General features: G+C 62.7%; 60 protein-coding genes and 1 tRNA gene (1 of these 61 only partly in view). 29 read left to right on the top strand and 32 right to left on the bottom strand.

Annotation, left to right across the window (positions count from 1 at the left end):
• The 11 genes from glyA to ACK4FJ_RS15530 all read left to right on the top strand — a co-directional run.
• Window positions 1-779, top strand: the 3' portion of a protein-coding gene (gene glyA / locus ACK4FJ_RS15580) for a serine hydroxymethyltransferase (protein ID WP_409767638.1). It extends 529 nt beyond the left edge of the window; 779 of the gene's 1,308 nt are visible here — the last part of the coding sequence; the start codon falls outside the window, past its left edge; it ends in the stop codon at window positions 777-779.
• A 31-nt stretch (window positions 780-810) separates the two neighbouring features.
• On the top strand, window positions 811-1,278 hold the full coding sequence (nrdR, locus tag ACK4FJ_RS15575; RefSeq protein ID WP_300304018.1) for a transcriptional regulator NrdR: 468 nt from the start codon (window positions 811-813) through the stop codon (window positions 1,276-1,278).
• Window positions 1,271-2,389, top strand: coding sequence for a bifunctional diaminohydroxyphosphoribosylaminopyrimidine deaminase/5-amino-6-(5-phosphoribosylamino)uracil reductase RibD (gene ribD / locus ACK4FJ_RS15570; RefSeq protein ID WP_409767637.1), 1,119 nt, complete (start codon window positions 1,271-1,273; stop codon window positions 2,387-2,389). The genes nrdR and ribD overlap by 8 nt, the downstream gene beginning before the upstream one ends.
• A gap of 9 nt (window positions 2,390-2,398) precedes the next feature.
• Window positions 2,399-2,995 carry a riboflavin synthase gene (locus tag ACK4FJ_RS15565; RefSeq protein ID WP_409767636.1) on the top strand — a complete coding sequence of 199 codons (597 nt, stop codon included), beginning with the start codon at window positions 2,399-2,401 and terminating at the stop codon, window positions 2,993-2,995.
• A complete protein-coding gene (ribB, locus tag ACK4FJ_RS15560) occupies window positions 2,977-4,122 on the top strand; it encodes a 3,4-dihydroxy-2-butanone-4-phosphate synthase (RefSeq protein ID WP_409767635.1) in 1,146 nt (381 codons plus the stop codon). The genes ACK4FJ_RS15565 and ribB overlap by 19 nt, the downstream gene beginning before the upstream one ends.
• Before the next feature lie 4 nt (window positions 4,123-4,126).
• Complete coding sequence (locus tag ACK4FJ_RS15555) at window positions 4,127-4,669, top strand: 6,7-dimethyl-8-ribityllumazine synthase (RefSeq protein WP_409767634.1); 543 nt, start codon at window positions 4,127-4,129, stop codon at window positions 4,667-4,669.
• A complete protein-coding gene (gene nusB, locus ACK4FJ_RS15550; RefSeq protein WP_409767633.1) occupies window positions 4,627-5,160 on the top strand; it encodes a transcription antitermination factor NusB in 534 nt (177 codons plus the stop codon). The genes ACK4FJ_RS15555 and nusB overlap by 43 nt, the downstream gene beginning before the upstream one ends.
• Window positions 5,161-5,167: 7 nt before the next feature.
• The gene (gene thiL, locus ACK4FJ_RS15545) at window positions 5,168-6,169 is read left to right on the top strand and encodes a thiamine-phosphate kinase (RefSeq protein ID WP_409767632.1); all 1,002 of its coding nucleotides are present in this window, start codon (window positions 5,168-5,170) and stop codon (window positions 6,167-6,169) included.
• A 24-nt stretch (window positions 6,170-6,193) separates the two neighbouring features.
• The gene (locus ACK4FJ_RS15540; RefSeq protein ID WP_409767631.1) at window positions 6,194-6,667 is read left to right on the top strand and encodes a hypothetical protein; all 474 of its coding nucleotides are present in this window, start codon (window positions 6,194-6,196) and stop codon (window positions 6,665-6,667) included.
• 47 nt (window positions 6,668-6,714) lie between these two features.
• Window positions 6,715-7,914, top strand: coding sequence for an MFS transporter (locus ACK4FJ_RS15535; protein ID WP_409767630.1), 1,200 nt, complete (start codon window positions 6,715-6,717; stop codon window positions 7,912-7,914).
• A 180-nt stretch (window positions 7,915-8,094) separates the two neighbouring features.
• The gene (locus ACK4FJ_RS15530) at window positions 8,095-10,182 is read left to right on the top strand and encodes a sodium-translocating pyrophosphatase (protein ID WP_409767629.1); all 2,088 of its coding nucleotides are present in this window, start codon (window positions 8,095-8,097) and stop codon (window positions 10,180-10,182) included.
• A gap of 62 nt (window positions 10,183-10,244) precedes the next feature.
• Here the strand turns inward: ACK4FJ_RS15530 and cobS are convergent, their stop codons facing one another.
• Complete coding sequence (gene cobS, locus ACK4FJ_RS15525; RefSeq protein WP_409767628.1) at window positions 10,245-11,099, bottom strand: adenosylcobinamide-GDP ribazoletransferase; 855 nt, start codon at window positions 11,097-11,099, stop codon at window positions 10,245-10,247.
• A 79-nt stretch (window positions 11,100-11,178) separates the two neighbouring features.
• On the opposite strand from cobS, the gene cobT reads away from it, so the two are divergent.
• Window positions 11,179-12,198, top strand: coding sequence for a nicotinate-nucleotide--dimethylbenzimidazole phosphoribosyltransferase (gene cobT, locus ACK4FJ_RS15520; protein ID WP_409767627.1), 1,020 nt, complete (start codon window positions 11,179-11,181; stop codon window positions 12,196-12,198).
• A gap of 8 nt (window positions 12,199-12,206) precedes the next feature.
• Here cobT and ACK4FJ_RS15515 read toward each other — a convergent pair whose 3' ends face one another.
• The gene (locus ACK4FJ_RS15515; RefSeq protein ID WP_409767626.1) at window positions 12,207-12,665 is read right to left on the bottom strand and encodes an outer membrane protein assembly factor BamE; all 459 of its coding nucleotides are present in this window, start codon (window positions 12,663-12,665) and stop codon (window positions 12,207-12,209) included.
• 99 nt (window positions 12,666-12,764) lie between these two features.
• Here ACK4FJ_RS15515 and ACK4FJ_RS15510 point away from each other — a divergent pair, with 99 nt between their 5' ends.
• The 9 genes from ACK4FJ_RS15510 to ACK4FJ_RS15470 all read left to right on the top strand — a co-directional run bounded on the left by ACK4FJ_RS15510 (window position 12,765) and on the right by ACK4FJ_RS15470 (window position 18,152).
• Complete coding sequence (locus ACK4FJ_RS15510; RefSeq protein ID WP_409767625.1) at window positions 12,765-13,313, top strand: ubiquinol-cytochrome C chaperone family protein; 549 nt, start codon at window positions 12,765-12,767, stop codon at window positions 13,311-13,313.
• Between the two features lie 91 nt (window positions 13,314-13,404).
• Window positions 13,405-13,974: a YceD family protein gene (locus ACK4FJ_RS15505; protein WP_409767624.1), complete on the top strand. Its 570-nt coding sequence runs from the start codon at window positions 13,405-13,407 to the stop codon at window positions 13,972-13,974.
• 111 nt (window positions 13,975-14,085) lie between these two features.
• A complete protein-coding gene (rpmF, locus tag ACK4FJ_RS15500) occupies window positions 14,086-14,271 on the top strand; it encodes a 50S ribosomal protein L32 (RefSeq protein WP_409767623.1) in 186 nt (61 codons plus the stop codon).
• A 41-nt stretch (window positions 14,272-14,312) separates the two neighbouring features.
• Entirely contained in the window at window positions 14,313-15,407 is a 1,095-nt protein-coding gene (plsX, locus tag ACK4FJ_RS15495) for a phosphate acyltransferase PlsX (protein ID WP_409767622.1), read from the top strand.
• Window positions 15,401-16,375 (top strand): beta-ketoacyl-ACP synthase III, encoded by a 975-nt coding sequence (locus ACK4FJ_RS15490; protein ID WP_409767853.1) that lies wholly within the window; start codon window positions 15,401-15,403, stop codon window positions 16,373-16,375. Before plsX ends, ACK4FJ_RS15490 begins: the two co-directional genes overlap by 7 nt.
• A 135-nt stretch (window positions 16,376-16,510) precedes the next feature.
• Entirely contained in the window at window positions 16,511-16,840 is a 330-nt protein-coding gene (locus ACK4FJ_RS15485; protein WP_409767621.1) for an integration host factor subunit alpha, read from the top strand.
• Between the two features lie 22 nt (window positions 16,841-16,862).
• Window positions 16,863-17,396 carry a MerR family transcriptional regulator gene (locus tag ACK4FJ_RS15480; RefSeq protein ID WP_409767620.1) on the top strand — a complete coding sequence of 178 codons (534 nt, stop codon included), beginning with the start codon at window positions 16,863-16,865 and terminating at the stop codon, window positions 17,394-17,396.
• A 110-nt stretch (window positions 17,397-17,506) separates the two neighbouring features.
• Window positions 17,507-17,583 (top strand) — tRNA-Pro (locus ACK4FJ_RS15475).
• Window positions 17,584-17,717: 134 nt separating this feature from the next.
• Complete coding sequence (locus ACK4FJ_RS15470; protein WP_409767619.1) at window positions 17,718-18,152, top strand: hypothetical protein; 435 nt, start codon at window positions 17,718-17,720, stop codon at window positions 18,150-18,152.
• Window positions 18,153-18,155: 3 nt separating this feature from the next.
• On the opposite strand, the gene ACK4FJ_RS15465 is transcribed toward ACK4FJ_RS15470, so the two are convergent.
• Window positions 18,156-18,746, bottom strand: a complete 591-nt coding sequence (locus tag ACK4FJ_RS15465; protein WP_409767618.1) for a hemerythrin domain-containing protein — start codon at window positions 18,744-18,746, stop codon at window positions 18,156-18,158.
• Between the two features lie 99 nt (window positions 18,747-18,845).
• The gene (locus ACK4FJ_RS15460; protein WP_409767617.1) at window positions 18,846-19,058 is read right to left on the bottom strand and encodes a heavy-metal-associated domain-containing protein; all 213 of its coding nucleotides are present in this window, start codon (window positions 19,056-19,058) and stop codon (window positions 18,846-18,848) included.
• A gap of 202 nt (window positions 19,059-19,260) precedes the next feature.
• Between ACK4FJ_RS15460 and yajC the strand changes: the two genes are divergently transcribed.
• From yajC to ACK4FJ_RS15440, 4 genes are all read left to right on the top strand, one after another.
• Window positions 19,261-19,611, top strand: coding sequence for a preprotein translocase subunit YajC (gene yajC, locus ACK4FJ_RS15455; protein ID WP_409767616.1), 351 nt, complete (start codon window positions 19,261-19,263; stop codon window positions 19,609-19,611).
• A gap of 96 nt (window positions 19,612-19,707) precedes the next feature.
• Entirely contained in the window at window positions 19,708-21,324 is a 1,617-nt protein-coding gene (gene secD / locus ACK4FJ_RS15450) for a protein translocase subunit SecD (RefSeq protein ID WP_409767615.1), read from the top strand.
• Between the two features lie 12 nt (window positions 21,325-21,336).
• Window positions 21,337-22,290, top strand: coding sequence for a protein translocase subunit SecF (secF, locus tag ACK4FJ_RS15445; RefSeq protein ID WP_409767614.1), 954 nt, complete (start codon window positions 21,337-21,339; stop codon window positions 22,288-22,290).
• Window positions 22,291-22,305: 15 nt separating this feature from the next.
• Window positions 22,306-22,680, top strand: a complete 375-nt coding sequence (locus tag ACK4FJ_RS15440; protein ID WP_409767613.1) for an Mth938-like domain-containing protein — start codon at window positions 22,306-22,308, stop codon at window positions 22,678-22,680.
• A gap of 6 nt (window positions 22,681-22,686) precedes the next feature.
• Here the strand turns inward: ACK4FJ_RS15440 and ACK4FJ_RS15435 are convergent, their stop codons facing one another.
• Entirely contained in the window at window positions 22,687-23,265 is a 579-nt protein-coding gene (locus tag ACK4FJ_RS15435) for a urate hydroxylase PuuD (protein ID WP_409767612.1), read from the bottom strand.
• 201 nt (window positions 23,266-23,466) lie between these two features.
• Here ACK4FJ_RS15435 and ACK4FJ_RS15430 point away from each other — a divergent pair, with 201 nt between their 5' ends.
• Entirely contained in the window at window positions 23,467-24,294 is an 828-nt protein-coding gene (locus ACK4FJ_RS15430; RefSeq protein WP_409767611.1) for a phytoene/squalene synthase family protein, read from the top strand.
• Here the strand turns inward: ACK4FJ_RS15430 and trmFO are convergent.
• From trmFO to uvrA, 4 genes are read right to left on the bottom strand one after another with little or no spacing between them, the layout of a single operon-like run.
• Window positions 24,291-25,664 (bottom strand): methylenetetrahydrofolate--tRNA-(uracil(54)-C(5))-methyltransferase (FADH(2)-oxidizing) TrmFO, encoded by a 1,374-nt coding sequence (gene trmFO / locus ACK4FJ_RS15425; protein WP_409767610.1) that lies wholly within the window; start codon window positions 25,662-25,664, stop codon window positions 24,291-24,293. The genes ACK4FJ_RS15430 and trmFO overlap by 4 nt on opposite strands.
• Window positions 25,651-26,223, bottom strand: a complete 573-nt coding sequence (locus tag ACK4FJ_RS15420; protein ID WP_409767609.1) for a regulatory protein RecX — start codon at window positions 26,221-26,223, stop codon at window positions 25,651-25,653. Before ACK4FJ_RS15420 ends, trmFO begins: the two co-directional genes overlap by 14 nt.
• A 16-nt stretch (window positions 26,224-26,239) precedes the next feature.
• Entirely contained in the window at window positions 26,240-26,644 is a 405-nt protein-coding gene (locus ACK4FJ_RS15415; protein WP_409767608.1) for a GlcG/HbpS family heme-binding protein, read from the bottom strand.
• Between the two features lie 23 nt (window positions 26,645-26,667).
• A complete protein-coding gene (gene uvrA / locus ACK4FJ_RS15410; RefSeq protein WP_409767606.1) occupies window positions 26,668-29,556 on the bottom strand; it encodes an excinuclease ABC subunit UvrA in 2,889 nt (962 codons plus the stop codon).
• Between the two features lie 114 nt (window positions 29,557-29,670).
• On the opposite strand from uvrA, the gene ssb reads away from it, so the two are divergent.
• Complete coding sequence (ssb, locus tag ACK4FJ_RS15405) at window positions 29,671-30,180, top strand: single-stranded DNA-binding protein (protein WP_409767605.1); 510 nt, start codon at window positions 29,671-29,673, stop codon at window positions 30,178-30,180.
• A 69-nt stretch (window positions 30,181-30,249) separates the two neighbouring features.
• Here ssb and ACK4FJ_RS15400 read toward each other — a convergent pair whose 3' ends face one another.
• From ACK4FJ_RS15400 to ACK4FJ_RS15350, 11 genes are all read right to left on the bottom strand, one after another.
• A complete protein-coding gene (locus ACK4FJ_RS15400) occupies window positions 30,250-30,663 on the bottom strand; it encodes a hypothetical protein (RefSeq protein ID WP_409767603.1) in 414 nt (137 codons plus the stop codon).
• Window positions 30,663-30,974: a hypothetical protein gene (locus ACK4FJ_RS15395; RefSeq protein ID WP_409767602.1), complete on the bottom strand. Its 312-nt coding sequence runs from the start codon at window positions 30,972-30,974 to the stop codon at window positions 30,663-30,665. The genes ACK4FJ_RS15400 and ACK4FJ_RS15395 overlap by 1 nt, the downstream gene beginning before the upstream one ends.
• Before the next feature lie 30 nt (window positions 30,975-31,004).
• Window positions 31,005-31,250: a CsbD family protein gene (locus ACK4FJ_RS15390; RefSeq protein WP_409767852.1), complete on the bottom strand. Its 246-nt coding sequence runs from the start codon at window positions 31,248-31,250 to the stop codon at window positions 31,005-31,007.
• A 58-nt stretch (window positions 31,251-31,308) separates the two neighbouring features.
• A complete protein-coding gene (locus tag ACK4FJ_RS15385) occupies window positions 31,309-31,551 on the bottom strand; it encodes a CsbD family protein (RefSeq protein ID WP_374305438.1) in 243 nt (80 codons plus the stop codon).
• Window positions 31,552-31,834: 283 nt separating this feature from the next.
• Complete coding sequence (gene mazG, locus ACK4FJ_RS15380; RefSeq protein ID WP_409767601.1) at window positions 31,835-32,656, bottom strand: nucleoside triphosphate pyrophosphohydrolase; 822 nt, start codon at window positions 32,654-32,656, stop codon at window positions 31,835-31,837.
• A 78-nt stretch (window positions 32,657-32,734) separates the two neighbouring features.
• Complete coding sequence (locus ACK4FJ_RS15375; RefSeq protein ID WP_409767600.1) at window positions 32,735-33,379, bottom strand: phosphoribosyltransferase; 645 nt, start codon at window positions 33,377-33,379, stop codon at window positions 32,735-32,737.
• On the bottom strand, window positions 33,366-34,049 hold the full coding sequence (locus ACK4FJ_RS15370; protein WP_409767599.1) for a dienelactone hydrolase family protein: 684 nt from the start codon (window positions 34,047-34,049) through the stop codon (window positions 33,366-33,368). The genes ACK4FJ_RS15375 and ACK4FJ_RS15370 overlap by 14 nt, the downstream gene beginning before the upstream one ends.
• 73 nt (window positions 34,050-34,122) lie before the next feature.
• The gene (locus ACK4FJ_RS15365) at window positions 34,123-35,976 is read right to left on the bottom strand and encodes an ABC transporter ATP-binding protein/permease (protein WP_409767598.1); all 1,854 of its coding nucleotides are present in this window, start codon (window positions 35,974-35,976) and stop codon (window positions 34,123-34,125) included.
• Entirely contained in the window at window positions 35,973-36,947 is a 975-nt protein-coding gene (gene glk / locus ACK4FJ_RS15360; RefSeq protein WP_409767597.1) for a glucokinase, read from the bottom strand. The genes ACK4FJ_RS15365 and glk overlap by 4 nt, the downstream gene beginning before the upstream one ends.
• Window positions 36,944-38,296: a GH1 family beta-glucosidase gene (locus tag ACK4FJ_RS15355; protein WP_409767596.1), complete on the bottom strand. Its 1,353-nt coding sequence runs from the start codon at window positions 38,294-38,296 to the stop codon at window positions 36,944-36,946. The genes glk and ACK4FJ_RS15355 overlap by 4 nt, the downstream gene beginning before the upstream one ends.
• Window positions 38,293-38,712, bottom strand: coding sequence for a hypothetical protein (locus tag ACK4FJ_RS15350; protein WP_409767595.1), 420 nt, complete (start codon window positions 38,710-38,712; stop codon window positions 38,293-38,295). Before ACK4FJ_RS15350 ends, ACK4FJ_RS15355 begins: the two co-directional genes overlap by 4 nt.
• Between ACK4FJ_RS15350 and ACK4FJ_RS15345 the strand changes: the two genes are divergently transcribed.
• Window positions 38,704-39,453 carry a hypothetical protein gene (locus ACK4FJ_RS15345; protein WP_409767594.1) on the top strand — a complete coding sequence of 250 codons (750 nt, stop codon included), beginning with the start codon at window positions 38,704-38,706 and terminating at the stop codon, window positions 39,451-39,453. The genes ACK4FJ_RS15350 and ACK4FJ_RS15345 overlap by 9 nt on opposite strands.
• A gap of 70 nt (window positions 39,454-39,523) precedes the next feature.
• Here the strand turns inward: ACK4FJ_RS15345 and ACK4FJ_RS15340 are convergent, their stop codons facing one another.
• Entirely contained in the window at window positions 39,524-40,435 is a 912-nt protein-coding gene (locus ACK4FJ_RS15340) for a LysR family transcriptional regulator (protein WP_409767593.1), read from the bottom strand.
• A gap of 111 nt (window positions 40,436-40,546) precedes the next feature.
• Here ACK4FJ_RS15340 and ACK4FJ_RS15335 point away from each other — a divergent pair, with 111 nt between their 5' ends.
• Window positions 40,547-42,688, top strand: a complete 2,142-nt coding sequence (locus ACK4FJ_RS15335) for a malate synthase G (protein ID WP_409767592.1) — start codon at window positions 40,547-40,549, stop codon at window positions 42,686-42,688.
• Between the two features lie 139 nt (window positions 42,689-42,827).
• Here ACK4FJ_RS15335 and ACK4FJ_RS15330 read toward each other — a convergent pair whose 3' ends face one another.
• The 11 genes from ACK4FJ_RS15330 to metG form a co-directional block, all read right to left on the bottom strand.
• Window positions 42,828-43,937 carry a DUF1513 domain-containing protein gene (locus ACK4FJ_RS15330; RefSeq protein WP_409767591.1) on the bottom strand — a complete coding sequence of 370 codons (1,110 nt, stop codon included), beginning with the start codon at window positions 43,935-43,937 and terminating at the stop codon, window positions 42,828-42,830.
• Between the two features lie 2 nt (window positions 43,938-43,939).
• Window positions 43,940-45,019 carry an imelysin family protein gene (locus tag ACK4FJ_RS15325; protein ID WP_409767590.1) on the bottom strand — a complete coding sequence of 360 codons (1,080 nt, stop codon included), beginning with the start codon at window positions 45,017-45,019 and terminating at the stop codon, window positions 43,940-43,942.
• A 14-nt stretch (window positions 45,020-45,033) separates the two neighbouring features.
• On the bottom strand, window positions 45,034-46,473 hold the full coding sequence (locus ACK4FJ_RS15320; RefSeq protein ID WP_409767589.1) for a di-heme oxidoredictase family protein: 1,440 nt from the start codon (window positions 46,471-46,473) through the stop codon (window positions 45,034-45,036).
• Window positions 46,445-47,722: an imelysin family protein gene (locus ACK4FJ_RS15315; protein ID WP_409767588.1), complete on the bottom strand. Its 1,278-nt coding sequence runs from the start codon at window positions 47,720-47,722 to the stop codon at window positions 46,445-46,447. Before ACK4FJ_RS15315 ends, ACK4FJ_RS15320 begins: the two co-directional genes overlap by 29 nt.
• Window positions 47,723-47,745: 23 nt before the next feature.
• Window positions 47,746-48,519, bottom strand: coding sequence for an energy transducer TonB (locus ACK4FJ_RS15310; protein ID WP_409767587.1), 774 nt, complete (start codon window positions 48,517-48,519; stop codon window positions 47,746-47,748).
• Between the two features lie 6 nt (window positions 48,520-48,525).
• Complete coding sequence (locus ACK4FJ_RS15305) at window positions 48,526-48,999, bottom strand: ExbD/TolR family protein (protein ID WP_409767586.1); 474 nt, start codon at window positions 48,997-48,999, stop codon at window positions 48,526-48,528.
• A 9-nt stretch (window positions 49,000-49,008) separates the two neighbouring features.
• A complete protein-coding gene (locus ACK4FJ_RS15300) occupies window positions 49,009-49,695 on the bottom strand; it encodes a MotA/TolQ/ExbB proton channel family protein (RefSeq protein WP_409767585.1) in 687 nt (228 codons plus the stop codon).
• Window positions 49,696-49,848: 153 nt separating this feature from the next.
• Entirely contained in the window at window positions 49,849-50,826 is a 978-nt protein-coding gene (locus tag ACK4FJ_RS15295) for a mitochondrial fission ELM1 family protein (RefSeq protein ID WP_409767584.1), read from the bottom strand.
• A complete protein-coding gene (locus ACK4FJ_RS15290) occupies window positions 50,820-51,575 on the bottom strand; it encodes an MBL fold metallo-hydrolase (protein WP_409767583.1) in 756 nt (251 codons plus the stop codon). The genes ACK4FJ_RS15295 and ACK4FJ_RS15290 overlap by 7 nt, the downstream gene beginning before the upstream one ends.
• Window positions 51,576-51,582: 7 nt before the next feature.
• The gene (locus ACK4FJ_RS15285) at window positions 51,583-52,386 is read right to left on the bottom strand and encodes a TatD family hydrolase (protein WP_409767851.1); all 804 of its coding nucleotides are present in this window, start codon (window positions 52,384-52,386) and stop codon (window positions 51,583-51,585) included.
• A 7-nt stretch (window positions 52,387-52,393) separates the two neighbouring features.
• The gene (metG, locus tag ACK4FJ_RS15280) at window positions 52,394-53,953 is read right to left on the bottom strand and encodes a methionine--tRNA ligase (protein ID WP_409767581.1); all 1,560 of its coding nucleotides are present in this window, start codon (window positions 53,951-53,953) and stop codon (window positions 52,394-52,396) included.
• Window positions 53,954-53,982: the final 29 nt, after the last annotated feature.

Genomic DNA, 53,982 nt, shown 5'->3' with positions numbered 1-53,982 from the left:
AGCACAAGCCGAAGCTGATCATCGCCGGCGGTTCGGCCTATCCGCGTTTCTGGGACTTCGCGCGCTTCCGTGAAATCGCCGACAGCATCGGTGCTGTGTTCATGGTCGACATGGCGCATTTCGCCGGCCTGGTGGCGGGCGGCGCGCATCCTAGCCCGTTCCCGCATGCCCATGTGGCGACGACCACGACGCACAAGACCCTGCGCGGTCCGCGCGGCGGCATGGTGCTGACCAATGACGAGGCCCTGGCCAAGAAGATCAATTCGGCGGTGTTCCCCGGCCTGCAGGGCGGCCCGCTGATGCATGTGATCGCGGCCAAGGCCGTGGCCTTCGGCGAGGCGCTGTCGCCGGAATTCCGCACCTATGCGCAGGCTGTTGTCGACAATGCGAAGGCCATGGCTGGTGCGTTGCAGGAGCGCGGCTACGATCTCGTTTCCGGCGGCACCGACAATCACCTGATGCTGGTGGATCTGCGCTCCAAGGGCCTGAAGGGCAATGTCTGCGTCGAGAGCCTGGAGCGTGCCCGCATCACCACCAACAAGAACGGCGTTCCGTTCGACACCGAGAAGCCGACCATCACGTCCGGCGTGCGCCTCGGCAGCCCGGCTGGCACCACGCGCGGCTTCGGCGTTGCCGAGTTCCGCCAGATCGGCGGCCTGATCGCCGATGTGCTGGATGGCCTAGTGAAGAAGAGCAACGATAATTCCGATGTCGAGCGGGCGGTAGCCGAGAAAGTGATGGCTCTGTGCGCCCGCTTTCCGATCTATCCGAAAGCCTGACGGCACCATTCAAGGCGGGGGAAGCTGAACAATGCGTTGTCCGTTCTGCGGCAATGACGACACCCAGGTGAAGGATTCACGGCCGACCGAGGATAACTCGGCGATCCGCCGTCGGCGCTTTTGCCCCAATTGCGGCGCGCGTTTCACGACGTTCGAGCGCATCCAGCTGCGCGAGCTGACCGTGATCAAGAAGAACGGCCTGAAAGTGCCGTTTGATCGCGACAAGCTGGCCCGTTCGATCATGATCGCCACGCGCAAGCGTCCGATCGATCCGGATCGCATCGAACGCCTGATCAACGGCATCGTGCGCCGTCTGGAAAGTTCGGGCGAGAGCGAGATCAAGTCGGATGCCATCGGCGAATTGGTGATGGATGGCCTGGCCGCCCTCGACAAGGTGGCTTACGTCCGCTTCGCCTCTGTCTATCGCAATTTCCGCGAGGCCAAGGATTTCGAGGAATTCATCGGCTCGCTCAGCGGAGCTGGCAGCGACGATGACTGACAAGGCCGTGGCCGCCCGGGACGAGCGCTACATGCGCATCGCGCTCGGGCTGGCCGCGCGCGGGCTGGGCAATACCTGGCCCAATCCAGCTGTCGGCTGCGTGATCGTGCGCGACGGCCGCATTGTCGGTCGCGGCTGGACCAAAGTCGGCGGCCGTCCCCATGCGGAAACCGAGGCCTTGCAGCAGGCGGGCGAAGCCGCACGCGGCGCCACGGCCTACGTGACGCTGGAACCCTGCAGCCATCATGGCCGCACGCCGCCCTGCGCGGAAGCACTGATCGAGGCCGGTATCGGCCGTTGCGTCGTGGCGCTGGAAGACCCGGACGCCCGTGTGGCCGGCAAGGGTCTGGCCATGTTGCGCGAGGCCGGCATTGTCGTGAGCGAGGGTTGCCTGGCCAATGCGGGCGCCGACCTGAATGCTGGTTTCCTGCTTGGCCGCGAACGAAGCCGTCCGCTGGTTAGCCTGAAACTGGCGGTCAGCCTCGACGGCCGCATCGGTGCCCATACGGGCGACAGCAAATGGATCACCAATCCGCAATCGCGGCGCCGCACCCATCTGCTGCGCGCCCAGCATGACGCGATCATGGTGGGCAGCAACACCGCCCTGCAGGATGATCCGGAACTGACCTGCCGTTTGCCTGGCCTGCCCACGCGGCCGCCGGTGCGCATCGTGCTGGACGGCCGGTTGCGCCTGAGCCTGACCGCCAAGGTGGTGGCCACCGCCCGGGAGACGCCCACCTGGCTGATCACGCGGAACGATGTCGATTCCACGCGACGCGATGCCTTCCGCGATTGTGGTGTCGAGGTGATCGAAGTGGAGCCGGATGCTGCCGGTTTCCCCGACCTGGTCCAGGCTTTTGCCGCCTTGTCGGAGCGGGGGCTGACCCGGGTCCTGGTGGAGGGCGGGGGCAAGCTGGCCGCCAGCCTGATCCGGACCGACCTGGTCGACCGGATGATCTGGTTCCGCTCTCCCAGCGTGATCGGCGGCGATGGCCTGCCGGCCATAGCCGGTTTCGGCATCGATACCGTAGCGGAAGCCCCCCGCTGGCGGCGGGTCAGGGCCGATATTCTGGGCGACGACCTGCTGGAAACCTTCGTCCGTCCCCTCTAAAACAAACCCATGTTCACCGGCATCGTCACCGACATCGGCACCGTCACCGCACGCGAGGCGCGCGGCGATACCCGTTTCCGCATCCGTACGACCTACGATACGGCCAGCATCGCCATCGGCGCATCCATCGCCTGTTCCGGCGTCTGTCTCACTGTGGTGCAGAAAGGCGAGGATTGGTTCACGGTCGATGTCTCGGCCGAAACCCTGTCACGCACAGGCCTGGGGAACTGGCGCGAAGGCAGCCGCATCAACCTGGAGCGCAGCCTGCGGGTCGGCGATGAGCTGGGCGGCCATATCGTTTCGGGCCATGTCGACGGTGTCGGCGACGTGACGATGGCCAAACCTGAGGGCGATTCCCTGCGGATCGAAATCAGGGCACCCGATGCCCTTGCGGCTTTCATCGCCGAGAAGGGCTCGATCACGGTGGATGGCGTTTCGCTAACGGTGAACAGCGTTGACGGCGCGAGCTTCGGCGTCAACCTCATACCGCACACTCAGCAGGTGACGACGCTCGGTAATCTCAAGACTGGCGACAGGGTCAATCTGGAAATCGATACGCTGGCGCGCTACGTCGCCCGCCTGCAGCAATGGAACAAGCCGGCGTGAACAGCATGGACGATATCAAGCGGTATATCGCTTCGACGGAAGAGATCATCGAAGAGGCGAGGCGAGGGCGCATGGTGATCCTGGTCGACGAGGAAGACCGCGAGAACGAAGGCGATCTCTACATTCCCGCGGAAATGGCCGATGCCGCGGCGATCAATTTCATGGCGAAATACGGCCGCGGCCTGATCTGCCTGACCCTGACCCGCCAGCGCATCGAGCAGCTTGGCCTGCCCTTGATGGCGCAGAACAATGCCTCGCGCCATCAGACGGCCTTCACCGTCTCGATCGAGGCCCGTGAAGGCGTCACCACCGGCATATCCGCTGCCGACCGGGCGCAGACCGTCGCCGTCGCTATCGACCCGGCCAAGGGCCCGCAGGACATCGCCGTGCCGGGCCATATCTTCCCGCTGATGGCTCGCGATGGCGGTACGCTGGTGCGCGCCGGCCATACCGAGGCGGGGGTCGATATCGCCCGCCTGGCCGGCCTGAACCCGTCCGGCGTGATCTGCGAGATCATGAATGACGACGGCACCATGGCCCGGCTGCCCGACCTGATTTCGTTCGCCCAGTTGCACAACCTGAAGATCGGCACCATTGCCGACCTGATCGCCTATCGCCGCAGGAACGACAACCTGATCCAGCGCATGGTGGAAGGCGAGATCGACAGCGTCTGGGGCGGGAAATTCAGGATGCTGGTCTACCGCAACCGGGTTGAGTATGCCGAGCATATTGCCCTGGTTAAGGGTGACGTGGCCGATGGCCGGCCGGTCATGGTGCGGATGCACGCCATGAATGTGCTGGAAGACGTGCTCGGCGACCATGGCGCCCGGTCCGGGGTCCTGCACGGGGCCATGCAGATGATCGGGGAGGAGGGACGGGGCATCGTGGTCCTGATCCGCGAACCCCGGGCCACCGCCCTGTCCGACAAGGTGCGCCAGAAAATCGGCGAACCAGTTGAAAAGTCTGCCCAACTCCGGGATTATGGCATCGGGGCGCAGATCCTGATCGATCTGGGGGTTAAGGACATGATCGTCTTGTCCAACGTGGAACGCACAATCGTCGGCCTGGAAGGCTATGGCCTGACTGTGGTCGAAACCCGGCCCATCAAGGTTCGCAGGGAGGTCTGAGAGCATGGTGGCGCGCAAGAGCAAGCCGGCCGCGAAGAAGAAGCCGGCCAAGATGCAGAAGTTTTCGACCAGCAAAAGCCAGGTCAAAGGAAATCTCGCCATCGATATCCGCAAGCCGCGGGTACTGATCGTGGAGGCCCGGTTCTACGAGGATATCGCCGATGCGCTCTTCGAAGGTGCCAAGGCGGTGATCGAGGCTTCGGATTTCGACTATGACCGCATCGACGTGCCCGGCGCGCTTGAGCTGCCGGCAGCGATCCGCTTCGCGATGAACCGCAAGGGCGACAAGGCCTATGACGGCTTCGTGGCGCTGGGCTGCGTTATCCGCGGCGAGACGGCCCATTTCGATGTGGTGGTGAACGAAAGCGCCCGTGGCCTGCAGCAACTCGCTATCGACCATCAGCTATGCATCGGCAACGGTATTATCACCGTTGAGAACGAGGAGCAGGCCTGGGATCGCGCCCGCAAGGATCGTCAGGACAAGGGCGGTCAGGCGGCGCTGGCATGCGTCGCCATGATCGGGCTGAAGCAGCTCTTCTCGATATGAGTGAAGGAGGGCAGCGCCGCGGATTTCGCAACGATCGACCAGCAGGCCGCCGGTCGGTCGCCCGTCTGTTCGCGGTGCAGGCCCTGTACGAGATCGAATTCGGCGGCGGTGTTGCCGAGGCCGTGATCGCCGACTTTCGCGCCAACCGCCAGAACGAAGAGATCGAAGGCGTGCAGATGCGCGAGGCGGATGCCGACTGGTTCTCCGAAATCGTGCGTGGCGTGTCCAAGCGCCAGGACGAAATCGACCGGATCATCAAGGAAGCCATGCCGCGTTCTGATGCGCTCGACCGCATGGAAGCGATCCTGCGCTATGCGCTGCGTTGCGCGACTTATGAAACCATCGCCCGTATCGATGTTCCAGCGGCCACTGTGATCGACGAATATCTTGGTATCGTGCGCGCTTTTTTTGGCCCGCGCGAAATCAAGCTGGCCAATGGCGTGATAGATGCCGTGGCGCGCAAACTGCGCCCCGGCGAATTCGCAGCCTGATCTCCCCATGGCCGGGCAACGCCTCGGCGAATTCGAAATGATCGCGCGTTATTTCGCGCCTCTGGCGGCCGATGCCCCGGGGGCTTTCGGTTTGCGTGACGATGCCGCCGCAATCGCTCTGCCGCCTGGCGAGGACCTGGTCGTCACCACGGATGCCATGGTGGAGGGGGTTCACTTCCTGCTCAAGGATGGCGCCGCACGGATCGCGCGCAAGCTGCTGAGGGTCAACCTGTCCGATCTTGCCGCCAAAGGTGCCCGGCCAATCGGATACCAGCTTGCCATCGCCCTGCCGGAATCCCTGGCCAGCGACGAATGGCTGGGCGCCTTCTGCGCCGGACTGGCACAGGATCAGAAAGCTTTTGGCATTGCCCTGTATGGCGGCGACACGGTGCGCAGCCCGGACCGCCTGATGCTGAATGTCACGGCATTCGGCGCCGTTCCGGCCGGCACGATGCTGCGACGCGACCAGGCCCAGACCGGCGACGATCTGTATGTGACGGGTAGCATCGGCGATGCCGCCCTTGGCCTCGAAACGAAACTCAACCATCGCCTGTTCTCGTCGGCTGCGATGATGTTCTTCGATTCCCGGCTTCACCTGCCGACCCCGCGCCTTGCTTTCGGTCAGGAGCTGCGGGGCCTGGCGCATGCCGCGATGGATGTCTCGGATGGTCTTGTGCAGGATGCTGGCCATATTGCGTCGGCCTCTGGATTGCGCGCGGTGATACATGCAGATGCGGTGCCGTTGTCGCTGGCGACGCGTCAGGCCGTCGCGGAGGACAAAAGCCTGCTGCCGATCGTGCTGACCGGCGGCGACGATTACGAACTGCTGTTCACGGCACCGCCCCAGGCCGAGCAGGACATCGCGGCTTTGTCGCGTCGTGTCGGTCTGGCCGTGCATCGTATCGGCAGCCTTGAGGCCGGCAGCGGAGTTTCGGTGAGCGGTGCCGGCGGGCAGCCGCTGGATCTGGCGCGGGGCGGCTTCCAACATTTTGGCGGCACGCTAGAATAGCAGTGAAAGGCGGGATGCGCAGGCATGCGTAAAATCGGATTGATCATCTTGGCTCTGGTGGTGCTGCTCACCCTCGCCGGTGGCGGCGTGGCTGTGTATCTGCTGGTGATCGCGCCGAAGAACCAGACCGAGGAAGAGGCCATCGATCCGAATGATCCGCCGCCACCGCCGGTTCCCAAGCGGCCGGCCTTCATCCCGCTTGAACCGTTCAGCGTTTATGTGAAGCCGGAGGGTCAGCCCTCCCGGGAAATAATCGTCATCCTGCACCTGGAAGTACCGCCCGATAACGTGCCGCAGGTGAATGAAAAGATGCATCTGCTGCGCGATGCCTATATCCGCGAACTGCTGAAAGGCGACCCCATCGAGGTACCGGCCCGCTTCACGGCCAAGGATCTGTATGTGGTTCGCGACCGTCTGCGCGGTCCGACCGAGCAGGTGATGGGAAAAGGGCTGGTGACGCAGGTCCTGCTTCTGAATATTATTGGCCAGCTAAAGTAAGTAGAATCGCGCCCAACAGAACTGCCTAACAGAACTGGCCGTCTCCCATGACCGTACTCTCGCCGGCCGCTGCGAAGCGGAACGTCCTCATTCTTGCCGTCTGCATGGCCCTGGCGAATTCCGCGGTTACCCTGCAGGTGACGCTCGGTGGTCTGGTGGGCCACATCCTGGTCGAGGACAAGGCCTTTGCCACCCTGCCGGTCACCTTCGTCGTGGCAGGAACGGCGCTGGCCACCATTCCGGCCTCCATGCTGATGCGCAGGATCGGCCGGCGGCTTGGTTTCATGCTGGGCTGCCTGGTCGGCAGCAGCGGTTCGCTGATTGCCGCTCTCGGCGTCTACCTTGGGCATTTCTGGCTGTTCTGCCTAGGCGCCTTCATCTTCGGCGGCTCCAGTGCCTTCGTTCAGCTCTATCGTTTTGCCGCGGCTGATATCGCGCCGCAGAATTTCAAGAGCAAGGCGATTTCCTGGGTCATGGTTGGCGGACTCGTCTCGGCCATCCTGGGACCCGAGATCGCCAAATACACCCGCGAACTGCTGACTCCGCACCTGTTCCTGGCCTCCTATATGGCCGCCGCCGCATTGCCGCTAGTCGTTCTTGTCATCCTGACGGCAGTCACCATTCCGGCTCCGACACTGCAGGAACTGAAGGAGCAGGGGCGACCGCTGCTGGAAATCGTGCGGCAGCCGACCTTCATGGTTGCCGCGATGGCCGGCATGTTCGGCTATGGCGTGATGAACCTGCTGATGACCGCGACCCCGCTGGCCATGCAACTCTGCGAACATCCCTTTGCCGCTGCCGCCACGGTGATCCAGTGGCATGTGGTCGGCATGTTCTTTCCCAGCTTTTTCACCGGCAACCTGATCGGCCGGTTCGGTGCGCTGCGCATCATTATGGTCGGGACGGCACTCAATCTTGCCTGCATCGGCGTGGCCCTGAGCGGCGTCGGTGTGTGGCATTTCCAGATCGCGCTGCTTCTGCTCGGTGTCGGCTGGAACTTCATGTATATCGGTGGCACCTCGCTGCTGACCGAGGTCTACCGGCCAGCCGAACGCAACAAGACGCAGGCCCTGAACGACTTCCTGGTCTTCGGCACGGTTGCCCTGGCTTCGCTGGGATCGGGCAAGATGCTCTATCACTGGGGCTGGGATTTCGTGCCGCTGTCGGCCCTGCCGTTCATCCTGATGGCCGGTCTGGCCGTGCTGTGGCTGCTGCTGCAGCGCAAGCAACCAGCGCTGGCTGAATAAGCATTGGAAAAATAAGCCATATTGCGCCGGTCCGGCTTCTCTGGCATAACGACTCCGTGTTCCACCCCGCGTCGAGTCTGGGGGCAATAACTAGGTAGCAGTCGCGTAACCCGAGGCGGGCAGCGCTGCCCGGTCGGGCGTGTCTCGATTACATAATCCAAGGAACGAAGGGAAACGCTCATGACGGAGTTGTGGTTCGCCATCGCCTGTGGCGTATTGGCGTTGTTGTACGGCATTTGGACCTCGCGGTCCGTTCTGGCCGAGTCCGCCGGTAACCAGCGGATGCAGGAAATCGCCGCGGCCATTCAGGAAGGCGCTTCCGCCTATCTGAACCGCCAGTATCGTACCATTGGCATCGTCGGCATCGTGGTGGCGATCATCATCGGCCTTACGCTGGGCCTGAAGGTGGCCATCGGCTTCATCATCGGTGCCGTACTGTCCGGCGCTGCCGGCTATATCGGCATGAACGTTTCCGTCCGCGCCAACGTGCGCACCGCGGAAGGCGCGCGCAAAGGCATGGAACACGCCCTGGGCATCGCCTTCAAGTCGGGCGCCGTGACCGGCATGCTGGTGGTCGGCCTCGCCCTGCTGGGCGTAGCTGTCTACTACCTTATCCTCAAGAGCATGAACGCTCCGGCGCGTGAGATGATCGACGCTCTCGTGGCGCTCGGCTTCGGCTCCTCGCTGATTTCCATCTTTGCCCGTCTGGGCGGCGGCATCTTCACCAAAGGCGCCGATGTGGGCGCCGACCTTGTCGGCAAGGTCGAGGCCGGCATCCCCGAGGATGATCCGCGCAACCCGGCCGTGATCGCCGACAACGTGGGCGACAATGTCGGCGACTGTGCCGGCATGGCCGCCGATCTGTTCGAGACCTACGCGGTGACCATCGTGGCCACCATGGTGCTGGCCTCGATCTACTTCGCCGCCGATCCGGCAGTGGTGGCCAAGTTCATGGCCTATCCGCTGGTGATCTCGGGCGCCTGCATCATCACCTCGGTGATCGGCACTTACTTTGTCCGCCTGGGCAGCAGCCAGAACATCATGGGCGCGCTGTACAAGGGCCTGATCGTGACCGGCGTGCTGTCGGCCATCGTGCTCTGGCCCGTCACCTCCTGGGTGCTGGGCGGCATGGACGCGCAGTTCACCGCCGGCGCCAAGACCTTCACCGCGCAGAGCCTGTTCTGGTGCGGCATTGTCGGTCTGGTAGTGACGGCGCTGATCGTCTGGGCAACCGAGTACTACACCGGCACCGATTATCGCCCGGTGAAGAGCGTGGCGCAGGCCTCGACCACTGGTCATGGCACCAACGTGATCCAGGGTCTGGCGGTGTCGATGGAGGCGACGGCGCTGCCGGCGCTGTTCATCGTGGCCGGCATCATCGTCACCTACATGCTGGCCGGTCTGCTGGGCATCGCCATCGCGGTGACCACCATGCTGGCGCTGGCCGGCATCATCGTGGCGCTCGATGCCTATGGCCCGGTCACCGACAATGCCGGCGGCATCGCCGAAATGTCGGACCTGCCCAAGGACGTGCGCAAGACCACCGATGCGCTCGATGCCGTGGGCAACACCACCAAGGCCGTCACCAAGGGCTATGCCATCGGTTCGGCCGGATTCGGCTCGCTGGTGCTGTTCGCCGCCTATACGGAAGACCTGAAGTACTTCTTCAAGGGCGTGACCATCGATTTCTCCCTGAGCAACCCGTATGTCGTGGTTGGCCTTCTGATCGGCGGTCTGCTGCCGTATCTGTTCGGCGCCATGGGCATGACGGCGGTCGGCCGCGCGGCCGGTTCGGTCGTCGTGGAAGTGCGGCGGCAGTTCAAGGAAATCCCCGGCATCATGGAAGGCACGGCGAAGCCCGATTATTCCAAGGCTGTCGACCTGCTGACCAAGGCGGCGATCAAGGAAATGATCATTCCCAGCCTGCTGCCGGTGCTCAGCCCGATAGTGCTGTACTTCGTGATCACCTGGATTGCCGGTCAGGCGGCGGCCTTTGCCGCTGTCGGCGCCATGCTGCTGGGTGTGATTGTCACCGGCCTGTTCGTCGCCATCTCGATGACGGCGGGCGGCGGTGCCTGGGACAACGCCAAGAAGTACATCGAGGAAGGCCACCACGGCGGCAAGGGCTCGGATGCCCACAAGGCCGCAGTGACCGGCGACACGGTCGGCGACCCGTACAAGGACACGGCCGGCCCGGCGGTGAACCCGCTGATCAAGATCACCAACATCGTCGCGCTGTTGCTGTTGGCGGTGCTGGCGCACGGCTGATCGCGGATATCCGCATCCAGACGGAAAGGGCCGGGGCAACCCGGCCCTTTTTCATGGTCGAATCAAACTGGCAGTGTTGCCGCACCGATTGCCAGCAGGACGGCGATCTCGGTGGCCTGCTGGATGGCGCCAAGAACGTCGCCGGTATGGCCGCCGATCTGGCGGTAGGCGAGCACAGCCAACAGACCCGTCATGATGGCCACGCTGGCAACGGCAAGCAGGAAAGCCGTGCCGGGTAGCAGCAGGAAGGCCGTGGCAATGCCAAGTCCGAGCGCCAGCAAGGCCGATATCCGGGGCACGCTGCCGCTGCTGGCCGCCAGGCCATCCATGCGCGCGGCTGGCAGCAGATACCAGGCCACGGCCATGGCCGCGCGGGACAATGCGCCGGCGGCAACCAGAGATACGATGATCGCGCCCGTATGGCTGATGGTTTCGTCCAACTCGTCGCTGATCGACAGCAGGTTGCTGGCCAGTTCCTGCAAGGCCGAAAAACGCAGGCTCAACACCAGCAGCAGGGCGACAACGCCATAAGTGCCGATGCGGCTGTCGCGCATAATCTCCAGCTTGCGCTCGCGCGTCCGGCCGCCGCCAAAGCCATCCGCGGTATCTGCCAGCCCATCTTCATGCAGGGCACCGGTCAGCAGCACCTGCATGCCGATGGCAAGAAGGGCTGCCGTCGAAATGCCAAGGCCTAGCCGGTTGGCGGCGAAGAACACGGCACCGCCACCCAGACCGACCAGCACGCCAACCACCGGAAACAGCCACACGGCCCGCGCCACGTTGCCGTCGACAGCGCCTCCGCCCGGTATCGGCAGCCGGGTCAGCAGCATCAGCGCAAGCCGCAGGTCATCGAACCAGCGCTGACGGCGGCCCGGCTGTTGATGCGGATCAGGCGAATCGGAGGTGGAGTCAGTCATGGTGCGTTGCGGTTCCGGTTAGGCTGGCTTATAGCACGCCAACGCTATTCCGACGACGCTTGGCAGGCAGAGTGAAACCATGACGCAACCATTCCGGGATTTCGCGGCCGTACGGGCCGCAGCGCTGACCCTGCTGGCACCGGATGCGGATATGATGGCCGCCGCGCGTGAACGCGATCTGCAGCTGACCAAACCCACCGGGGCGCTGGCCCGACTGGAAGACTGCGTGTTCCATCTGGCCGCTTGGCAGCGCCGCGCCATCCCGCGTCTTGATAATATCCATATCGCAATCTTTGCCGGCAATCATGGCGTTGCTGCGCGTGGGGTCTCGGCATATCCAGCCGAAGTCACGGTGCAGATGGTGGCGAATTTCGAACGTGGCGGCGCGGCGATCAACCAGCTTGCGAGGCTGCACGGCGCGACACTGTCGGTTGCCGCGCTCGAGCTTAATCGTCCCACCGAAGACTTCTCCGTGGCGGCGGCCATGACGGAGGCGGACTGCCTCGCGGCGATCAATGCCGGCGCCACGGCTGTACCGTCCTCATGCGATCTGCTGGTACCCGGCGAAATGGGTATCGGCAATACCACCACTGCTGCCGCATTGGCGGCTGCGCTGTACGGCGGCAATGCCGCGAGCTGGGTCGGACCCGGCACGGGCGTGAATGGCGACGCCCTGGCGAGCAAGATTGGCGTGGTGGATGCCGCGCTCGGTTTTCATGCCGCGTGGCTGGGCGATCCTCTGGAAGCCCTGCGCCGGGTTGGCGGCCGGGAACTGGCTGCGCTGTTCGGTGCCGTGCTGATGGCGCGCCTGAAATCGGTTCCGGTTCTTCTGGACGGCTTTGTGGTTGGTGCCGCAGCGGCCGTACTGGCTCGCCTCAATCCCACCGGTCTGGAGCATTGCCTCGCCGGGCATGTCTCGGCCGAGCCGGGTCACCGCCGGCTGCTGGCCGAACTGGGGAAACCGGCCTTGCTGGATCTGGGCATGCGTCTGGGTGAAGGTGCGGGCGCGGCCGTTGCCATCGGCCTGCTGAAAGCCGCTGTTGCATGTCACGCCGGCATGGCAACCTTTGCCGAAGCCAGCGTCAGCCAGCGTGGCTGATCATATGTTCACTTGCTGGGATTAGCAGCGGAGTTGAAGCGGCCGAAATTGCCGAACAGCTGCTCCAGGACGGTCAGCTCCTTGCCGCGTGTAGGTGTTTCGCGTTCGACAAAGGCAATCTGCTTGCCGTCTTTCAAGCCATAGCGCTTCAGGTCCTTGACCTTCCCGTCCTTGTCGAAGGCAATGGAAACGACCTGCTGGTCGATCAGCTCTGGTGCAAGGAAGGCGACGGCTTCGGTTTCGCTCGAGATGTAGTAATAGGTCACGCCCCAATCCGGAAAGGTGGATGTGGTGGACGGCGAACCGAGCAGGGCGCCAACCTGCGCCTCAGTGGTCTGGCCGACCTGAATCTGTTTGAGCTTGTCTTCCTCGATAGTCACGCCGCGGAATTCCTGGCGCGGGGCGCAGGCGGCGATTGTCAGGATAATGGCGGCGGCCAGCAGGCTGCCACGAAAACGCATTGGCATGGCGGAAGACTCGCTCTAACGAGGGCGGCATATTATCTTCTGTCGCTCCGAAAGGCAAATGGCCACCATAGTCGTGTAATATTCGTGACGTAGAATCATATGCTTGCCAGAATTTTCTCACTTTTCGCTGGAAAACAGCCCGACCCACGGGCGGTTGATCTGTATAGCGGAATTGTTGCCCAGTCCCGCCAGGCCGGCTTTTACCGCGACCATGGGGTACCCGACAGTTTGGATGGCCGGTTCGACATGGTCGTGCTGCACAGTTTCCTTGTCATGCGCCGTCTGCGCCGGATCGGGAGCGAGGCTGAACCGCTCAATCAGCAGCTGTTCGACCTGATGTTTGCCGATATGGACAGCAATTTACGTGAAATCGGCGTTGGCGACCTGAGCGTGGGCAAAAAAGTGAAAACCATGGCCCAGGCCTTCTATGGCCGGGTCGAATCCTACGAGGCGGCACTACAGGCCGCAGACGATGCGGCCCTGCGCGAGGCCCTGGCCCGGAACCTCTATGCCGGCAAGGCGGCGCCCGACATGCCCGGCCTCAGGGCGGTTTCCACCTATGTCCGGCGGGCGGATGCTGAGCTGGCCGGCCAGCCGGATAGTGAAATTCTGGCGGGAAAGCTTGTTTTTCCGGCTCTGGCCGGCTGATACGGCAGCGGACAAAGCGGTTGACCGGGGGGCGGCTTGCCCCTATGTTCCGCCGCCTTGACCGCCCTGGTTGGAATCAAGAGGATTTATCGTGTCGAAAGACGCGCCTGGCAACGAATTCAGCCATGTCGTCGAGGTCGACCGGATCGGTCCTGAAGGCCTGACGCTGGCCCTGACGGCTGACGAACAGGCCCGTGCCGCGCTGGCGCGGCGGTTCCGTATTCCGGCCGTGCTGTCGCTGGTCGCCAAAGTCCGGCTGATGCCCGATCCGGCGACCGACCGACAGTATCTGGTGAAGGGCGAAATCGAGGCCGAGGTCGAACAGACCTGCGTAGTGTCGCTCGAACCGGTTCGGCAGCGGATTTCGGATGGTTTTATCCGCCGTTTCGCGCCGGCCGACATGATCGAGCCAGAGGCCGATCTGGGCGAAGACGAGGCGGAATGGCTGGATCCCGATGCCGAGGATCCGGTCGATCCGATCGAAAACGGCCTGATCGACGTCGGCGCCGTGGTTGCCGAGGAATTGGCCCTGGCGCTGGATCCGTATCCGCGCAAACCCGGGGCCGGCCTGCCGGAAGGGTATCGTCCGGATGCAGAAGAGGGGGCAAAAGTCAGCCCCTTTGCCGCCCTTGCGAAGCTGAAGGCGGCGAAAAAGGATTAAGGGAAAGCGCTTGGTCCCCGGGCGCGCCAAGAGTATATAGGCGGGGATTCTAGCCAAAGCGGTTAACGCGCATGCGGGCCCGCAGCGCGCGAATAGTGAGAGAGATGTGTCATGGCTGTTCCTAAGAAGAAGAAGTCCAAGTCCAAGCGCGACATGGGCCGTTCGCATGAAGCGTTGAGCGGCAGCGCTTATGTCGAATGCTCGAATTGCGGCGAACTGAAGCGCCCGCATCACGTTTGCGGTGCCTGCGGCCATTATGACGGCCGCGAGGTGGTTGCGAAGACGGCTGCCGCCTGAGCCCGCTCAGGCACTGGCATTGAATCGATAAGGGCAACGGGGTGACCGCGGCCTTAACGATTGCGCTCGATGCCATGGGGGGCGACCACGCCCCTGACATGGTGATCAAAGGTGCAGCGGCTCTGTTGCCGCGTTTCCCACAGGTAAAGTTCATCCTGTTCGGCGACGCGGCGCAGGTCGAGCCGTTGCTGCGCCGTTTTCCAAATCTGAAAGAGCGCTGTGAACTTCGGCACACCGCCGAAAAGGTCCTCAGCGAAGACAAGCCCAGCCAGGCCCTGCGCCGCGGCCGCAATACCAGCATGCGGTTGTCGATCGATGCCGTGGCGAGTGGCGAAGCCCATGCCATCGTGTCGGCCGGCAATACCGGCGCGCTGATGGCAATGGCGAAATTCGTGCTGCGCACGCTGCCGGGTATCGAGCGGCCCGCCATTGCCTCATTCCTGCCGACCCTGAAAGGCGAAACGGTCGTTCTCGACCTTGGCGCCAATGTCGAATGCGATGCGCGCAATCTGGTGCAGTTCGCCGTGATGGGCGCGAACCTGGCGCATTCGGCCCTAGGCCGGCACCGGCCGCGCGTTGGCCTGCTCAATGTCGGCGTCGAGGAACTGAAGGGCCATGACGAGGTGAGGGCTGCAGCGGACCTGCTGCGTGCCGTCGCCAAGCCGCCTTTCGAATTCGTCGGCTTCGTTGAAGGCAACGATATCGCCGGTGGCGAAGTCGATGTGATCGTCACCGACGGCTTCACTGGTAACATCGCCCTGAAGACGGTTGAAGGCACCGCCAAGCTGATGGCGTCGCTGCTGAAGTCCGCCTTCCAGCGTTCGATCTTCACCAAGATCGGCTATCTCTTCGCCAATTCCGGCCTTGCGATGCTGCGTGATCGCATGGATCCACGTTTTTATAACGGCGGCGTGCTGCTTGGCTTGAACGGTATCGTGGTCAAGAGCCACGGCGGCACCGATGATGTGGGCTTTGCTGCGGCGCTGGAAGTCGCCATCGATATGGCGCAGGATCGCCTGATCGAGCGGATCAAGGCCGATTTCGCCGGTGCGTTTGCCGGCTCGCTTGCCGCCCAGCCGACATCGGACGAGGCGGGGCAGGCAGAACAACAAGAGCCGCGTGTGAGGGCATCATGATTCGCTCGGTCGTCGTGGGATGCGGCAGTTATCTGCCGGAGCGAATCCTGACCAATGCCGATCTGGCAAAGATGGTCGACACCTCGGACGAGTGGATCGTCGAGCGCAGCGGCATCCGTCAGCGTCATATCGCCGCCGACAACGAGAAGACATCCGATCTGGCCATCAAGGCTTCCCAGGCCGCGCTGCAGAATGCCGGCCTGACGGCGGCCGATGTCGACCTGATCGTCCTTGCCACGGCGACGCCTGACCAGACTTTCCCTGCCACGGCCTGTCGCGTGCAGGCGGAACTTGGCATGACGCGCGGTTTCGCCTTCGATGTGCAGGCCGTTTGCTCGGGTTTCATTTTCGCGCTGGCCACCGCTGACAATTTCATCAAGGCGGGGCAGGCGAAAACAGCATTGGTGATCGGCGCGGAAACCTTTTCACGTATCCTCGACTGGACCGATCGCACCACCTGCGTATTGTTCGCCGACGGCGCCGGTGCCCTGGTGCTGCGCGCGGAAGAAGGCAAGGGCACGACCGATGATCGCGGCGTGCTGACCACGCATCTGCATTCCGATGGACGTCATAACGATCTGTTGTATGTCGATGGCGGTCCGTCCAGCACGCAGACGACGGGTCATGTTCGCATGCTGGGCAAGGAAGTGTTCCGCCATGCCGTCGTCAATCTGGCGGATGTGGTGAAAGAGACCCTGTCTGCCGTCGATATGAAGCCCGAACAGATCGACTGGCTCGTCCCGCACCAAGCCAACAAGCGCATCATCGACGGCACGGCCCGCAAGCTCGGCATGGATACCAGCCGCGTGGTGCTGACGGTCGATCACCATGGCAACACCTCGGCGGCTTCCGTGCCGCTGGCCCTGGCCGAGGCGGTGGCTGATGGGCGGATCAAGCGGGGTGATGTCCTGCTGCTGGAAGCCATGGGTGGCGGCTTTACCTGGGGCAGCGCACTGGTTCGCTGGTAATTTCCCCCGAAAGTAGTGCCCGGAACGCCATTCCCGCCATTCGCGCGGGCGATTCGGCCAAGGTCTTATTGACGGCCGGCTGGGGTTAAGTTAGCGTCCTCACAATAAAATTTGGCCAAAAAGGGGGCGTTGGTGATGACCGGTAACACCTTGACGCGGGCGCAACTCAGTGAGGCGATCTATCAGGAGGTCGGCCTCTCGCGCAGCGAGTCCGCCCAGCTGGTCGAAACCGTCCTGAACGAAATCATCGACAGCCTGATCGCCGACCACATGGTGAAGATTTCCTCGTTCGGCACGTTCCAGGTGCGCTCCAAGGGCGGGCGTATGGGCCGCAATCCGAAAACGGGCCAGGAAGTGCCGATCGATCCGCGCAAGGTGCTGGTTTTCCGGGCCAGCCATGTACTGAAGGAAAAGATCAACGCGGGCATGCATGCCCTGAGCCAGCAGGCCAAGGCTGGTATCTGAGTTCCGTCCGCGACAGGTATTCATGGCAGACGAACAGCAGCGGACAGACGGGGCGGCCACGGAAACATCAGGCCGAGTATCTGCAGGCAAAACCAAGGCCGACGCTGCTTTTCGCACGATCGGCGAAGTCGCCGAGCAGCTGGATCTGCCGCAGCACGTATTGCGATTCTGGGAAAAGAAATTCCATCAGGTTCGGCCTGTGAAGCGGAATGGCGGACGCCGCTATTACCGCAGCGAGGATATTGCCCTGCTGGGTGAAATCCGTGTGCTGCTGCACGAACAGGGCTACACCATCCGCGGCGTACAGAAGCTGTTGCGCGAAGGCGGGCTGGCCAAGGCGGTCCGCGCCCGCGCGCAGCAGGACAAGGCTGTCGCGCCGGCCCAAGATGCCGGGAAGCGCAAGGCTGTAAAGGCTGCGGGCGCGGGGCAGGACCGCCAGATGGGCATGCCATTCGACCTGCTTAACGACATGGGCAGCCTTCGTCAGGCCCTGAAATCATGCCTCCGGGACCTGGAAGGCATTCACGCCGATATTGTCGCGCGTCAGAGCCGCTGACTGATTTTCCAATGGCTTGGCCCGGTTGCGCCATACAAGGGCGCTGGCTATAGTGCGCGCCGCTTGATCGCCCGTCGCCTGCTTATCCGGCCGCCGGCGATCAGCCCGGTCGGAGCGTAGCGCAGCCTGGTAGCGCATCAGTCTGGGGGACTGGGGGTCGTGGGTTCAAATCCCGCCGCTCCGACCATTTTTTCATCCCGTTCGATAGGCGTATATGAAGTGGCACCGCAAATATTCGCGGTAAGCCATTGGTATAGTTTATTTCACAAGCATTCCGATTTATTCTTCGGCCAATGAGATGCTTCAGGCTTAAAGAATTTCATGCGCCTTGATGGCAGTTCTGACAATGGGCCAGAGCTTCGCCTCGGAAGCGCAGAAGATTACGTGATTATCTGCCTGCGCGACGGCATCCTGGCCATCACGGTTACGGGTGCGCCTATCGGCGGGCTGATCCACGATGCTATCCACACAGGCCTGCAGCAGGGCTGGCTGCATCCGGGAATTCCCACGTTGGTGGATGTGCGAGGTTTTCGCGGCAATGTCGACTGGCAGTCGATGCTCGCAATCAGTCGTATGACCGACTGGAGTAAGGGCAATACTCTCGTGACCAAAGTCGCCTATTTGACCAGCGATTCGCTGTTTTCGCTGCTGGTGAAGGCGGTCAGCACGCTGTTTCCGGCCAGCCGGCATAGGATATTTCCTGAGCCAGACGGGGCGCGACAATGGCTGATGTCAGGATCATCTGTTCTGGACTGAGGCTCAACTCCACCTTGCGCCGACCCCGATCAGCGCCGGCGCCCGGCTTACAATATTCCGCAGCATGTCCTGATAATGGTCCTTCGCCTCGGTACCGATCAGCGGGTCGGCATTGCTGCGGAAGGCGGTGTTGATGTCGGCCCAGTCCTGGGCATTCAATCGCGCTTCTGCCAGCGGAAACACCTGCTCTTCCTCAAGCCGCATATGGCCCCAGTGGAAGTCGGCATATTGTTTCACGAGGCTGCGGAAGGCCTCTCGCGCTTCCGGTTTTTCGGGATGCTCCTCAAAGCGTTTCAGCGCGCGGCGCAGGCCGGCCATCAACTCGCCATTGCGCTTGTGCTCGGCTTCGAGCGCGTCGAGCAATCCGACCGCGTCTGGCGCCCGCAGGCGAAGTTGTCGGAAGAGATACTGGTCTTCCTTGGGGTGATGAAAGCGGTCAGGGAATTCATCGATATAGGTGAGCATGGCCAGCAGAAGCCCGAAATCCGGTTTTCCACCCTGGCGGTTGAGGCTCTCTACGATGCTTAGAAGCCCGTGCAGCACTGCCGCCAAGCTACGATGCTCTGCGCGGATAATGGTGATGGCCTCCTGCATGCCTGCCTCCTGCTGATGATGCAGGTCAGAATGCCACCGAAGGCTGCATCGGCGTTGATCCAGCGCAAAATTGCTCGCTTTGGCAAAACGGGCCGGCTGTCAGGGCCTGCCACTTTCCAGGACGCCATAACCGGCATCCCGGATCGCGTTGCGGACATCGGCCTGGCGCTCCGGCGGCAGGGTCTTGAAGCGAACCTGCTTGCGCTGGAGGTCCACTTCGAAGGCCACTCCGGGGGCCGCGTTGCTGATTGCATTGCTGATGGCCCGTTTGCAGGCGTCGCAGCTCATGCCTTCAATGGTCAGGATATGCATGGTTTGCATTATAGGGGCTGAAGCGGGATCCGGCTATGGCCGCCCTTGCGGCCGACCGTCGCAGGCTTTTGAAATATATGGACTTTCCCCATCGGGCCGGGCCTGACCGGGAGGGGCAGATACTTGCAATCCGACCGCCCGCCGCTATAGTCCCCCTCTCGCGCCGGGCGACCGGCAAACCAATCAATACAGGGAGCCTTTCATGCTGATTTCCGAGGCCTACGCGCAGGCAGCCGGCGGCACCACCGACATGCTGACCTCGCTGCTGCCGCTGGTCCTGATTTTCGTCGTCTTCTATTTCCTGCTGATTCGTCCCCAGCAGAAAAAGATGAAGGAACATAAGGCGATGATCGAGGCCGTGCGGCGTGGTGACGTGGTCACCACCGCAGGCGGCATCGTTGGCAAGGTTACCAAGGTGCAGGAAGATGGCCTCGTGCAGATCGAGATCGCTGAAGGCGTCAAGGTAAAGGTGGTCAAGGGCACCATTACCGAGGTCCGTTCGAAGGGCGGCGATGTCGAGGACGACGACAAGTCCGAAGCCAAGGCAGGCTGATCATCGTATTTCGACAGCCGGCGCTGATTTCAGCGCCGGCTTTTGTTCCTTCCGGCCTTTTCGCTTGTTGCCGAGCTGGCTGAAGAGGTAATCCCGATGCTTTATTTCGCACCCTGGAAAACCGCGCTGGTGCTGCTCGTCACCCTAGCGGGGCTGGTAACCGCGGCACCCAATCTGCTGAGCAAGCAGCAGCTTTCCGCCCTGCCGTCGTGGATGCAGTTGCCGCAGATCAACCTCGGCCTTGATCTGCGCGGCGGTTCGCACCTGCTGCTGGAGGTCGATACTTCGGCAGTGTTACGGGAACGGCTGGAAGCGGTTGTCGAAGGCGCCCGCGAGGAACTGCGAAAGGAGCGGATCGGCTATACCAATCTGGGTATTACCGGCGGCAATGTCGTTGGCCTGCGGTTGCGCGATGCCGCTCAGGCGAACCGCGCCCGTGAATTGCTGGTGAAGCTGGGCCAGCCGCTGCAGGGCGGTGCGTTCAATCTTGGCGCCGGTGCCACTGATCTGCAGCTTGATATTTCTGCCGAAGGCGTGGTCCGCATGACCCTGTCGGAGCAGGCTGTGCGCGAGCGCGCCCGTTCCGCCGTCGCCCAATCCATGGAAATCGTGCGCCGGCGTATCGATCAGACCGGCGTCAACGAACCCACCATCCAGGTGCAGGGCAGTGACCGCATCCTCGTGCAGTTGCCCGGCGTGGACGATCCCGAACGCATCAAGCGCCTGCTTGGCACCACCGCCAAGCTGACCTTCCGCATGGTCGATACCAACGCGGATCCCAACATGCCTCCACCGCCCGGCACGGAGATACTGGAAGGCGACAAGCCGCGCATTCCGAATGCGCCGGTTGAACGCTATGTCGTGAAGCGCAAGGTCGAAGTGGCCGGCGACAACCTGGTGGACGCGCAGGCCGGATATGACCAGCGCAGCGGCCAGCCGATCGTTTCCTTCCGGTTTGACACCGTCGGCGGCAGGCGGTTTGCCGAGATCACACAGCAGTCGGTCGGCCTGCCGTTTGCCATCGTGCTAGACAACAAGGTGCTGAGCGCACCGGTGATTCGTGAGCCCATTCTTGGCGGTTCGGGCCAGATCAGTGGCAATTTCAGTGTGACCGAAGCCAATGATCTTGCCGTTCTGCTGCGTGCGGGTGCCTTGCCGGCGCCGCTGAAGGTGATCGAAGAGCGCGTGGTTGGTCCCGATCTGGGTGCCGATGCCATCCGTGCCGGCATCATTGCGATCATCATCGGCTTTGTTCTCGTCAACCTGTTCATGATCGCGGCTTATGGGTTGTTTGGCGCCTTCGCCGTCTTCGCCGTGACGCTGAACCTGGCGCTGATTCTGGGCATACTTTCGGCCATGCAGGCCACGCTGTCGTTGCCTGGCATTGCCGGCATCCTGCTGACCATCGGCATGGCCGTGGATGCCAATGTGCTGATCAACGAGCGCATCCGCGAGGAAGCGCGGCTTGGCAAGTCGGTGATCGCTTCGTTGGATGCTGGTTTCTCGCGGGCATTCTCCACGATCCTGGACTCCAACCTCACCACCCTGATTGCTATGGCAATCCTCTTTGCTGTCGGCAGCGGGCCGGTGCGCGGCTTTGCCGTCGCCATATCGGTCGGCATCATCACCTCTATGTTCACCGCCATTCTCGTGGTGCGCATGATGATGGTGAAATGGTTGAAAATATCCCGTCCGAAGTCGCTGGCAGTTTAAGGAATCGGCATCATGTTCCGTCTCCGACTGGTTCCGGAAAAGACCAATATCAAGTTCATGAAGGGGCGTTTCGCCGGTCTGGCGGTCTCCGCCTTCCTGTCAATCGCGTCGATTTTCCTGTTCTTCTATCCTGGCCTGAATTACGGCATCGATTTCAAGGGTGGCATCCTGATGGAGGTGCGTCTGCCGCAGGCCGCCGATTTCGGCGCCCTGCGTGGTCAGATCGGTGGGCTGAATTTGGGGGAAGTAGCGCTGCAGGAATTCGGCTCTTCCCGCGATGTCCTGATCCGTCTTGAGCGTCAGGGGACTTCCGACGAGGCCCAGAATGCCGCAGCCCAGAAGGTGCGCAGCGAACTGACCTCCACCTACCCGGGAACCGAAGTGCGGCGCGTGGAAGTGGTTGGCGGCAAAGTCAGCGCCGAACTCTTCCAGAGCGGCCTGCTTGCCGTGTTCCTCGCTCTTGGCGGCATCGCCATCTACATCTGGTTCCGGTTCGAGTGGATGTTCGCGCTGGCGGCGCTGGTTACGCTACTGCTCGATATCACGAAGATGATCGGATTTTTCGCAGTCACGCAGCTGCCATTCGGCCTCACGGCCGTGGCAGCGATCCTGACCATCATTGGCTATTCGATCAACGATAAGGTCGTGGTCTATGATCGCATGCGCGAGAACCTGCGCAAATACAAGTCCATGCCATTGCGCGAGCTGATCGACCTCAGCATCAACGAGACACTGTCGCGCACCATCTTCACCTCGATGACCACCTTCCTGGCCATGATCCCCTTGGCTTTCATGGGCGGTGAGGCGGTCGAGGTCTTCGCCATGGGCATGTTGTTCGGCATCGTGATCGGCACGTCGTCGTCGATCTTCATCGCGGCGCCGCTTGTGCTGCTGACCGGCGAGAAATGGCTGCGGCAGAAGAAAGCCGCCGAGGCCGCCGAGAAGGCCGCGGCGCAGCGGCCATAATCCAGAGGGACTGGAATGGACCTGCTGCCGCGCATTCCGGCCGACCGGCAGGTGATCAACGCCTACGGGGATGGCGGTTTCCGGATTTCAGGCCGGCACTGGACTGAGTCGGTGCTGGTATTCCCCGGCCAGACCATGGCCTGGGATATAGCCGATATAGGCAACCTGAGCGTTGCTTCACTGGAGCCGGCATTCGACATGCAGCCTGCCGTTGAGCTGCTGCTGATCGGCTGCGGCCCGAGCATGGTTTTCATCGACAAGGGCTTGCGGGCGGACATCCGTTCCCGCGGGTTGGTGATCGAGGCACTGGATACCGGTGCCGCCTGTCGCACCTATAACCTGCTGATGGGGGAAGGGCGGCGGGTGGCCGCCGCCCTCATACCCGTCTAGGCCTTTTTACCAGGCCCCGCCATTCTGCTGCGCCACCATGCAGTAGAGCATCGGCAGCGAGAGCACGAAGTTGGTACGCGAACCCAGCATGGCGACTCGGGCCGCCTTGGCCTTGGCGGCATCGTCGGCAGGGACGATGCCCAGGGCTTTCTTCTGGTTCGGCCAGATCAGGAACCAGACATTGGCGGCCATGAACAGGCCGAGATACATGCCGATGCCGATGGTGCGGGCGCCTTCCTGCAGCATGAAGGCCTGATGGCCGTAGCCATTGAGCACCGAAAGCACCAGGCCGGTAACCACGGTGGCCAGAGCCGCCCAGCGGAACCAGAACAGGGCTTCCGGCGCGATGAACTTACCGACCGCTGGTTTCAGCTCGGCCGGAATCTTCGGCATGGTCGGAATCTGAACGAAGTTGAAATACCAGAGCAGCCCGATCCACAGGATGCCGGACAGCACATGCAGCCAGCGAAAGAAAAAGCTCAGGAATGCAGCATCGAAGCTGCGATGAATCAGGAAAAACAGGACAAGCGCCAGAACGACGCCGGCACCGAGGGCCTTGTAGAGGTTTTCGAGAATCTTTGCCATGATGCGGTTCCTTACCGTCGTATTGTTGTCGCCGTTATTTATGCAGGCTTACGCGACGCAGAAGCAGCGCATCGCACGACATGCGGCGCCGGCGATCTGCGCAGGACAGCGCCGCGATTCTCGCACTTGCGATTCGCCGGCAAAGGCTAGCATAAATCCTGGTAGCGACAAGCGATCTTCCGGAACCCAACCAGCCGTGGCATGAGCGAATCGCCTGACGAATATTGCACCCGGGAACTGCGCAGTGCCGATCCTGACCGCTGGCTGACCGCCCTGTTCGCGCCGGATGCGCGGCGGCCAGGCCTGCATGCACTGTATGCGTTCAATGCCGAGATCGCCCGGGCCCGCGAAGCGGTCAGCCAGCCGATGATCGGGCAGATCCGCCTGCAATGGTGGCGGGAAGCCTGGGAGGGTATCTGGGAAAATCGGCCGCGCAACCACCCCGTTGTCAGGGCGCTGCATGCCCATTGCCAGCGCCTAGATCGCGGCAATGTGTTCGCCCTGATCGATGCGCGCGAAACCGACATGGAGGAAAAGCCGCCTGCCGACATGAATGCCTTGCTCGAATATGCCGAGGCAAGCTCCGCGCCACTGATGCAACTGGCTGCACAGCAGCTCGGGGCCGCTTTACCTCCTGATATCGCGCGTGATGCCGGCATCGCCTATGCGCTGATTGGCCTCCTGCGTGCAACACCGCATCTCGCAACCCAGCATCGTGTAATGCTGCCCGCGAACGTGCTTGGTGCGCATGGCCTGATGCCCGAAGATGTCTATCAGCGGGAAAATCACGCCAGTCTGGCGGCCGCCATGTCCGAAATAGCCGAAGAGGCGGGACGCAGGTTGCGTGCCGCCCGAAGCGGCCATGTGACCCGGGAAGCACTACCGGCTCTATTGCCGACAACGCTGGCAGGTCTACATCTGTCCGCACTAACCCGCCTGCATTTCGATGTGACCGCCGCGGAAAACGTTGTCACGCCGCTGCGCCGGCAGATGGCTTTGCTTTGGGCATCCTTGCGCGGCCGTTTTTAGGCCGCAGCAGCAGCCTTGCCGTTCATCAGCCACTGGGCCAGATCGGCAAGGGCGCGACGGCTTAAATAGCGTTTGCGCTCGTCCTTGCGTACATCGCCCGGAGGCGGCGGGAACAGGCCGAAATTCACATTCATCGGTTGGAAGTGCTTCGCATCGGTGCCGCCCGTGAGATGGCTGTGCAGCGCGCCGAGCGCCGTGGTCGGCGGCGGCGCTGCCTGTTCGCTGCCCAAACGCTGCGCTGCCGCCATGCGGCCGGCGATCAGGCCGATGGCGGTGCTTTCCACATAGCCTTCCACACCGGTGACCTGACCGGCGAAGCGCAGGCTCGGCATCGCCTTCAAGCGCATCTGAGCATCCAGCAGCTTGGGCGAATTCAGGAAGGTGTTGCGGTGGATGCCGCCCAGCCGGGCAAACTGCGCGTTCTCCAGCCCCGGTATCATGCGGAAGATACGCACCTGCTCGGCATGCTTCATCTTGGTCTGAAAGCCGACCATGTTATAGAGCGTGCCCAGCTTGTTGTCCTGCCGTAGTTGCACCACGGCATAGGGCTTGCGGCCGGTGCGCGGATCGATCAGGCCGACCGGCTTCATCGGGCCGAAGGTCAGTGTGCGTGGGCCACGTTCCGCCATCACCTCGATGGGCAGGCAGCCCTCGAAATACGGCGTGTTCTTTTCCCAGTCCTTGAATTCGGTTTTCTCGGCCTCTAGCAGGGCTGCATGGAATTCCAGGTAGTTCGGCTTCTCGAAGGGGCAGTTGATGTAATCGGCGCCTTCACCCTGTTCGCCGCTGCCGCCGGGGCCCACCTTGTCGTAGCGCGACTGGAACCAGGCCTTGTCCATGTCGATGCTGTCGCGATAGACGATCGGCGCGATGGCATCGAAAAAGGCCAGGCTCTGCTCGCCGGTCAGGGTCCGGATCGCTTCGGCCAGGGCCGGTGAGGTGAGGGGGCCGGTGGCAATGATCACGTTGTCCCATTCGGCCGGCGGCAGGCCGGCGATTTCCTCGCGTTGCAAGGTGATCAGCGGTTCGGCCTCGATGGCCCTCTGTACCTCGGCGGAAAACACATCGCGGTCCACGGCTAGTGCGCCACCGGCCGGTACCTTGGCGATGTCGGCCGCCCGCATGATCAGGGAATTGCAGCGGCGAAGTTCTTCATGCAGCAGGCCGACGGCATTGCTTTCGGCATCGTCGGAGCGGAAAGAATTCGAACAGACCAGCTCGGCCAGTCCGTCGCCCTGATGGGCATCGGTTTTCCGCACCGGCCGCATCTCGTGCAGCACCACGGGCACGCCCAGGCGGGCCACTTGCCATGCCGCTTCCGAACCGGCCAGGCCCCCGCCGATGATGTGGATGGGTTTAATCTGCGTCATGAACCATCTCCTCAAGCGCGGCGACGCTGTCGGCGCTCAAAATCTTCATGGCAATCGCCTGGCTGAATCCCCGTCGTGCCAGCGCGCCCATGTCCTTATGCCGCATCTCGCGGCGCTGCTGCGGATCGGCACGATAGGGGCCCAGCTTGCGTTTGCGGGCAAAGGCGGCGGCTGCAGGCAGGTCGGAAACCGGGGTGGCGGACTCCGCTTCCAGTCGCGCCAGCGCGGCCGCCACATCGTCCTTGTTCACGCCCTTTACCGCCAGCGTCTGCCGGATGCGGCCGAGCGACTTGCCTTCGGCATAAAGCCGCCTTACGCGACTTTCCGCATAGGCGCGATCATCGAGCAGGTTGCTGCGCTGCAGCTTGGCGATCAGCTCGGCAACCCAGCCGGTGGCTTCCTCGCGAGTCGGAGCGCCATGCACCTCGATAGAGCGCCGGATCTTGCGGTCCAGAACCCGGCGGAGATTCTCCGCCGAGCTGCTGTAGCGTTCCAGGTAAAACAGCGCGGCCCGTTCCAGATATGTTGGCGTGATCTTTTTGGGCTGGCCGCGCGGCATGGGAAGAAGGCTTGGATCAGCCCAGCAAGGCGGCGATGCCGGCCTGGGCGACCTGTGCATCTTCCGACGACTTCACGCCGGATACGCCCACGCCGCCGATGCAGATGCCATCGACCATGATCGGCTCACCGCCCTCCAGCAGCACGAGGTCGGGCACCGACAGGAAGGCGTTGCGACCATTGCCGACGATCTCTTCCAGTGCCTTGGTCGGGCGGCGGGCGTATGAGGCGGCCTTGGCCTTGCCCTGGCTGATCCAGGTGGACTGGATCGGCGCGCCATCCAGACGCTGGAAATGCAGCAGATGGCCACCGTCGTCGGTGATGGCGATGCTGACCTTCCAGCCATTCTTCTTGGCTTCCGCCTCGGCGGCGGCGGCGATTGTCTGGACGTCGTCGAGGGTCAGCGCCTTACGCGTGATCATGGAATGAAAATCCTTTCCTTGTTTTATGCCGCCGCATCGCGACGGGTTTTCTTCTGGGGCGGGGCGGTCCGCTGCGTCGCCGGTTTCAGGTACTCCTTCAGATACTGGCCAGTATAGCTTTCCTTCACCTTGGCCACATCCTCCGGCGTGCCCTGGGCCACCACACGGCCACCGCCGTTGCCGCCTTCGGGGCCCATGTCGACGATCCAGTCGGCCGTCTTGATGACTTCCAGGTTATGCTCGATCACGATCATGGTGTTACCGGAATCCACCAGTTCGTGCAGGACTTCCAGCAGCTTGCGCACATCCTCGAAATGCAGGCCCGTGGTGGGCTCGTCGAGGATATACAACGTGCGGCCGGTGGCGCGCTTGGACAACTCCTTGGCCAGCTTCACGCGCTGGGCCTCGCCGCCCGAGAGCGTGGTAGCCGATTGGCCGATCTTGATATAGCCCAGCCCGACGCGATTGAGGGTTTCCAGTTTCTCGCGAATTGTGGGTACAGCCTTGAAGAACTCGACGCCGTCTTCCACGGTCATGTCGAGCACATCGGCAATCGACTTGTCGCGATAGTGGATTTCCAGCGTCTCGCGGTTATAGCGTTTGCCCTTGCAGACGTCGCATTGCACATACACGTCGGGCAGGAAGTGCATCTCGATCTTGATCAGGCCATCGCCCTGGCAGGCCTCGCAGCGGCCGCCCTTGACGTTGAACGAAAAACGACCGGGCGCATAACCGCGCGCCTTGGCCTCGGGCAGGCCGGCAAACCAGTCGCGGATCGGGCCAAACGCCCCGGTATAGGTAGCCGGGTTGGAGCGCGGTGTGCGGCCGATGGGCGACTGGTCGATGTCGACGATCTTATCGATCCATTCCAGACCTTCGATGCGGTCATGCAGGCCCGGAATCTCGCGGCTGTTGTTCAACTTGCGCGACACGGCCTTGAACAGCGTTTCAATGGTCAGTGTCGACTTGCCGCCACCCGAGACGCCGGTGACGCAGGTGAAGATGCCGAGTGGGAACTCGACCGATATGTTCTGCAGGTTGTTGGCCTTGGCGCCAATCACCTTCAGCAGCTTGTTGGCGACGCGCTTGCGGCGCTGCTTGGGCACGGCCACCGATCTCACGCCGGTCAGATACTGACCGGTGACCGATTTCTTGGCGGCCATGATCTCTTCCGGTGTGCCCTGGGCAATGATCTCGCCGCCATGCACGCCGGCAGCCGGCCCCATATCGATCACATGGTCGGCGGTACGGATCGCTTCCTCGTCATGCTCGACCACCAGCACGGTGTTGCCGATGTCGCGCAGATGCACCAGGGTTTCGAGCAGTTTGGCATTGTCGCGCTGATGCAGGCCGATGGAGGGCTCGTCCAGCACGTAGAGCACCCCGGTCAGGCCCGAGCCGATCTGCGAGGCCAGCCGGATGCGCTGGCTTTCGCCACCCGACAATGTGCCGGACGATCGCGACATCGAGAGATAATCAAGGCCGACATTGACCAGGAAGCCGAGGCGGTCGTTGATTTCCTTCAGGATGCGGGAAGCGATGTCCTTTTCCTTCGGCTTCAGTTTCCTGGTCAGATCCAGGAACCATTGCCGCGCCTCGGCAATCGAGAATTCGCAGACCTGGCCGATATTCAGGCCGCCGACCTTCACTGCCAATGCCTCGGGCTTCAGGCGATAGCCGCCGCAGGTCTCGCAGGCGGTCTGCGACTGATAGCGCGACAACTCCTCACGGATCATGTCGGATTCAGTCTCGCGCCAGCGCCGTTCCAGGTTGGGCAATACACCCTCGAAAGGTCGTTTCACCGTATAGGTGCGCATGCCATCGTCATAGGTGATCGGCACGATATCGTCGCCCGAACCGTGCAGGATGGCGTTGCGGGTCTTGGCCGGCAGGTCCTTCCATTTGGTCGCCAGCGAGAATTTATAGAACTTGGCTAGGCCTTCCAGCGTCTGCAGATAGTAAGGCGAGGGGGTGGCGGCACGCGACCACGGCACGATCGCACCGTCGCGCAACGTCACCGCTTCATCAGGCACCACCATGGCCGGATCAAAATACATCTTCGAGCCCAGGCCGTCGCAGGTGGGGCAGGCACCATGCGGACTGTTGAATGAGAACAGCCGCGGCTCGGTCTCCTCAATGGTGAAACCGGAAACCGGGCAGGCGAACTTGGCCGAGAAGATGGTGCGTTCGTCCTTGTCGGCATTCTCGGCAAAGGCGATGCCGTCGGCCAGGTTCAGTGCGGTCTCGATGGAATCGGCGAGGCGGGTCTGGATGCCATCGCGCACCACCACACGGTCGACCACCACTTCGATATCGTGCTTAAGCTTCTTGTTCAACGCCGGGACTTCAGCGATCTCATGCAGCTTGCCATCCACCTTCACGCGCTGAAATCCACGCTTCTGCAGGTCCTGCAGTTCCTTTTTGTATTCGCCCTTGCGGCCGCGCACGATGGGAGCCAACAGATACAATCGTGTGCCTTCCGTCATAGCCATCACGCGGTCGACCATCTGGCTGACCGTCTGGCTTTCGATCGGCAGGCCGGTGGCCGGCGAATAGGGCACGCCGACGCGGGCATACAGCAGGCGCAGGTAGTCGTAGATCTCGGTGACGGTACCGACCGTGGAGCGGGGATTCTTCGACGTGGTCTTCTGCTCGATCGAGATCGCCGGGCTGAGGCCGTCGATGTGATCCACATCCGGTTTCTGCATCAGTTCCAAGAACTGGCGGGCATAGGCCGACAGGGATTCGACATAGCGTCGCTGGCCCTCGGCATAGATGGTGTCGAATGCCAGCGAGGATTTGCCCGAGCCGGACAGGCCGGTCAGAACCACCAGCTTGTCGCGGGGGATGTCGACATCGACATTCTTGAGATTGTGCTCGCGGGCACCGCGGACCGAAATGAACTTCTGCATGGTTTTTTGCGCCGAGTCTCTGGGGGGCCGAATATTGCGCTTTTCAGGACAGTTCTTCACTATACGCCATTCGCATGATATAAGATCACTTCGTGAACGGATAGGGGTTAAGATATGGCTGGCAGCGTTAACAAGGTGATCCTGGTCGGAAATCTAGGGCGCGACCCCGAGATCCGTAGCATGCAGTCGGGCGAGGAGATTGCCCAGCTTTCCATCGCCACCTCCGAGACCTGGCGCGACAAGGCCTCGGGCGAGCGCAAAGAGCGCACCGAGTGGCATAGAGTGGTGATTTTCAACGAAAATCTGGTCAAGGTGGCCAAGCAGTTCCTCAAAAAGGGCTCCAAGGTCTATATCGAGGGTTCGCTGCAGACCCGGAAATGGACCGACAAGGACGGCGCCGAGAAATACACCACCGAGGTCGTGTTGCAGCGCTTCCGGGGTGAGCTGACCATGCTGGATGGCCGTGGTGAAGGCGGCGGCGGTGGCGGCTCCTATGGCGGCGGTGACGACTATGCCGGCGGCGGTTCCTCGGGCGGATTCGGGGGCGGTGCTGGTGGCGGCCGCTCCTCCGGCGGCGGTTCGCCGCCCCGCCGCGACGACCTGGACGACGAAATCCCGTTCTGAGCTGGGTTTCTATCCGAAACGCAAAAAAAGGCGCAGACCGAAATCTGCGCCTTTTCCATGTTCGGCGGCCTAACGCCGCATCAGTGAGGTCAGTAACACCCCAAGCCCTGCTGCTATGCCAACGGCTGCCAGCGGATGTTCCCGAGCGACAGGCTCGATCTGGCTGCGCAGTTTCTCAACCTCGTCCTGCAAACCATGGCTTGGCCAATATTGCCAGACCAGAGCGGCGATCATGCCCAGCAGCACGATCAGTCCAATCAGGCTGCCGCCGGCCGCCAGTGCCGCCCAGGCCGGCATCATGCTCGCCCCATAGGCCAGGAACAGCGACCAGCCGAACAGCATGAAGGCGGCCAGCAGCGCGGCGCAGGCTATGGTGCCCAAACCGGCCACAACGGCAATCCGCTGTCGCTGCCGTCGGGAGGCTGCAGCCTGCACCCCGCCCATCAGCAGGCCGGGCAATAGGCTTGCCAGCGGGCCGAGCATTATTTCCGCAGCAGCAGGGTGAGGGCGGCGCCTGCGGCAAAAGCTGCCAGCAGGCTGCTGCCGGGATGCTCCTTCACCGTCTCCTCGACCCGGCCAAGTGCTTCCCGGCCAAGATCTTTCCAGTCGCCGGCCAACGCCTGGATGCGGGTCTGCAATTCAGACAATTCGGCCTCTGCCAGCGCGGTGCCATCCTTCTTGGCGCGGGAAATCAGGCTACCCAATTGGGTGCCGATATCGGAAACCTGCTCGCGCAGTTCGGCCAGATCGGCTTCCGCCGCCGCAGTTGTGTTTTGTCGGTTCATGCGAGCCATGACGATGCTCCTTAATGAATGTGTGGGGGCTTAGTGGCGGCGCTTGGCGTCATCCAGATCGTTCAGCCAGTCGGCAACCTGCCGTTCGGCCTGATCGGTGATGATGCCGTAGCGTTCCTGGATCTTGCCGACCAGTTGCTCACGGCGACCGTCGATCACCGAGATGTCGTCGTCGGTCAGTTCGCCCCAGCGCTCGCGGGCCTTGCCGGAAAATTGTTTCCAGTTGCCGGCGATGCGATCCCAGGACGGCAGCGCGGCTTTTACATTGGCTTCCATGCGTTTGTTCGGCATGACGAGATCTCCTTGAATATCGGATGGGATGGCGGATGAAAAATTACTTGGACTGGGCCTTCTCCCATTCATCCACCTGCTTCTCGGCTTCGTTTTTGGCAATGCCGTAGCGCTCCTGGATCTTGCCGACCAGTTCCTGCCGCTTGCCGTTGATGACGGTGATGTCGTTGTCGGTAAGCTTGCCCCAGCGCTGCTTCACCTTGCCGGCAAACTGATTCCAGTTGCCTTCGACCTGATCCCAGGTACCGCTGGCGGCATAAACTGCCGCAGGCGGCGCCGCAGCCAGAAGGGCAATGGCTGAAACGGCGGCAATAGCGATCTTGCGCATGCAAAACCTCCTTTTGATTAATGAATTGAGGAACGTGAGGGAAACCCGCGAGAGCGGATATGGTTCCCGAATGAATTCCGGAATTTTCCCGCATATACAGGCAATAAGGCGATGTCGCTAAAGCAATACCGCCGTGCCTGTCATGCAAAGGATGGTCAGGGGATGTGGCCTGACGAAGGAGATGCCTGGGCCATTCGATGGCGAAGATGTGACGACAATGTGGCGGATGACTACCGCGAATTCAGCCGGCCTTTTCTTGCCGTTTCACCTGATTCCAGGCCTCATCCATGGTGGCAAGATCGCAATCCGTCAGCGCCTTGCCTTCAGATTGCAGAATCTTTTCCATCGCGGTGAAGCGTCGCTCGAATTTCCGGTTGGCCGCGCGCAGGCAGTCTTCCGGATCGAGCTTCAAGTGACGGGCCAGATTGGCGACGACGAAAAGGAAGTCGCCGAATTCTTCCGCGGTTGTCTGCGCAGTACCAGCTTCGATCTCGTGTTCGAGTTCCTGCAGTTCTTCTTTGATCTTGTCGATCACCGGCCGTTTGTCGGGCCAGTCGAAGCCCACGCGCGCCGCCCGGTTCTGCAGTTTGACGGCGCGCAGCAGAGCGGGCAGGCCTGCTGTGATTCCAGCCAGCACCGGCGATACGTCATCCTGTGAACTTGCAGACTTGGCCGCACGTTCAGCAGCCTTGATGCTTTCCCAGTTCGTGCTGACGGCTTCCGGGCGGTCGGCAGAAACATTGCCGAAGACATGCGGATGCCGCCGGATCATCTTGTCGCTGATCCCTTTAGCGACGTCGCCAAAGGAAAAATGGCCCGCTTCCTCTGCCATCCGACTGTGGAACACCACTTGCAGCAACAGGTCGCCCAGCTCGTCTTTCAGGCCGGCCATATCATTGCGGGCGATGGCGTCTTCGACCTCGTAAGCTTCTTCGATGGTATAGGGTGCGATAGTTGCGAAGGTCTGCTCCAGGTCCCACGGGCAGCCGTCATTCGGATCGCGCAGCCGGGCCATGATGGCCAGTAATTCGGTCAGGCTGGAAAGGTCTGGCTTGGCAGTCATCGGATCGCACCGGCTCAACAATCGTGGAACCCCAAAATGCGATCCGGCGGCGTCCGGTGCAAGACGCAGATGGATGGTTTAAGCCGACGGGGCGATGGATTTCAGCAACTTGATCACCTGCTCGTCCGAGACCTGGGGGAATTCGCGGTAATGGGCACCAACGGCATAAAAATCCGGCGGCGTTTCCAGGCAGACGATGCGGTCGGCCAGGCCCTTGAATTCCTCCAGTGTGGTCGATGCGGCCACGGGGATTGCCAGAATGATGGATTTCGGCTCAGCGGCACGCAACAGAGTGAGCGCGGCCTTCGCAGTGGCACCGGTGGCGATGCCGTCATCGACAACGATGACGATGCGGCCTTTCACATCGGGATGCGGCTGGCCGATATCGTAACGCTGGCGCCGGCGCTCGATTTCGGCCAGTTCGCGCTGGGCAGCAGCACGCAGATAATCATCGTCGACTTTCAGGCTATCGACCACGTCGCGGTTCACGACAAGCCTTGGCTTCTCGCCATCTGCAACCGCAGCGACGGCCAGTTCGGCATGATGCGGCGCGCCGATCTTGCGCACCAGCAGCAAATCGAGCGGTGCCTGCAGGGCCGCAGCCACTTCGGTCGCTACCGGCACCCCGCCGCGCGGCAAAGCCAGGATGATGGGTTTTCCCTCCTTGAACCCCATCAGCCTTTTCGCCAGTTTCTGTCCGGCCTCGCTTCTATCCAGAAACATTTACCGCCTCGCCATCAAGCAGATGTTGGCTGAACCAGGTGCCGGCATGGTCGATTACCTGATCCAATGTACCGGCTTCCTCAAACAGATGCGTGGCGCCCGGCACGACCAGCAGTTTGCTTTTGCAGCGCATATGCGCCATGGCCTGACGATTGAGCCCCAGCACTTCACGATCAAGGCTGCCCACGATCAGCAGGGTTGGTGCGACAACCCGGGGCAAGGCAGCACCGGCCAGATCGGGCCGGCCGCCACGGTTGACGATGGCGCCCACGGGACAATCCGGCTGGGCGGCGGCGACCAGGGCGGCGGCCGCGCCGGTGCTGGCGCCGAAATAACCGATGCGCGGGGGCATGCGTTCCATACGCTGGCCCAGCCATGTCGTGGCCAGGAGCAGTCGCTCGGCCAGCAATTCTACATCGAAGACGAGTTCACGGTTTCCGGCCTCGGATTCAGTCAGCAGATCAAAGAGCAGGGTACCGAACCCAATCTGCTGCAAGGCAGAGGCGACATGCCGGTTGCGCGGGCTGTTCCGGCTGCTGCCGCTGCCATGGGCGAAGATGATCACGGCTCGGCAGAGAGAAGGCAGCACAAGCTGTCCTTCAAGGCCGAATGGCGGTATGGCCACCAGCTCTTCCGAATATTGCCCCTGTTGTTTTCTCCCTGGCGTCATCCGCGTCATCCGCCGGCATTGACTGCTGGAACGGATTCATAGCGGACCGCGTGGGGGCGGGCCTTGATCTGGATCATCCCTCGCCGAGCCCGGCGCGCACCAGATCGATCAGCCGTCCGATCCGGCTAAGGCGGGATTTCTGCGGCGGCTGGGGCGCTATTGCCGCAGGCTCCTCCTGCAGCTGGATCATGCCGGCGTCCGAGCGCTGGAGCTGGAGATGGCGCGTGAAAAAGCCGTTCTGGCCGGCATGATGCCCGACTGCCAGGATGGTGGCCTCAGGCAGCAGTTCGGCTAGTACATGCATCAGCGCCAGTTCCGATTGCTCGTCGACACCATCGGTGGCCTGGTCGATCAGGATCCAGGCCGGGCGGTGCAGCAGCAATCGGGCAAAACCGATGCGCTGCAAATCCCCGGGGCTGAGGGTCTGACTCCATTCCGTTTCGGCATCCAGTTGCGGCACGAGAAACTCCAGGCCGACCCGTCGAAGGATATCGGCCAGCGTAGCATCGTCCGCCCGCGCCGGCGCTTCGGGATAGAGCAGGGCATGCCGCAGGCTGCCCGGTGGCATATAGGGCCGCTGCGGCAGCAGGGCGAGCGGCTCGGCCGGTACTTCAATCCGTCCGCGCCCCCATGGCCATACGCCGGCCACGGCCTTGCACAGAATCGCGGCTGCATGCTGGTCGCCGGTCAGCAGCAGCCGCTCGCCTTTCTGGATCTCGAGCGACAGACCGGCGGCAAGAATGCGCTGGTCAGGCTCCGCCAGGGTCACATCATGGAAGCTCAGGCCAGGCTTGTCTGTGGTGACAACGGTGATGCGTTGCGCGGCCGCCCCGGCCTTGCCCTGCAATTCCGCTTCGGTCACGGCATTATGCAGTTCCAGCACGCGTTCGGCCGAGGCGCGTAACTCGGCCAGACGGGGAAAGTTGTCGATCGGCCAGGACAGCGCCGCGGTGGCCTGCTGAAAGGCCTGTGCCGTCTGCATCAGCCCGCCCAGGCTGATCTCGCCCAGCAGATAACGCGGCGTGCTGACCAGGATGGGGAATACGGCCGCTACCGTACTGTAGGCGGACGAGAACAGGATCAGGCGACGCAGCCCGCCGGTCTGGTTATGCCAGGCCTCGGCGACTGGCGAAAACAGGCGCAGCAGGAAACCGCGTTCATCGGCCTCGCCGCGTGCGACCGCGATGGCCTCGGCATTTTCGCGACTGCGGCCCAGCGCATAACGCAGGTCGGCTTCCACGGTCTGACGTCGGTCGGCGGCGGAGACAAGAGTCCTGCCGATGAACATGGCCAGTGCGGAACCGACGCCGGAATAGAGGAAGGCCAGCCAGACCATGTGACCGGGAAGGCTGAATTCCATGCTGCCGACATGAAGCGGCAGATTGCCGGAGAGCACCCATAAAATGCCGATGAAACTGATCAGCAGCAGAATGCAGTAGGTCAGCGAATGAAACAGGTCGACCGCTGCCTCGGTGGCGATGCGGATATCCTCGGCGATGCGGCCGTCGGGATTGCTGTGGCTGCCAGGCACCATGCCCAACCGGAATTGACGGCCGTCCCGCATCCATTCATTGATCAGGCGATCCGTGAGCCATTCCCGCCAGCCGAGTTGCAGCTTGCGTTTGAAATGAAGATGCACGGCGTTGACCGCCATAGTGCCCAGCACGATCAGCACGAAAACAAGCACCTGATGCATGAAGCCTTCCATCGAGCGCCGCTCCAGGGCATCGAACAGATCGGCGTTCCAAAGATTGAGGCGGATGGCCAGCAGCACCTGCGCCACCGCCAGAACAACGATGGCTATCAGCAGAAACCATGCGGTCCAGCGTTCGGGACCGCCCCAGTAGGGCCGTGCCAGGTGTAGGAAATCGGTGGTCAACCCGATGGATGAGACCGGCGGCTTCTCGGTGGGAACAGGCGAGTTCACAGGGTAGCCTGCTGAAAATGCCCGGCCGCGATCATGGCCTGCAAGCCGAGAATGGCTGGCTCGGGATGCAGGATCACGAAGGCCGGGATCGGCGCCAGGTAGTCGCGAAGGCGTCCCTTGGCCTCGAAGCGCTGCCGAAAGTCCGAAGCCTGCAACAGGTCGACCATGTGGGGCAGGATACCACCGGTTAGGTAAAGCCCACCCCTGCCGCCGAAGGTCAATGCCAGGTCGCCTGCGAATCCCCCTAGAAAAGCGCAGAACAGTGCCAGCGCGCGGGCACACAGCTCGCAACGCCCTTCACGCGCGGCGGCGACAATTTCGGCGGCCGGCTTAATCGGCGCACTCGACTGCGATAAAGCGGCCAGTGCCTGGTGCAGGTTTACCAGCCCAGGTCCGGAGATGACGCGTTCAGCCGAAACATGGCCGAACTTCTCCCGCAGCCATACAAGGACGGCATCTTCATCGGTATTCTGTGCGGCCAGGGTGATATGGCCGGCCTCGCTGGCTATCACGCGCTCGCAGCCATCCAGCGGGATGAAGGCACTGGTGCCGAGGCCGGTGCCGGGCCCACAGGCTACCTTCACACCGCCTGGCTTCGGCGGTCCGCCACCGATTTGATGAACATCGTTGGCAGACAGCGCCGGCAGGGACCATGCGGTGGCGACGAAGTCGTTGACCAGATGGACGGATGGAATTCGCAGGCGTTGCTGCAACTCCACCGCATCGATCCGCCAGGCTGCGTTGGTCATGGTGACGCAGCTATCCCGCATCGGCCCGGCAATGGCCAGTACCAGCCTGTCCGGGGCAGGCGATGCCGATGCGTCGAGATAGGCCGCGATGGCTTCACCCATATCGCCATAAGCGGCGCGGGGAAGGGTGGTGACAGGGCCGCAGGTCCCGTGCGCCACCTGCGCGAATCGCAGATTCGTGCCACCGATATCGCCAAGCAGGATGCTTCGAGGGTTGCTCATGGTTTTTCGGCGGAGCGGCGCGCCGCCTTCTGCGCGATGCGTTCGGCATACCAGCGGGCGGACGCCTTCGGGATACGGCGCAGAGTTGGGTAATCGACATAGATCAGGCCGAAGCGGTCGCCATAACCGGCGCCCCATTCGAAGTTATCGAGCAGGGACCATACGAAGTAGCCGCGCACATCGGCACCGGCGGCCATCGCCGTTTCCATCGCGCCGATATAGGCATTCAGGTAATCGATGCGATGCTGGTCCCTCACATTCCCCGTATGGTCGAGCTGGTCGCGACCGCCCGTACCGTTCTCGGTTACATAGATCGGCAGGCGGTAGCGTTTCGAGGCTTCCAGCAGGATGTCGCGGAAGGCATCGGGTTGCACCTGCCAGCCGACTTCCGATTGCGGCATGCCGGCGGGCGGTCCGGCCCATGCGTAGCCCAGAGGTGCCGTCTTGTCGCCGCGCGCATAGATCGGCGAATAATGGTTGATCCCGAGCCAGTCGAGCGGCCGGCAGATGCGTGCCATGTCGCCGGGGGCAATCTGGGGTGCCAGCTCATCCGCAAGGACTTTCGGGTAATAGCCCAGAATCTGCGGGTCCGGGAAAGCCTGGTTCCAGTGCATGTGCAGGCGTTCGGCGGCGGCGAGATCTTCCAGCGCGGCCGAAGCCGGCAGGCAGGGTTGCATGTTGTGGATCACGCCGATGCTCGCGTTCGACACTCCGGAGCGCAAAGCATCCACGGCGGCACCATGGGCCAGATTTACATGATGGATTGCCTTGCGATGGGCATCGGCATCAATGACACCTGGCGGCTGCCAGCCGAAGCCGAAACCGAACAGGGCGAAGACACCGGGTTCGTTGAACGTGGCAAAGCGCTTGACCCGGTCGCCGTAACGCCGCGCCACCAATGTTGCGTAATCGGCGAACCAGCCAGCGGCATCACGGCTGAGCCAGCCGCCTTCGTCATCCAATGCCTGCGGCAGGTCCCAGTGATAGAGGCAGAGCCAGGGTTCGATCCCGGCTTCCAGCAGGCCATCGATCAACCGGTCATAGAAAGCGGCACCGGCCTCGTTGAAATGCCCCCTGCCAGTCGGCAGCAGGCGCGGCCAGGCCACCGAAAAGCGATAAGCCTTCACGCCGATATCCCGCATCAGTGCAATGTCTTCGGCGAAACGATGATAGTGGTCGCAGGCGATATCGCCGGTATCGCCATTCGCGATACGATCCTTCTGCTGGCAGAAGGTATCCCAGATGCTGGGACCGCGCCCATCGGCCTTACTGGCCCCTTCGATCTGGTAGGAGGAGGTCGAGACCCCCCACAGAAAGGTTTCGGCGGGGCGTGCGGACAATCGATTCATGTTTTCAGGCCTTCTGTGCCAGCCCTGCGATCGGTTAGGCTGAACCGATGGGAGAGGTGATTGCCGAAATATCGGATGGCCGTCTGCAGGTATTGCTGCGGGCGGCGCAACCGCTCACCCTCCATACGCCGGATTTTGTCCGCACCGATGCCAACAGCCCTGTCCTGAGCGACGACACCGGCATGCAGGTATTCTTTTCGCATTACCAGCCGCGCGGTCATTCCTACCGGCGGCGATTTTCCACCGGGTTGCAGGATGGACAGCCGCCGGAGGCCGTGCGCTGGATCGACGAACCAGAGCCCACGTTGGGCAAATGGATCGAAGCGGTCTGGCGCGACCCTGGCGCGGGCCGTCTGTATGGCTGGTACCATGCCGAGGAATTCGTTGGCGGCCCGGCGAAGCTTTTCGTGCTGCATATCGGCGCCATCATGTCGGACGACGAGGGTCTGTCCTGGCGTTTCCTGGACGAAATGCTGCGGGCTCCGGCCCATCTCACCGATATCGGGTACAATAACGGCTTCCTGGCGGGCGGGTATGGCGATTTCTGCGTCGTCCCGGACCGCGCAGGGCAGTATTTCTATCTTGCCTTTTCCAGCTATGTTGCCGACGAGGCCGCGCAGGGCATTGCGATGGCTCGCTTTCCGGTCGCCACACGCGACCATCCGGCTTCGGAGCTTGAAGTGTGGAGCAACTCTGGATGGGTACCGGCTGCCGGTCGGTTGCCCGCGCCACTCTGGCCGATACGGCGCGGCTGGCGGCATATCGATCCGGATGCCTTCTGGGGACCGGCGATCCATTTCAATCGCCAGCTCGATGCCTTTGTCATGCTGCTCAATCATACCGCGGGCGGTTTTCACAACATGCTCCAGGAAGGCATCTATGTTTCAGTAACGCGCACGCCGGACGATCCGGCATCATGGGGCACGCCCATGCGGCTGGTGGCCGGCGGAGCCTGGTATCCGCAGGCCATCGGCCTGACCGCCGGCAGCGGCGACAGTTTCATCGATGGGCCCGCACGCTTCTTCATGGCCGGACACTCCGCCTGGGAAATCGAATTCGCCTGGACGTCTTCGCCTGAACGCAAAGAGCACGTCCTGGAAGCAACAAAATCCCTGTACTACAGCCTTTTCGGCGACCGGCATGCGGCGCCGTGGTGATCTGCATACTTCATAGCCGCAATCGCGCGGACGGGATTTGATTCTGGTCAACGGCCTGATCGGGATGGGGTCAGGCCGGGATGGCCAGGTCGCGATCCCAGAACGGCTCCGGCCCATACAGGTCTTGCAGATAGGCGATGAAGGCATGCACGGCCGCCGGCACGAATTTGGCGGGCGGGTAGACGGCGAAGATTCCCACATCGCTGGCCCCCGGATGCTCGGGCAGGACCACGCGCAGCCGCCCAGCCCGAAGATCCGGCCCGATATCCCAGGTCGAGCGCAGGGCAATCCCCATGCCGGCCAGGGCCAGTTCGCGCACAACCTCGCTGGAATTTGTGCGCACGATGCTTTCGCCGGGTACAACGACCGGGCCGCTGCGGCCCTGCAGCCGCCAGGGCAACTGGGCTACTGCCGCCAGCAGGTGGTGCCGGTTCAGGTCGGCGAGTTTCTTCGGCTCGCCATGCTGTTTCAGGTAATCCGGGCTGGCGCACAGCACGCGGCGGTTGGGCGCCAGCCGCAGGCCGGTCAGGCCACCGCCGATGACAGGCGCGATGCGGATGGCCAGGTCGATCCGCTCCGCCAGCAGGTCGACATAGGCATCCGAAAGGTCGATCTCCAGTTTCAGGCGTGGCCAGCGCTCCAGGAAGGGCTTCAGGTGCGGGGCCACGTGCAGGCGGCCGAAGGAGGTGGGGGCGGTGATGCGCAGCCGGCCGGCCGGAGCGCCATCGGCGGCGCTGACCAGGCTTTCCGCCTCGCGGGAGGCGGTCAGGATATCGACCACGCGCTCATAAAACCGCTGGCCCGCCTCGGTGGTGGTCAGCTTGCGGGTGGTCCGATGCAGCAGCCGGGCGCCCAGCCGCTCTTCCAGCCGGGCGATCCGCTTGGAAACCATGGCCGGTGACAGGCCCATGGTGCGGCCGGCGGCGGCCAGGCTGCCGCTTTCGATCACACGGGCATACAGCTCGTATTCCTTGTCCACCATTATTGTTTCTCACAGAGAACGACTGCTTTCAATTCTTTTCATCTACAGAATGAATGATGGGACTGCTATGGTCGCCACCATTGAGTCGACAGCAGAATTCCGGGAAACGCCATGAGCAGAACCACAGATCGCGCCGGCCTGGCAGTGGCCGAAACCCTGGCCCGTTTCATCGAAGACAAGGCTTTGCCCGGCACGGGGATCGAACCGAAGGATTTCTGGGCCGGCATGGCGGGCATCTTCGCCCGTTTCACGCCGGAAAACCGCGCCCTGCTGGCCAAGCGCGACGATTTGCAGGCGAAGATCGACACCTGGCATGTGGCGCAGCGCGGCAAGACGCACGATGCCGGCGCTTACGAGGCCTTCCTGCGCGAAATCGGCTACCTCGTGCCCGAGCCGATGCCATTCAAGGTCGGTACCACCAAGGTGGATGATGAGATCGCCCGCATGGCTGGGCCGCAGCTGGTGGTGCCGGTGCTGAATGCACGCTTCCTGCTGAACGCCGCCAATGCGCGGTGGGGCAGTCTCTACGATGCCTATTACGGCACGGACGCGATCCCGCATGATCCGAACGAGAAAAAGGGCTACGATCCGGCGCGTGGCGCCAAGGTGATCGCAAAGGCCAAAGCCTTCCTCGATCAGGCCGTGCCGCTGGCCTCGGGCAGCCATGCCGACGTGAAAGACTGGTCGATCAAGCACGGTCAGCTTTCACCGGCATTGAAAGACGCGGAGGCCTTTGCCGGCTATCGCGGCGATGCGGCCGCCCCCAGCGCCGTGCTGCTGAAGCATAACGGTCTGCATATTGAACTGGTGATCGACCGCAATCATCCGGTCGGGAAGGGCGATCCGGCCGGCATGGCCGACGTGATCCTGGAATCCGCGCTCACCACCATCGTCGATCTGGAAGACTCCGTTGCCGCCGTCGATGCCGACGACAAGGTGGAGGCCTATGCCAACTGGCTCGGCCTGATGCAGGGCGATCTGAGCGCCACCTTCGACAAGGGCGGCCGCAGCATGACCCGCACGCTGGAGCCCGACCGCGAGTATGTCGCGCCCGATGGCAGCAAGCTTGTTCTGCCGGGCCGCAGCCTGCTGTTTGTGCGCAACGTGGGCCATCTGATGACCACGCCGGCAATCCGGCTATCAGACGGCACAGAAGCGCCGGAAGGCATTCTCGACGGCATCGTTACCAGCCTCATTGCGATCCATGACCTCAAACGGCGCGGCCGTTTCGTCAACAGCCGCGCGGGTTCGGTCTATATCGTCAAGCCAAAGATGCACGGACCGGAAGAGGCGGGATTCACCAACCGCCTGTTCGATGCCATTGAGGACATGCTAGGTCTGACACGCCATACGGTGAAGGTTGGCGTGATGGACGAGGAACGCCGCACCTCGGCGAATCTTGCGGCCTGTATCCATGCCGTGAAGGATCGCATCGTCTTCATCAACACCGGCTTCCTCGACCGCACCGGCGACGAGATGCATACATCGATGCAGGCCGGTCCGATGGTGCGCAAGGTCGACATGAAGGCCAGCGCCTGGATCAAGGCCTATGAGGAGCGCAACGTGGCCATCGGCCTGGCCTGCGGCCTATCGGGCAAGGCGCAGATTGGCAAGGGCATGTGGGCGGCACCCGACCGCATGGCCGACATGCTGGAGCAGAAGATCGGCCACCCAAGGACCGGCGCCAACACCGCCTGGGTGCCGAGCCCGACGGCAGCAACCCTGCATGCCACGCATTACCACGCCGTAGACGTTTTTGCCCGCCAGGCCGAGGTGACGAAACAGCCGGTGCCGCCGCTGGCCGCGCTGCTGACCATTCCGCTGGCCACGGGGCAGAATTTCTCCGAGCAGGATGTGCGCGACGAACTCGACAACAACGCCCAAGGTATCCTGGGTTATGTGGTGCGCTGGGTGGACCAGGGCATCGGCTGTTCCAAAGTGCCCGACATCCACGATATCGGCCTGATGGAAGACCGTGCGACGCTGCGGATTTCATCCCAGCATATGGCAAACTGGCTGCTGCACCGGGTCTGCACTGGCGAGCAGGTGGAGGCCGCCTTCCGTCGCATGGCTGCCAAGGTGGATGCCCAGAATGCCGGCGACGCCGCGTATCGCCCGATGGCAACCGACCCCGACAACAGCCTGGCGTATCAGGCTGCCCGTGCGCTGGTGTTTGAGGGTGTGCAGCAACCGAATGGCTATACCGAGCCGCTGCTGCATGCCTTCCGTGCCCGCGTGAAGGCCGGGGGCTGACGCCACGCCGGGGCCTGCCGCTGATGGTCGAGGGGATGCCTAGACGTAGTATTTGGGGGCGAGGTCGCGCCTTGCTGAGTTTTAAAATTATCGGATAATGTATATTATGGAAAATTATAATAGCCGTTATTTCAGTAATTTATACAGAAACCGCCATCATATGGTTGTCCCAACGCTGTCCGCCCGCATCGTTCAATGCCGTCAGGACGGCGCCGTCTGAACAGGCCGCGATCCGGCCCAGGCCGTTGCTGACGATGAAGCCCGCGCCATCCGCCTGCGCAGCAACGCCACAGATGTCCGGCATCTCTGCCGCTGCCAGATAGCGCCCGGCTTCCATGTCCCACAGCAGCATCCGGTTGCCGCGCGGGCTGGTCACGGCCAGCAGCCGGCCAGCGCCGGCCATGGCGGCGCTGCCGCAATACTGCCGCAGGCCGGCGCGCTGTTCCGGCGGCATCGGCAGGAACCGCAGGCCGTCCCGGTCCTCCGGCCCGCCATGCCAGGCCACCAGCGGAACCGCGTCGGTTTCCGGGCCCTCATACTGCATGGCGATGGCGACCCGGCCGCGCCGGTCGATGGCGATATGTCGGATACTGAGCTGCCGCAGGTCCTGGGCTGGCCGGACCTGCCGGATCAGCCGCCCGGTCGCAGCATCCAGGTAAACCAGCGACGGATCCATATCCGGGATGTTCAGCTTCAGCCGGGGCATGTCGGCCAGCATCAGGATGCCGCCATTGGCCACCGCCAACGTGCGGCCATCGGGCATCAGCCGGATTTCATGCGGGTCCAGCCCATGGGTCGGATATTCGCCGATCCGGCGGAAGCCCAGTGTCGCATCGTAGATGCCCAGCACGCCTTCGCCGGTCGAACCGACAACCTCGGTGGCGAACATCAGACGACCATCGGCCGTGAATGCGCCATGGCCGCAGAAGCTGCGATCCTCGGCAGCAGCAATACGATGCCGTTCCTTGCCGTCCTGCGCCGCGAACACCACGGCGTAATCGCCCGGGCGGCGCGAAAACGCCACGGCGATATCACGACTGCGAGCGAAGCTGTGGCCACGTCCGGGCAATGCCAGGCTATAACGGATCCGGCCGGCCGCATCGAACCCGGCAACGCCGAAGCCTGCCTTGTTGCCATAGGCATTTAGATAAAAAAGCTGCCCGGTGCGTGCCTTTGCGATCCTGGTTGGCAATATCGCCCAGGCAGCCAGCAGGCCAATGGTTGTGCGACGCGAAACGATGGTCGCCATTTTTAGTCACCATCCAGCGCGTTGAAGCCGACCGGAATCTGCAGTGCCTCCGGCAGTTGCTGCATCACCAGACTCTTCAGGGCCTGGGTATCGGCGGCCAGTTTTTCGGCGGCCTTGCGGGTACCGGCATCCTGCACGGCGCGCTCCAGCGGCATGGGCAGCGCCGCCGCCGAGGCATGGGCCTGCGCGAAGGCCGCACGGATCGCCTCATCCAGGGACTTATCCGGGATATGTGGTGCGAAGGCCGTCACATACAGGTCGGTCGCAGCCGTAAGGTTGTGCTGGACATTGCGCAGCGAGCGCTCACTGCGCCAGGATTCGGCCAGGCGCGGTCGCGCATCGTCGGCCGAGGCACCAAGCGGCCGCGCCAGCTTGTGATCGGCCGCCAGTTCGATTGCGGTATAGAGGCTCTTGAACAGTTCCAGCGTCGCTTCCTTGGCGTCGCGATAGCGCGCATCCGCGCCCTGCCCCGGTTTCAACATCTGCGCGGCAAAGCCTTTGGTCGGTGCGCGCCACTCCTGCTGCGTTTCACGCGCCATGCCGGCAAGGTTCTCCGCAATCGCAATCACGTATCCGCAGCGGAAAGCGGTATCCACACCAGTCTGCAGTTTCTTTGCGTCCTCGCTGAAGATCATGCGCTCCAGTGCCGGCAGGCCCTGCACCGCCACGCTGCCGCGTCCGAGAACATCTGCATTCATTGAGCCGCTGGCGTGTTTGGCGATCAGCTCGGCCATCTGCTTGCCGATGGTGTTGCGCGGATCGGGCCAGAAGGCAAAACGCTGGCTGCGGAAGAACAGGTCGATGGGGCCGAACCGCACATGCTGGATATCCTGCCAGGCATCGGCCGCATCATGATAGGCCTGCTGCAGCGTTTCGACCTTCCGCTCCGCGGCCGGCATGGCGCAGAAAGCCTTGGACGCCTGCTCCAGTTTTCCAGTTGCGGTTGCCAGCGCATCGTAGCGCGGCAGGACATGTCCCTCGACCGCGGCACGGTTGATGGCTTCGTAGGTTTTCCCATCCAGCGCCAGAGCCGGCCCATGGAAAACCATCAGCAGAACAAACACCAGGCCAGGAATACGCATGACAGGTCTCCGCGTTACAGCGAATTGATGAAGGCCAGCAAGTCAGCCCGTTCCTGGCTGCTCATGCCGGCCACGCGGTCGCGTGCCGCCTGCGCCTCGCCGCCATGCCAGAGGATCGCTTCCAGAACGCCGCGCGCTCGGCCATCGTGCAGCAGGAAATCATGGCCGCTGACAATGCGGGTCAGGCCGATGCCCCAGAGCGGCGCGGTGCGCCAGTGCCGGCCACTGGCGTGACCCTCAGGGCGATTATCGGCCAGCCCTTCGCCCATGTCATGCAGCAAGAGATCGGTATAGGGCCAGATCGTCTGTCCTGATTGTTCGGGATGGGCGGCATCGGTTGCCGTCCGGTGACTGGGGACATGGCAGCCAGCGCAGCCTGCCGCTGCGAACAATGCCTGGCCGCGTCGCACGGCGGGATCGCCGGATTTCCGGCGCGCCGGCACAGCAAGGTTGCGCGCATAGAACACCGTCAGGTCGAACATCTGGCGCGGCACTTCAATGTTTTCGTCCGGATCGTCGCCTGTGGGCGCATTCAGGCAATCGCGCTGCGCCACCGTGCATTCGCCATGCGACGTTTGGGGAAGCAGCGGTGTGGAAAGACCAAGATCACCGGCAAAGGCCTCCGCCGTCTGGTCGGCGACCGTGGCAGCACCAGCTTTCCATCCGAAGCGGCCCAGCATCGCCTTGCCATGGGCGTGGCTCCACACCTGGTTGGGCCGGCCAGCAATACCGTCGCTATCCCGGTCTTCCGGATCGGCGTGACGCAGGATATCGGCTTCCGGGATCATCTCCAGCAGGCCGAGGCCGATCATCTGTGGCGTCACGCGCGGCGAGATCATGGTCTGTGGATGCAGCGGGCCATAGTTCAAGTCAGCGATTCTGTAGCTCGGCTTGCGCAGCGTGACGGTCTCGCCCTCGGCAAGCTCCACCTTTACATCGCTGTAGGCGATGTCCATGCGCCCTTCGGCCAGCAGGCCCTGCACGGAAAAGTTCTGCAGCTGCGTGCCATAGGTCGGTTCCGGCGTCACCGTCCGGACAAAGGATTCCAACGCCTGCCGGTCTGCCTCGTTCTGCGGCGGGATACTGAGGCGCAGGAACATCGATACGGCCGTTTCGCCCTCGGCCGGTGGCCGGCCACGCCCGTCTTTCAGGTGGCAGGATTGGCAGGAGCGTGCGTTATAGAGCGGCCCCAGGCCATCCGACGATGTGGTCGAGCTTGGCGACGAAGCCCATAGCTTGCGGAAGATTCCATCGCCGATCCTGAAGTCGAGCTGGCGCTCGAACCGCATGTTGCCGGACGGATGGGAAAAGACCGAACTGTTGATCGGCTTGCTCACCGTCGCATCGCCGCCGGGGCGGCGCTCGTCTGCTCCGGCCGGCAGCGCCAGCAGCGTTGCCAGCGCGACGATACCGAACGCGCGGGTCTTAGTGCTTGCCGACCTTATCGGGTGCATCGAGACTGTCCGAACCTTCGAATGTCGCCTTCAGTTTCAGCGCGGCAACCACGCGCTCCAGCGTCTTCGTCTGGTCGGTCAGGCGGTCGATGCCAGCCTGGATCATGGCGTTGCCCTCGGCATTCCCCTCGCCGAGCATCTGGTCATAGGCTTCCTTGGTTTCGGCCCGCTGCCTGATCGCGTCGAAGGCATCCATGGTCGCCTTCAGCTTGCCGCGCATTTCAGTGTCCAGTTCCGGGGCCATCACGCGCACCAGATGCGTCAGACCCTGCCCCTTCACTGTGCTGCCATTGATCCGTTTGTATTCACCGCCATAGACATTCAGCATGCCGGCCACGTCGTAGTAATGCGCATGGTGGGTGTTGTCAGAGAAGCAGTCATGCTCCTCCTCGGGGTCGTGCAGCAGCAGGCCCAGCTTCATGCGCTCGCCGGCCAGCTCGCCATAAGACAGGCTGCCCAGTCCGGTCAGCATCGCGCTGATACCGGCATCCAGGCCTTTCTCGGTCAGGGCCTTGCGCGCCGCGCCCTCGGGCTGCCACTGCTTGGCCATCCAGGCCAGGTCGTCGACCAGCATCTGGGTCGCCACCGCCAGATACTGGGCGCGGCGCTCGCAATTGCCGTTGGTGCAGCCCTGTTTGGCATAGTCGGTCCAGGGCCGGTTGCCCGCACCCGCGCCGGTGCCATTCAGATCCTGGCCCCAGAGCAGGAACTCTATGGCGTGATAACCGGTGGCGACATTGGCCTCCACGCCGCCCACTTCATGCAGTTTGCGCAGCAGCTTCCAGTCGATCTTCGTAGCATCGAGGGCCTTGCCGCCGAATTTGATCTGCCGGTTGGCGATCACATTCGCGGTGTAAAGCGGGTTCTCGTCGGATTCCTCGCCATATCGATCGGCATCGACGTAATCGATCAGGCCCTCGTCCAGCGGCCAGGCATTCACGCGCCCTTCCCAGTCGTCGACGATGGCATTGCCGAAACGATACACTTCGCTCTGCATGTAAGGGACACGCGAGGCAATCCAGGCTGTACGGGCTTTCTTCAGGCTGGCTTCGGATGGCGCCGCAATCAGCGCGGTTACGGCTTTCTGCAGGCTGCGCGCCGAAGACAGTGAATCCTCGAAGATCGCCTGGGCGATATCGCCATAGGTTTTCAACACTGCGGCCTTGATGTCGTCCTGGCCGGCGGCAAAGGCATTGCTTCCGGTAAACACCCCGAACACAAAAACAAGCGCGAGGCCAAAGCGAGCCATGGCAACTCTTCCTCCAGACAGGATCATTTCAGGTAAAACTGGATGGGGACAACCACATCGAGGCTGTTTTTCCCGAGCGATGCCGGGATCGGGGGCAGCGGCGACGCCTTGGCGATCATCCGTTCGACAGCGTCATCGAGTGTTTCGTGGCCTGAGCTACGTTCGATGCGGTGGCCGATCACACGCCCCTGCCCGTCGATGGTGAAGCGCAGATGGGCAACGCCCTCCTGTCGCCGCAATTGCGCGCGGCGCGGATATTCCTTGTGGCGTTCCAGCCATGCCAGCAGGCTGGCGTAGTAACTGGCCTCGGCATTCGGATTGACCGTCACGCGTGGCGCGGACATGACCGGGCCCGGCGGCGCCGGGGGAACGGCCGCGACCTGTGTCCTGACGGGTTGCGGCTCGACCACGGGTGCAGGCGGCTGCGGCATTTTCACCGGCTCAGGCTGCGGCCGCGGCGGTTCCGGCCGGGGCTTGGGCGGTTTCTGAACCACGGGTTTCGGCTTGGGCGGCGGCACCGGTTCGACATCCGGTTCCGTTGAGTTGGAAGTGATCAGTTCCGGTTCCTTGACCGGCTCAGGCGGCGGAGGCGGAACTTCCACCACCGGCTGCGGCTGCGGTGGTGGAGGCGGCGCTTCCACGGGCGGCGCGCTGGCCATCAGCAGGACTTCAATGCCCTGGAATTTCTCCTCGGCCACGATGGGCTTGCTGAAGAACGGCAGGCCGAACAGCAGCACGGCCGCCACGGCCAGATGGACCGCCACCGATACTGCCCAGGACGAGACCTGCGTTTTCATGACGCGCTACCGTGCCGGAGCGCCGGAGGCAGCGGCCTTCGTCGCCCCTTCCGCCACCAGGGAAATCTTGCCGTAGCCGGCCTGGCCGACCAGGCTCATCAGATCCATGATGCGACCGTATTCCAGCGCCTTGTCGCCGCGCACATAGACCACCGTATCGGCCTCGGCGTTGCGCATCTCGCTCAGCACCCGCACCAGATCGCCCTCTTCCACCGGTTCCTTGCGGATGAACAGCTTGCCATCCTTGTCCATGCTGATGACCAGCGGCTCTTTCGGCGGCGTGACTTTGTTTGCCGTGGTCTTGGGCAATTGCAATGGTACGCCGACCATCATCAGCGGTGCTGCCACCATGAAGATGATCAGCAGCACCAGCATGACATCGACGAACGGCGTGACGTTGATATCGGCCAGCGGCTTGTAGCTGCCGAAGTCGTCGCTTTCGTAACCGCTGCCGCCACCGCCTATCGGAGAAATCGCCATGACAGCCTCTTACTGCCCGGCTTCGGCGTGGCTGCGCGCCGCATGGGCGTTGCCACGGACAAACTGACGGGCGGCCTCGGAAATCGCGGCATTGAACCGCTGTGCCAGGCGACCCAGATCGGTGCTCAGCTTGTTGTAGGCGATCACGGCCGGGATGGCGGCCACGAGGCCCAGTGCCGTGGCAAACAGCGCTTCGGCAATACCGGGCGCAACGACGGCCAGGCTGGTGTCGTTCGAGCCTGCGATCGCAGTGAAACTGTTCATGATGCCCCAGACCGTGCCGAACAGGCCGATGAACGGCGCGGCCGAGCCAACCGTGGCCAGGAATGGCAGGCCTGGTTCGATCTGGCGCAACTGCTGGGCCATGGCCTGGCGCATCGCGCCTTCCATGCGTGCGCGAAAATCGTGGCGGCTCTCGCCGATATCCTGCCCGTCGCGCTTTTCGCGCGCGGCGGCGGCAAGAATGGCCCCCTGCAGAGGGTCCAGGGCGGTCTTGCCGCCCGAAGCCAGCAAGGCATCGGCCTTCACGGCCGCCTCGAAGGCGGCAGCGGCGCGACGAGCCCGGCCGAACTTGGCCGTTTTCTCGATCATGATGGCCCAGCAGGCAATCGACGTCAGCACCAGCAAGGCCATCACCAGCTGAACGACCGGATCGGCGTTGAGGATCATCGCCATGAAGGAAAAATCATGGTTCATAAGAGTTTACTCCAAATCTTGCCTGCATCTGCGTGCAGCTATGCCCGGGGACTCCGCTATTAATAATGAGAACCGCTCGCAAAATAAAGCGGCATGGCGGAGAATTGTTACATTATAACTATAAATATCTTTGGGCGGAAGATGTGTATCGGATCAGGACCAGCCGAAACGCTGGCGCACATCGCGGGTGATATGACCCATGTCGTCGAGTTTGCCGCTATCCCACTGCATCAGACGGCCATCGAACCACTGGATCAGGCCCTGTTTCAGCAGGCTGTCGAAGAAAGCGTCAAACCGCCTCGACCGCCCCGGCAGCCTGGCCACCAGAACCGGTTTTCCCGTGGAACAAGCCTCGGAAATCATCGAAACGGAATCGCAGGTCACCACGATCACATCGGCCAGGCCAAGGAACCCGAAATACGGATTTGGTCCCTTGCCGTCCCACAACACCGCCGGCAGGCTGGCCAGGCCTCCGCGCAGGATGTTCGTCTCGGCTTCGCCGCTGCGCCGCGAGATCGTCGCCATGACGCCGCAGCCTGACCGTTCGCACATGTTGCGTAGCTGTCCGACAAACCCACGCATCCAGTCTTCATCGAGCGAATAGTAGCGGTTGTTGCCGCCGACCAGCACGGCCACGCGCGGATGCGGCAGATGCGCGTATTCCTGCCGGATGGCTTCAGCGCCGGTTTCTAGCTTCAGCCGGGTCACACGATGCAGCGAACCGGTCGAAACCAGCACATTGGGACCGCGTGTGCGGTCATGTTCGGGCACGATCAACAGGTCCCAGTAGCGCGGCGATGCCTTGGGATCCTGAATATGGATTGTCGTCGTGCGGCCGCCGCTGGCCTTTTTCACCGCTAGGGCAAACAGCGCGGATTTGCGGCCGCAGGTGATCAGCACATCCGGCCAGGGCTGATCGCCGAACTGCGCCCGGCTTTCAGGCGTGATGGCGTCCAGGCTGGCGAAGAACGGATGCATCGGCGCCCAGGTATAGGGCCCGCGATATTCCAGCTCGAAACTCTGCGGCAGGCCAAAGCCGCCACCGTTGAACAGGGCCTCGGCCAGACCGACAGCCTGGTTCAGCATGCCTGCGGCGCCCTTCTGCGCGACAGCCCAAACGGATTTCAGCATTCCACCACCATGCCGTCATAGGCCGGCTCGACGCCGGGCGGCAGCTCGGTTTTCAATCTGCTGTAATCCAAATCGATATGCATGTTGGTCAGCACGGCGCGCTGTGGCTTCACGCGCGCGATCCATTCCAGGGTCTGCTCGACATGGCTATGGGTCGGATGCGGCGTATAGCGCATGGCATCGACGATCCACAGCTTCACGCCGTCCAGGGCTGCAAAAGCCTCGTCGTCCAGCCCGACCACATCGTTGGAATAGGCCAGATCCCCGAAGCGGAAGCCAAGAGAGTCGATGTTGCCGTGGCGCTGGCGGATCGGCGTCACCTCGATGCTGCCCACGCTGAACGGGCCATCGATCAGGCGCGGTTCGATGATCGGCGGATAACCGTCGCCGGCCTTCTCAAAGCAATAGCCGAATTTGCGTTTCAGCCGTTCATGCGTGAAGGCATCGGCATATCCCGGCACGCGCTGGCGCGAGGTATAGGCCAGGATGCGGAGGTCATCCAAACCATGGGTCTGATCGGCATGGTCATGTGTCCAGGCCACTGCCGAAACCCATGTGATGCCATTGGCCAGGAACTGGTTGCGCAGATCCGGGCTGGTGTCGATCAGCAAACGCGTATCGCCCTGCTCCACTACGATGGAACAACGGCTGCGACGATTTTTCGGCTCGTTCGGATCGCAGGCGCCCCAGTCGCCATCGATACGGGGAACACCGGCCGATGTGCCGCAGCCCAGGATGATCGCGCGCATCGTCTGGTCAGGCGGCCCGGCGGTCGATCACCGCCGCCTGCGGCACCTTGTCGAACAGCCGCAGGAAATTCGCCGTGGTCGCCTCGGTCACCTCGGCGATACCGACCTGCTTCAGCTTGGCCAGGAAGGCCGCCGTATGCACCACGAAAGACGGCTCATTGCGCTTGCCGCGCAGCGGTACGGGCGCCAGATACGGTGCATCGGTTTCCACCAGAACATGGCTCAGCGGCAGGGCTTGCGCCGACTGCTGCACCTCGCGCGCCTTGTTGAACGTCAGGATACCCGAGAACGACACCATCATGTCGTGCTTCACGGCCAGTTCGGCCAGCGCATGGCCCGACGAGAAGCAGTGCAGCAGGCCTTTAAAACGGCCCTTGGCCATCTCGGCTTCGATGATCGCGGCGGTATCCTCGTCGGCGTCGCGGGTGTGGATCACCACCGGCAGGCCGGTTTCGCGCGCAGCCTGGATATGCGCGAGAAAGCATGTCTTCTGCGCTTCGCGGTCGCTGTGTTCGTAGAAGTAATCCAGCCCCGTCTCGCCGATGCCGACCACCTTCGGATGCCGGGTCAGTTCGACCAGTTTCGCGGCAGCCACATCCACGTGGTCGTCGGCCTCATGCGGATGGATGCCCACGGTGCAATAGACATCGGGATAGGCCTCGGCCACCGCCAGCACGCGGTCGAACTGGTCCAGCCGCGTCGAGATGGTGAGCATCAAACCGACGCCGGCCTGGCGCGCGCGCTGGATGATCGCGTCGCGTTCCTCGGCGAAATCGGGAAAATCCAGATGGCAATGGCTGTCGATCAGCATGGCCATATCAAGCGCCCTCTTTCGCGGCGGCTTCGACATGGCGCGGGAACACGCCCTGCGGAGTCGGCAGCGGCGTACCGGCGCGCAGGCGGCCCATCTCGCCCAGATGGGCAAAGCTACGGGCGGCTTCCGAGACACCGAGCTGATCAAGCATCTTTGCCGCCGAATTCGGCATGATCGCCTGCGCCAGGATGGCGAGCTGGCGGATCGCCTCCAGCAGCGTCCACAATACGGTTTCCATACGCGCGGGATCGGTCTTGCGCAGGGTCCAGGGCGCAGCGACGTCAATATACTTGTTCGCCGCGTCCACCAGGTCGAACCAGTATTGCAGGGCCGTGTGGATCGCCTGATCGTCCAGGGCCGCGCGCATGCGATCGGCCAGGCTGTCGGCCTCGGCCAGAAGGGCCTCGTCCATCTCGGCCAGCGGGCCGGGCGTCGGCACGGCGGCATTGGTGTTCTTGGCGCAGAAGCTGAGCGTGCGCTGCGCCAGATTGCCGAAACCGTTGGCCAGTTCGCTGTTGATGCGGCTGACGATGCCGGCGCGGCGGAAATCGCCATCATTGCCGAACGGCACTTCGCGCATCAGGAAATAGCGCGTCTGTTCCAGCCCGAATTCCTCGATCAGCGCCAGCGGATCGATCACGTTGCCCAGCGACTTGGAAATCTTCTGGCCCTCGTTGGTCCACCAGCCATGGGCGAAGACGCGTTTCGGCGGCGCCAGGTCGGCGGCCATCAGGAAAGCCGGCCAGTAGACGGCATGAAAGCGCAGGATGTCCTTGCCCACCATGTGCAGGTCGGCCGGCCAGAACTTTTTATAAGAATCGCTGCCGGTATCGGGATAGCCGGCGGCAGTGATGTAGTTGGTCAGCGCATCGAACCACACATACATCACATGGGCTTCGTCGCCCGGCACCGGGATGCCCCACTTGAAGGTGGTGCGCGAGACCGACAGATCCTTCAAGCCGCCCTTCACGAAGCTGATCACCTCGTTGCGGCGGCTGGCCGGCAGGATGAAGCCGGGATTCTCTTCATAGAATTTCAGCAGCTTCTCGCCCCAGGCCGAGAGCTTGAAGAAATACGATGGCTCCTTCACCCATTCCACTGGCGCGCCGGTCGGCGCCAGCTTCTGGCCGTTCGGGCCATCCTGCAACTCGTCTTCCTGGTAGAAGGCCTCGTCGCGCACGGCGTACCAGCCTTCGTAATGCCCCAGGTAGATGTTGCCCGAGGCGGCCACCTTCTGCCACAGCGCCTGCACCGACTTCACGTGACGGGGCTCGGTGGTGCGGATGAAATCGTCATTGGAGAAATTCATCGCCCCGGCTAGGTCGCGGAAACTCTGGCTCACCTTGTCGCAGAAGGCCTGCGGATCGACGCCGGCGGCCTCGGCGGCCTTCTCCACCTTCTGGCCATGCTCGTCCGTGCCGGTGAGGAACATCACGTCATAGCCGTCCAGCCGCTTGAAGCGCGCCAGCACGTCGCAGGCCAGCGACGTATAGGCATGCCCGATATGCGGCTTGTCGTTCACATAGTAGATCGGCGTGGTGATGTAATAGGTTTTGCGGGTCATGGGCTTAAACTAGGGTGTGGGCGCCGGCG

The organism is Ferrovibrio sp. (assembly GCF_046297595.1).
Lineage (GTDB): Bacteria > Pseudomonadota > Alphaproteobacteria > Ferrovibrionales > Ferrovibrionaceae > Ferrovibrio.
This window is presented reverse-complemented; position numbering and strand designations above follow the sequence as displayed.

What these genes read in the sequence shown, in the direction of transcription:
- ACK4FJ_RS15370 (WP_409767599.1), bottom strand. Translation starts at nt 34,049, where the DNA reads ATGACGCCAGGGAGAAAACAACAGGGGCAATATTCGGAAGAGCTGGTG.
- ACK4FJ_RS15350 (WP_409767595.1), bottom strand. Translation starts at nt 38,712, where the DNA reads ATGCAGCACGAAAAGCTTCGCCGGGCCGCCAACGAATTCCTCGGCATG.
- ACK4FJ_RS15415 (WP_409767608.1), bottom strand. Translation starts at nt 26,644, where the DNA reads ATGATCACGCGTAAGGCGCTGACCCTCGACGACGTCCAGACAATCGCC.
- ACK4FJ_RS15340 (WP_409767593.1), bottom strand. Translation starts at nt 40,435, where the DNA reads ATGGTGGACAAGGAATACGAGCTGTATGCCCGTGTGATCGAAAGCGGC.
- ribB (WP_409767635.1), top strand. Translation starts at nt 2,977, where the DNA reads ATGGAACAAGCCGGCGTGAACAGCATGGACGATATCAAGCGGTATATC.
- glk (WP_409767597.1), bottom strand. Translation starts at nt 36,947, where the DNA reads ATGAGCAACCCTCGAAGCATCCTGCTTGGCGATATCGGTGGCACGAAT.
- ACK4FJ_RS15335 (WP_409767592.1), top strand. Translation starts at nt 40,547, where the DNA reads ATGAGCAGAACCACAGATCGCGCCGGCCTGGCAGTGGCCGAAACCCTG.
- secF (WP_409767614.1), top strand. Translation starts at nt 21,337, where the DNA reads ATGTTCCGTCTCCGACTGGTTCCGGAAAAGACCAATATCAAGTTCATG.
- ACK4FJ_RS15420 (WP_409767609.1), bottom strand. Translation starts at nt 26,223, where the DNA reads ATGCCGCGCGGCCAGCCCAAAAAGATCACGCCAACATATCTGGAACGG.
- ACK4FJ_RS15470 (WP_409767619.1), top strand. Translation starts at nt 17,718, where the DNA reads ATGCGCCTTGATGGCAGTTCTGACAATGGGCCAGAGCTTCGCCTCGGA.
- rpmF (WP_409767623.1), top strand. Translation starts at nt 14,086, where the DNA reads ATGGCTGTTCCTAAGAAGAAGAAGTCCAAGTCCAAGCGCGACATGGGC.
- ACK4FJ_RS15355 (WP_409767596.1), bottom strand. Translation starts at nt 38,296, where the DNA reads ATGAATCGATTGTCCGCACGCCCCGCCGAAACCTTTCTGTGGGGGGTC.
- ACK4FJ_RS15390 (WP_409767852.1), bottom strand. Translation starts at nt 31,250, where the DNA reads ATGGAAGCCAATGTAAAAGCCGCGCTGCCGTCCTGGGATCGCATCGCC.
- ssb (WP_409767605.1), top strand. Translation starts at nt 29,671, where the DNA reads ATGGCTGGCAGCGTTAACAAGGTGATCCTGGTCGGAAATCTAGGGCGC.
- ACK4FJ_RS15510 (WP_409767625.1), top strand. Translation starts at nt 12,765, where the DNA reads ATGCTTGCCAGAATTTTCTCACTTTTCGCTGGAAAACAGCCCGACCCA.
- ACK4FJ_RS15310 (WP_409767587.1), bottom strand. Translation starts at nt 48,519, where the DNA reads ATGAAAACGCAGGTCTCGTCCTGGGCAGTATCGGTGGCGGTCCATCTG.
- ACK4FJ_RS15460 (WP_409767617.1), bottom strand. Translation starts at nt 19,058, where the DNA reads ATGCATATCCTGACCATTGAAGGCATGAGCTGCGACGCCTGCAAACGG.
- ACK4FJ_RS15515 (WP_409767626.1), bottom strand. Translation starts at nt 12,665, where the DNA reads ATGCCAATGCGTTTTCGTGGCAGCCTGCTGGCCGCCGCCATTATCCTG.
- cobS (WP_409767628.1), bottom strand. Translation starts at nt 11,099, where the DNA reads ATGACTGACTCCACCTCCGATTCGCCTGATCCGCATCAACAGCCGGGC.
- ACK4FJ_RS15430 (WP_409767611.1), top strand. Translation starts at nt 23,467, where the DNA reads ATGAGCGAATCGCCTGACGAATATTGCACCCGGGAACTGCGCAGTGCC.
- nusB (WP_409767633.1), top strand. Translation starts at nt 4,627, where the DNA reads ATGCGTCGCCATGATCGGGCTGAAGCAGCTCTTCTCGATATGAGTGAA.
- nrdR (WP_300304018.1), top strand. Translation starts at nt 811, where the DNA reads ATGCGTTGTCCGTTCTGCGGCAATGACGACACCCAGGTGAAGGATTCA.
- ACK4FJ_RS15375 (WP_409767600.1), bottom strand. Translation starts at nt 33,379, where the DNA reads ATGTTTCTGGATAGAAGCGAGGCCGGACAGAAACTGGCGAAAAGGCTG.
- ACK4FJ_RS15440 (WP_409767613.1), top strand. Translation starts at nt 22,306, where the DNA reads ATGGACCTGCTGCCGCGCATTCCGGCCGACCGGCAGGTGATCAACGCC.
- ACK4FJ_RS15485 (WP_409767621.1), top strand. Translation starts at nt 16,511, where the DNA reads ATGACCGGTAACACCTTGACGCGGGCGCAACTCAGTGAGGCGATCTAT.
- ACK4FJ_RS15395 (WP_409767602.1), bottom strand. Translation starts at nt 30,974, where the DNA reads ATGGCTCGCATGAACCGACAAAACACAACTGCGGCGGCGGAAGCCGAT.
- metG (WP_409767581.1), bottom strand. Translation starts at nt 53,953, where the DNA reads ATGACCCGCAAAACCTATTACATCACCACGCCGATCTACTATGTGAAC.
- ACK4FJ_RS15285 (WP_409767851.1), bottom strand. Translation starts at nt 52,386, where the DNA reads ATGCTGATCGACAGCCATTGCCATCTGGATTTTCCCGATTTCGCCGAG.
- ACK4FJ_RS15315 (WP_409767588.1), bottom strand. Translation starts at nt 47,722, where the DNA reads ATGGCTCGCTTTGGCCTCGCGCTTGTTTTTGTGTTCGGGGTGTTTACC.
- secD (WP_409767615.1), top strand. Translation starts at nt 19,708, where the DNA reads ATGCTTTATTTCGCACCCTGGAAAACCGCGCTGGTGCTGCTCGTCACC.
- ACK4FJ_RS15535 (WP_409767630.1), top strand. Translation starts at nt 6,715, where the DNA reads ATGACCGTACTCTCGCCGGCCGCTGCGAAGCGGAACGTCCTCATTCTT.
- ACK4FJ_RS15320 (WP_409767589.1), bottom strand. Translation starts at nt 46,473, where the DNA reads ATGCACCCGATAAGGTCGGCAAGCACTAAGACCCGCGCGTTCGGTATC.
- ACK4FJ_RS15565 (WP_409767636.1), top strand. Translation starts at nt 2,399, where the DNA reads ATGTTCACCGGCATCGTCACCGACATCGGCACCGTCACCGCACGCGAG.
- ribD (WP_409767637.1), top strand. Translation starts at nt 1,271, where the DNA reads ATGACTGACAAGGCCGTGGCCGCCCGGGACGAGCGCTACATGCGCATC.
- ACK4FJ_RS15325 (WP_409767590.1), bottom strand. Translation starts at nt 45,019, where the DNA reads ATGCGTATTCCTGGCCTGGTGTTTGTTCTGCTGATGGTTTTCCATGGG.
- ACK4FJ_RS15530 (WP_409767629.1), top strand. Translation starts at nt 8,095, where the DNA reads ATGACGGAGTTGTGGTTCGCCATCGCCTGTGGCGTATTGGCGTTGTTG.
- yajC (WP_409767616.1), top strand. Translation starts at nt 19,261, where the DNA reads ATGCTGATTTCCGAGGCCTACGCGCAGGCAGCCGGCGGCACCACCGAC.
- cobT (WP_409767627.1), top strand. Translation starts at nt 11,179, where the DNA reads ATGACGCAACCATTCCGGGATTTCGCGGCCGTACGGGCCGCAGCGCTG.
- ACK4FJ_RS15305 (WP_409767586.1), bottom strand. Translation starts at nt 48,999, where the DNA reads ATGGCGATTTCTCCGATAGGCGGTGGCGGCAGCGGTTACGAAAGCGAC.
- ACK4FJ_RS15330 (WP_409767591.1), bottom strand. Translation starts at nt 43,937, where the DNA reads ATGGCGACCATCGTTTCGCGTCGCACAACCATTGGCCTGCTGGCTGCC.
- trmFO (WP_409767610.1), bottom strand. Translation starts at nt 25,664, where the DNA reads ATGACGCAGATTAAACCCATCCACATCATCGGCGGGGGCCTGGCCGGT.
- uvrA (WP_409767606.1), bottom strand. Translation starts at nt 29,556, where the DNA reads ATGCAGAAGTTCATTTCGGTCCGCGGTGCCCGCGAGCACAATCTCAAG.
- ACK4FJ_RS15290 (WP_409767583.1), bottom strand. Translation starts at nt 51,575, where the DNA reads ATGCGCGCGATCATCCTGGGCTGCGGCACATCGGCCGGTGTTCCCCGT.
- ACK4FJ_RS15400 (WP_409767603.1), bottom strand. Translation starts at nt 30,663, where the DNA reads ATGCTCGGCCCGCTGGCAAGCCTATTGCCCGGCCTGCTGATGGGCGGG.
- thiL (WP_409767632.1), top strand. Translation starts at nt 5,168, where the DNA reads ATGGCCGGGCAACGCCTCGGCGAATTCGAAATGATCGCGCGTTATTTC.
- mazG (WP_409767601.1), bottom strand. Translation starts at nt 32,656, where the DNA reads ATGACTGCCAAGCCAGACCTTTCCAGCCTGACCGAATTACTGGCCATC.
- ACK4FJ_RS15295 (WP_409767584.1), bottom strand. Translation starts at nt 50,826, where the DNA reads ATGCTGAAATCCGTTTGGGCTGTCGCGCAGAAGGGCGCCGCAGGCATG.
- ACK4FJ_RS15555 (WP_409767634.1), top strand. Translation starts at nt 4,127, where the DNA reads ATGGTGGCGCGCAAGAGCAAGCCGGCCGCGAAGAAGAAGCCGGCCAAG.
- ACK4FJ_RS15465 (WP_409767618.1), bottom strand. Translation starts at nt 18,746, where the DNA reads ATGCAGGAGGCCATCACCATTATCCGCGCAGAGCATCGTAGCTTGGCG.
- ACK4FJ_RS15540 (WP_409767631.1), top strand. Translation starts at nt 6,194, where the DNA reads ATGCGTAAAATCGGATTGATCATCTTGGCTCTGGTGGTGCTGCTCACC.
- ACK4FJ_RS15480 (WP_409767620.1), top strand. Translation starts at nt 16,863, where the DNA reads ATGGCAGACGAACAGCAGCGGACAGACGGGGCGGCCACGGAAACATCA.
- ACK4FJ_RS15435 (WP_409767612.1), bottom strand. Translation starts at nt 23,265, where the DNA reads ATGGCAAAGATTCTCGAAAACCTCTACAAGGCCCTCGGTGCCGGCGTC.
- ACK4FJ_RS15300 (WP_409767585.1), bottom strand. Translation starts at nt 49,695, where the DNA reads ATGAACCATGATTTTTCCTTCATGGCGATGATCCTCAACGCCGATCCG.